This window comes from Brevundimonas sp. DC300-4, assembly GCF_049897365.1.
GTDB lineage: Bacteria > Pseudomonadota > Alphaproteobacteria > Caulobacterales > Caulobacteraceae > Brevundimonas.
In genome coordinates this window covers 389,402-437,166 of sequence record NZ_JAFCWC010000003.1, presented here as the reverse complement: position 1 = coordinate 437,166, position 47,765 = coordinate 389,402, and the positions used below count along the sequence as shown (strand labels likewise).

The following is a 47,765-nucleotide window of genomic DNA, read 5'->3' as shown; positions in this document are numbered from 1 at the left end:
ATCCACCACCATCCGGACCGCTCGCTCGCGAACCTCGGGTGAGAACTTGTTCGTCGTCTTGCTTGTCATGGCCTCTTCCTCTCAGGAGTTAAGGCCTCCGGCAAACCCGGGGCGGTTCACTATCGTCTGGCCGCGGCGAACGCGAGCTGATGGATCGCGCGGCGATCAACACGGAGGTTCGCGGCCTGGCGGCCCTGGACCTCGAAGGTCTGCGTGCGGCGTGGCGAACACGCTATGGTCGCCCGCCGCGACTGCGCTCTGTCGAGCTGATGAGCCTGATGCTGGCCTGGCGCATCCAGGCCGAGGCGTTCGGCGGACTGGATACCGCGACCCGGCGGCGCATCAAGACCGGCTCGGTCCCCTAAGGGGCTCGGCTCTACGGTCGCGCCCGGCACGGTGATCACCCGGGACTTCCGGGGCGTGACACATCAGGTCGTGGCGATCGACGGCGGGTTCCAGTGGCAGGGGCGGACCTTCACCACCCTGTCGGCCGTGGCCTTCGCCGTGACCGGGACCAAGCGCAGCGGCCAGCTGTTCTTCGGCCTGAAGGGCAAGGCCGGTGTCTAAGCCCAAGCTGCGCTGCGCCATCTATACCCGCAAGTCCTCGGAGGAGGGTCTGGAGCAGGACTACAACTCCCTTCATGCGCAGAGGGACGCCTGCGAGGCCTATGTTAAGAGCCAGGCGGGGGAGGGGTGGATGACGCTGAAGACCGCCTATGACGACGGCGGCATCTCCGGTGGCACCATGGAGCGGGACGGCCGTAAGCAGCTGCTGGCCGACATCGTCGCCAGGAAGATCGACATCGTGGTGGTCTACAAGGTCGACCGGCTGACCCGGTCGCTCGGCGACTTCGCCCGCATCGTCGAGGTATTCGATAAGCACGGCGTCTCGTTCGTCTCTGTGACCCAGTCGTTCAACACCACCACCTCCATGGGCCGGCTCACGCTGAACGTGCTGTTGTCCTTCGCCCAGTTCGAGCGTGAGGTCACCGGCGAGCGAATCCGGGACAAGATCGCCCAGTCCAAGGCCAAGGGGATGTGGATGGGCGGCACCCCGCCCCTGGGCTACGCCCCCAAAGGCCGGGCGCTCGAGGTCAACGAGACCGAGGCCAAGCTGGTCCGACACATCTTCGATCGCTACCTCGCCCTCCAGTCGGTTGGCCTGCTGTGGGCCGAGCTGAACGCCGAGGGCCGGCTCTCCAAGGCCTGGACCACGACCAAGGGCCGGGCGATGGGCGGGCTGCCGTTCGATCGCGGGGCGATCAGCCACATCCTCAAGAACCCGACCTATGTCGGCATGATCCCGCACAAGGCCCTGGTCCACCCCGGCAACCACACGCCGATCGTGGACCGGGAGATCTTCGACCGGGTCCAGGCCGAGCTGAAGCTGCGCACCCGGCCTATGACAATCAATCAAGCCAAGCCCGATCACACGGCCCTGCTCAAGGGACGCCTGTTCGACATGGACGGCGTGGCCATGACGCCCACGACCGCGAGGGGCAAGAGTGGCCAGATCTTCCGCTACTATGTCTCCTCCAGCGTGCAGCGGAACCGCCCGACCCCGGGTAGCCCCGACGCCATTCGGCGCGTTCCCGCCATCGCCCTGGAGAGCACCATCCGCCAGATGGCCTCTCGCCTGCTGCCCGGCCACGACGATGCGGCCGATCGCATCGTCCGGGTCGAGATCCATCCCCGCGCCATCCACATCGCCTTCGACGTCAAAGCCATGGCACCGACCGTGCGAGAGGCCGACCTGATGTTCGAGGCCATCGCATCCAGGCTCGCCCCCGATGAGACCTGGATTGCAGAGAACGGGCGCTGGTGGCTGCGGGCGCGGCGGCGGATGCAGTTCCGGGGCGGCAAGATCCACATCACCCCGGGCGGCGTCCTGCCGTCCCGCTTCGATCCGGTTCTGGCGCGAGGATTGCGTAAGGCGCACGCCGTCCTGGAGGCCTGCACCGATGCACAAGGTTACGTCTGCAAGGCACCCGACGACGCCTACGAACGCATCCTGATCCGCTTGGCCTTCCTCGCTCCTGATCTGCAGACCGCAATCCTCGGCGGGGCTCAGCCCGGCGGGCTTACGCTTGAGGCGCTGCGATATAAGCCGCTGTCGCTGTGCTGGGATGACCAGCGCCAGGCTATGACAGCCTGAGGCATCCCTGTTGCTGAGGCAGTAATTCCCTGATCACGGTGTGATCGTTCCCTGTTCGACATCACGAAATTCCCTGCTTGCAGCAGGCACCGGTGATTGCCCGGACGACTCTCGTCCAGTCAGGGCGGGGGTTTGCGCCAGGGGCAGGCCATCCGCACTGTGAAAACGCGACCAAAACTTCCCTGATCATTCCCTGTTAGCAGGGAAACTCCACCGGATCTTCGACGCGCAGAGACACGCAGGCCGCAAGAGGCCGGAACACACGGGAATCGGGCCGAGGAATCAGGGACGAGTATAAGGAAACGGCCACAATACAGGGCCTGTTCAAAGGGAGTTTTGAAAGAAATTCCTGAGCAATTACAAAGGCCCAGACGATGGCGGACAGAGAGGCCGCCAACCCCCGTTGAAAACGTTAGGAAATACGCGACAAAACAGGCTCAACCCCTGTTTCAGCCCCTCTATTGGGCAGCGGCTACAAAAGTGGTTAGGGCAGGTAGAAAGGGCGCGACCAGCTGCATGTGGTTAGCCGCTGACGTGATGAACTTTTGGTAGGCGTCGACGAACCCAGAGCCGCCCTGCTTGGCTTTCATGTCCGCTACAGCCGCCAACAGGGGGGCTTTCTCATCCCCCGACACCCCGCTCTCAATAGCGGCTCTGAGGTCGCCGAAAACATCGCCATGAACGATCTGATTAGTGGAGTTGTCGGTCGAGCCGAAGTTGGCGCGGGCGTTAGGGCCGGACACATCGCCCGACAAAAGGTTGCCGTGCATTTGTTCGATCTTGATGGTCACGTGTGAAGCCTTCTGCTGTTCGACGGTTGAGAAGCTGAGCCCCTCGCCGGTGATGCCAGCTCGCTCGAGGTCCAGAGCCCAGTCCAAGACTTTTCCTCGCACGCGGTCCACGATTTCGACAAACCGCGAAATATCCAAGAACACTCCGGCTTGACTCGGTGGGTATGGCTGTTTGCCGAACATCGCCTTGATCATCTCTTGCGAGAACGGCACGTACCACTCGCTATCTGACCGACGCGCGTACTCTTCAAGGCTGCTGATGGGTTGCTGGATCTTCCGGTAGCTCAGCTTGTCCATAGTCGATGATGGGCCTTCGATCGGCAGCCAGCCATGAACTGAATTGAACCATTTGGCATGACCGGGCTGAACCCGGTATTCTGGTACGGTGCTCGCGTCCTCGTAGCCGTTGAGCTCTGCATCAAGCCAGTCGCTCACCATGTCCAGTTTCAGCTTTACGGCCACGACCTTGGCCTTGCGGAGCAGCTGAGTAACCGGAACGTTCGGGTCGAGTGCTTCGCGCTGTAACTCTTCTACCAATCCAGTCATGCACCATCCTTGAAGGCCATGGCAGAGGGTAGATGGGCCGCCCGGCTTTTGCGACCCGCACCCGTTATCCGTCTGTGGATGCTCGCTCTAGGCGCTGCATCACGTGCCGGTGTCGCGTCGTGGACGGCCAGATTTGTTTCCATTGGCCGAGGCTAATCCTCTGGCCGGAGGTGTATTGACGGTAGTCGCGTTCATCGCGGCAGTGGTCAGCCACATACTCGTCACGGCTCCGGCAAAACTTGCCGTCTGCCGATACCCACGAGCCGTCCGCTCGGAGCCCCATCACACTGCCTCCTTCTGCCGGTGGAGCGCGGACCCTGCGCCTAGGCGCTTGGGCAGGCCTGCGAGGGCGTGACGCGTCAGGGCGACGCGTTCGGCCAGATTGAGCACCGTGAAGGCGTGCTGATCCGCCGTGAGGGCGGCGGCGTCGATTGATCCCACGACTTCGGCGCGGGAGCCGCTGCGGACCAGGAGGAAGGCCGGGCCGGGCGTGCAGGCGAGTGGTCCGTCTGCCACCCGGCTGGCCGCTGCGCCCGCATCGGTCAGGGGCAGGCCCTGAGCCGCTAGGGCGGCCATGATCGACAGGCGAACCCCGTCCCGCTCGGACAGGAGGTGGGGCAGTCCCTTGGTCGCGGGAGCGTCGCTCTGGGGGTCAACACGGAAGTGCTTAGCGGTGCGCCATGCCGTGGCCGTGGCAGTGTTCACGCCCAGCCGCGTGGCGACTTCGGAGAACAGGTATTGCGGGGTGGAGTCTAGGTGGTCGGTCATCGTCGCCTCATGTGGATGCATGAACCGACTAAGCGCCAGATATGGCTGGGTGGAAACATCTATGATTGAATGCGATAGCTACATGCGGCCGAGGAGTTTGAAATGCTGAAAGTATTGGCCGGTGTTGTCGCCCTTTGGCTTGGGGCAGGAGCCGCCATTGCGCAGGATGGCTTTCAGCCGCCGTGGCCCGCCGAAGGCGAGGATACGATTCGGTGGACGGTTGAGAATATCGACGTCATTCCGGGCAGTATTGTCTGGTCGGCTCCAGAGCTGATTGTTGCGATGGAGAGGGACACACTCCGGCGTACAGGCAGCTTGGCCCGGGCATGGTTCAGGTGGGAATATCTCAAAGCAGAAAGTGCGGCGACGATTAACGGCCGTTCCGTGCTGGTGCTTCGAGAGGCCGATTGCAGCGCTGGACGTGCGCGTTTGGTGGCAATCAGCATATACCCAGGCAACAATCTGACAGGACCAGCGACCAACGCGGAACGCCCTCAAGCGACATGGATTTTCGACCGGCCCGGGCAGCTCAGTGCGGCGCAGACAGCAGCGGCGTGTGAAGGCACGTTCTTGTTCACCCAAGAGGACGTTGTGGGTTGGGCCCAGCGCATTAAGCCTTGAGAGGCTGTCTCGGAACTAGGTCGCCAACGCCAATCTCAACGTAGAAAGTCACGGGGTTTCAGAGGAGAAAACTATCATGTCGATCAACGATCACCACGACACCGTCGAATCCGCCGCGCGATATGCTGTCATGAAGTCGGGGGCGGTTAAGGCCTGCGCTCTCCATCCCACCGTGATCCTTCGCGTGGGCGACGAAGGTGCGGAGCGCCGTGCTTATGCACTGGCCACGAACATTATGAAAAGTGACGGCTCGCTCTGGATGCGGGAAGACGTAATGCCCGCAATCAAGGACGAGTTGGACTTGGCTGCGGACGGGGAGTGCCCACGCTGCGCGGATATTCGTGAGGAATAACGGCCCCCAGCACCAGTGCCAACTGACTGGGGGCCGCACTTCACGCGACGGTCGAAAGGCAAAGCCCCGCCGCGATCTCAGAACCTCTGATTACGCTGCGCTGACGCGGAGCAGTCTCAGGGCATTGGGGTCCAACACGCCGCCACCGACCCGCTTGGTGGTGTAGAAGGTGACGTAGGGCTTGTTGGTGTAGGGGTCTCGCAGCACGCGGATGCCGGTCCGATCAGCGATCAGGTAGCCGCGTTTGAAATCGCCGAATACGATGGGCGTCGAGCCAGCCGCGATGCCGGGCAGGTTCTCATCCGTGTAGACCGGGAAGCCTCCCAGCGTGGAGGGCTGACCGACGGCGAGGCTCTGGGACCAGATGAACCGTCCGGTCGTGTCTTTGAAGCGGCTCAGGATTGAGGCGGTCTCGCTGGACATGAGGAACGAAGCGTTGGCCCGGTAGGGGGCCGGCAGGGAGTAGATCAGGGCGAGGATCGAGTCAGGAGTGATCTCTGCTGCCACGCCGCTGGCGACCTGCGGGATTGCGCCGCCCGGATGGGCCTCGGGTGCGAGGTATTGGAGCAAGCCCTTGGGCTTGTTCACACCATCACCGGTGATGAAGGCGATGCCCTCCTGCACCGAGAACGTGGCCGCGAGTTCGTTGGCGAGGTAGTTCTCCAGGTCGAACCCGGCGTCATCGAGGATGCGTTGGGTCGCGGCCGGATTCGCGTAGATTTCGCCATGCGGGAAGACCAGCGGGGCGAAGCTGGGCGTGGTGGTCTGGGGACGGGCCGCAGTTTCACCGACCCAGCCCGATCCGAGCAGGCCGTCCGCGAACACGGTGCTGAATGCGCCTTGGGTCGTGTTCACGATGGTGGCGAGCGCCCGCATTGGGCTGAACGTCCGCAGGCTCTGGATGACGCGACGGTCCCATTCGGTCGGGGCGATGGCCCCGCCCTGCGACGGGTCGCCGGTGCTGAGGGCGGCTTGGATCAGGGCGCGTTCGCCGGTCGCGTTGGCGGTGCGGATTTCCTGCTCGCCCTGACCGGTGCGGATGTGTGACGCGAACAGGCGCGAGTATTCGGGGTCAGGGGCGATGGCGGCGACCATGCCGCCGTTCATGTCCCCAGCGGCGGATCGGACGTTCATATCTTGGAGCCCGGCTTCCAGACCGTCGATGCGGGCGTTGAGGCGGGTGCTGTGATCCGCGAACGAGGCGTTCAGCTGCCGCACCATGTCGGCGGGGGTGGCGTTGGCGCGAGGCGAACCCATCAAGGCGCGGGGCGCGGTGGCGAAATTGAGGGCGGACTTCATCTTCTTCTCCAGAAAGAGGGTGACCGGGCCTTGGCGTTTCTGATCAAGGACCGGGCGTGGGAGCGGGAGACGTGCGGGCAGAGCTGGATCTCGCAGTCGCGGAGGGTCGCGGCGGTCGTCAGCGCGGCGAGAACCGGGCATGAGCGGCGCAGCATTGTTCCCTCTGAGACGGTGAGCCGATCTTGGTCACGTCGAGCGGGCGGCGTCGCAGAGTCCGTCATGCGACAGGGGCGGCCAGAGTCCGTCATGGACACCCTTGTTCCTGGGGTGAGTTTCGTTCTGCCGGACATCGGGATCAACAACTTCCGTGGCTGGGCGGCGCTTTAGCCGTTTCGATGTCGTCGGCCAGATCGCGCAGGGCGTTGGCGGTGACGGCGGGGGTGTCGCGGGCGGCGGCGACGGTCAGACCGGCAGCCGTGAAGGCTTGGGCCAGCGGCTCGATCGGCAGGCCTTTGGCGGTCCGGTTCTTGAGGCACATGGCCGTGAAACGGGTGGCGAGGTCGGTGTGGTCGGTCATGTGCGCTCCTTGAAGCGGAACCTCGCGCCGGGCCGGGCGTGAGCTATGCCGGAAAGGCGTCTGCGTTCTCCGAAGGTCAGCAGGTCGTGGCGGTCCAGAAACTGGACGTCGGTCTCGCCGGACAGGCGGTCCTTGGGTGCGTCGTATTTGAAGAACACGGCAGGGCGCTCGCCGGGCCGGTCCCGGCTCCATTCGCGCAAGATTTCGTAGCGGTGGGTCTGCCAAAGCTCCTCAGTGATCGGTGATCCGTCCTGGCATTGATCGGCTTCCAGCGAGGCGAAGACGTGCCGCAGAGTGGGGCAGCGCCGCCGCCAGTCGTCGGGACCTATGTTTCCGGTGAGGTAGTCCCACTCGAAAGGCGTCAGGGGTCGTATTGCCCGGTTGAAGGTGGACCTCTCCCTGCTAATCATCGCCGTCCTCGGGGTCGGAGAAGGTGTCGCGCGTGACGAACTTGTTGAACTTGGGTTCTGCCGGGGCCTTGATCGACTGACGGGCGAGCGGGTCCAGTCCGAGCCGCGCCCCAAGCGTGGCCATCTTGGCCGCCGTTTCCATCTGAATGCGGACTAAAGGGTTGAGGGAGGGTTCGCCGTTGCGGTTCGTGACCGTGATGGACGGGGCGGCATTCAGCGCGACCGTGGCCCGTTCGTGGAGGGCGACGATATTGCAGTAGGCCATGAGCAACTCGCTGTCGCAGCAGTTCCAGACGCCAGCGGGCATGAACTTCACCAGCCGGTCCCAAATGGCGCGGGTCTCGGCGCGGAGGGTCTTGCCGGGCGTCGGAGGCCCGCCGATTTTGAGTGCGTCGTCCTTGATCGCTCGCTTGCCGGGGTTGCCCTCAATCAGGCGGAGGGCAACGGGTTTGGGCGGTCTGCCTCTAGTTCCCATGGGGTAGTTCTCCAAATGTTGCGGATATCGCGGGCGCACGTGTTTTTGGCCCGCGCCGGGCCGAGAGCTGGGCCACGGGAGCTTTCAATGGGGGGGAGGGGGTCGTGGGCGGTTGGTCGATGTTTATGATTTGTTCTTTTCGATGACGAGGCTGTGGTGACGAGGGGTCCGGGGGGCCGGGATTTTCCAGTTCTTCCTTTTCTTTCTCTTTCTCCGTTACCTTTACCTTCTTTCTTTCGACAAAAAGGAGAACAGGTAAAACCCGGACCCCCGGACCCCCTTTAGAAGCTGTCATCAAGCAACTCCCTCAGTGTGTCGGCGCTATTATTCCGCAACATCTCTCTGAGCTTGGGGTGGTCATCCGGGCCGAAGTCAAACGTAGCAGCGACCATGTGGCGAACCTTGCCGACCTTGAGCCGGTCAGTCCGAGGCGTGAGCTTGAGCCCGCCTGCTACGAGCCCAGCCAGAAGCACTTGGTCATTCAGGCGACGCGTGTCCTCAGGGCGAACGCCCATCTGGTCAGCGATCCAGCTTCGGAGGTCCCGCACGAAGAACGCATGCTCTTCGACCGGCTTGCCCGGTTCCGCCTCCATCAACGCCTGCCCTAGTTCTTCTGCCGCACGTCGGTCGGGCCGCATGCTGTCCGCAATGATGCGGTCTTTGCTGACACTCTTTGGCGCGATTTGGCCGGGCTGGACGTAATCACCATAGGCCTGAGCCCAAGCCATGATCCGCCCGTAGCCACCCGCCTCAAGCCAGTTGCGCAGCTCCACGAACTTTGACCTGGGCCATGGCGTCTCGGTCAGGGTCGGGATGAAGATGCGCCGGTCTGAACGTTCGACCTTCAGGGCATTGGGGTGGTTGGAGCACATGAAGAAATGCGCCCAGTTTGGGATCGTGTAGGTCGCCTGATGCTTGATGTTGGCATCGACAAAATCGTCGGAGATCAACGATTTCAGTTTGTTGTAGGCCTTCCAGCTCTCGCTCGAATATATCTCATTGACGATGATCAACCGCTTCTCTGCGAGCCAGCCATTGAACTGGGTCTCCACGATCATGCTCTCGCCGGGGAATGACGCGTTATGCGGCCCCACCAGTTCCTTGAGGATGGTGCCCAAGGTCGTTTTGCCGATGCCTTGAACCTCAGAGATCAGCAGCAGGCTGAAGACCATGCGGATGTCAGGCCGGGCGACCAAGGTGGCACACCATCGCTTAATGGTGTCGCACTCGTCCTTGTCCGGGAACACATAGGCCAAGAAGTCCAACCACGGCTGGACGTCGCCCTTGAGCGGTTGGACCAATGCCGGGCGATACAGATTGAGTGCCGATTTACCATCGTCCTTGATCACCTGCCTCGTGGTGTCGGGTCGGTAGGTCAGCGTCTCAGTCTGACCGTCATAATGCCCTTGGAGCAGGTCTGCCGTATGCTTGATGTGGCTGAACGGGCGGACCGAAGCGTTGAACTGATCACGCTTGAGCTTGCGGCCCAGTTCCCGGTGGACAAACAGGTCCACATCTTCGACCCACGCCCATTGGGTGGCGAACGATGGTCGAATGGAGTGGACACGCCGTGGTGAGCCGCGCGGGGTCTCGGGCGGCACGATTGTCTCGTTGGTCGCCCATGTTGCAGGAGCCAAGCACGACCTGAATGACGGCCCGCGATAGACCGACACGCCATCGACCTCGCCATACATCTCTCTGGGGAACGGGTCTGCGAGGTCGAAACCCTCCGGCCATTCGTCGCTGAACTGGACGTGGAAGGCCGTGCAGCCGAGTTCGCGTGAGATAGTAGGAACGGCGCTCCGACCCTCGGCATCGTTGTCGGCCACGATGTAGGCCCGCTTGATGCCTTTGCCGCGCAGAGCCTCCCAGTCGGTGCGCCCGACGCTGTGGGCTCCCCCGATCCAGCCCAGATGTGCCGCGTGCCGCACCTCGTTGACCCATGGCAGGGTCACTTCACCTTTGCCCTCGCACTGGTCGAAGACGGCTCTTGCGGCCTTGGCACCCTCGTGGATGAACACGACGGCGTTGTCCTTGAGTTGGTCTAGACCCCAGATCGGCAGCGGGCCTTCCGGCTCCATGTTCCGCCACTCGCAGTCCGACCAGTAGGTCCACGGAATGTAGGCCTTGCCGCCGTCCGCCAACTCCACTCGCTGCTGGAGCATGACAATCTGGCCATCGTCATTGAAGAACGTGAACAGGCTGTCCGGAGCTGCGGTGGTCAGCTCAGGCGGCAGAGAATGCAGGGCCTCGAGCGGCGTGTGCGTGGGGAACGTCACGCGGGACACGGCGTCGAGGATCAGCGCCCGCTCGCTGTCGGTCGGCTCGAAGCCGTCCGGGGCCTCCACCTGTCCAGTGGCAGTGAAGTGGATGGTGGCGAGGGTTTTCTCGTAGCGGCCCTCTTTGCGTTCAACCACGGCGGTGCGGAACGACCGGGGTCTCGCGCCGATGCGCTTGAGATAGACAGCGACGGCCTGAACCTCAGCGATGGAGGATATGGGTTTGCGGATCGGCACGACTTCGCCGGTCAGTTCTGGCGCTGGCTCTGTCATCACACACCCGCCCGATTGAGGGACAGGCGAACCCGGTCAGAGGCCCGCACCAGCGCAAGGCTAGCGTCGAGGCTCCACACGAGCAGGGCCACCAGCGCCAAGGTCAGGAGCAGGCGGTCCATCTATGCCGCCGCCTGATCGGTAGCTGCCTTGGAAGCTGCAGCGGCCTTAACGGCAGCAGCTTTGCCGTCACGGGCGACCATCCGTTCGGCCAGCCATTTGTCGACTTCATCGACGAGCCAGCCCTTGGCGCGGGGGCCTAGCTGGATCGGATTGGGGAAGTCCCCTGCCGCCAAGCGATCAGCGATAGCGGAGCGGCGCAAGCCGACCACGTCCATCAACTCTTTCAGTCGGTAAACCTTCTGGGACATCGAACCTTCTCAGCTTCAAGCGACGCTCACCGGGCGTCAGAAACTGAAGAAAGCTGGTTCCGGTCCGACTGGCGCGGACGAAGAAATCAGGTCGGTTTATTCGCCCGCAGAATGCTCATTGAGCCAGCGGCGCAGGCGCTTGGCCTTCGTCTCGTTAGTGGCGTTTCCGTGGGCCTGAGCAGCGAGTTCTGCAGACACCTTGCCCTTGTCCTCTCCAGCGGCGACCCGGCGCTCCAGTTCATCAACCAGCGGCGCATCGCGCTGGAGGTAAGTCGTGCCTGACTGTCGCCCCACAGGAACCGGGTTTCGGTGTGGGGCCAGCAAGTCTAGGGCGTCGCCGGGGTTCAGCTTCGCAATGGCCTCCCAAGCATCACGGATTAGAGGATCAGAGTGCCGCTTCCCATCTCGCACCCGTTGGAGGTGCGGGGACAAGTCACTCAGCGCCTTGAGCACCGGGCGTGGCACTCCGTTTTTGGTTTCGTCAGCCATCGGTCCCAGCCCTCAATGTGACCACGTTTCCGGTCTTGGCCTTCGGTGCTATGGCGCAGTAGGTCGCCCAGTCCTCCATCAAGCGCCGCCGCTTTTCGAACAGATCACCCCGGCGATAGGCAGCCTCAACGGCGTTGCCGACGGCATGGGCCAAGGCCATCTCGACGACGTCGCCGGGATAGGCCGTCGTTTCCGCTGCCCAGTCGCGGAAGGTCGAACGAAAGCCGTGGACTGTCACCGCAACGTCCATGCGGTCCAGCACCCGCTCCATCCCGCCCCCGGACAGGCCCCCGGTCTTCGACTGGCCTATGAAGACGAAGTCGTGCGACGGCGCTTGCGGCAAGGCTTTCAGCAGTGCCAGCGCGGCGGGGGTCAGTGGGACGCGGTGGTCGCGGCGAGCTTTCATGCGGACGGCAGGAATGGCCCAGACACCCGCTTCGAGGTCGAACTCGGACCAGCGGGCACCGATCGTTTCTGACGTGCGGGCAGCGGTCAGGATTGTGAATTCAAGGGCACGGGCAGCGACACCGACCCGTCCCCGTAGGTTGGTCATGAAACCCGCGAGATCGGCGTAGGACAGGGCTGTATGGTGCTTCTGGACCCTCTTCCCGTCGCTCGGCAGCAGATGCTTGAGGTTGCCGCGCAGCCTGGCCGGATTCGGCCCCTGCCGAAGCTCTAGCGCCGTGGCAGCGTCGAGCACCTGTTCAATGCGGGCGCGCACCCGTCGTGCGGTTTCCTTTTTCGTCGCCCAGATCGGCTCCAGCAGCGCATAAATGTCGTTCGTGACGATCGCGTCCACCGGGCGGGAGCCGATGTGCGGGTAAACATAATCCCGCATCGACGCCTTCCATTGGGTCGCCGAACGGGTGCTTGTCCATTTTGCCTCATGGGAGCGCAGGGTCTGTTCCGCGACCTGCTCGAACGTCAGGACGGCAGGGCTGGCCACACCAACCCGTTTGGCCTCCAGCGGGTCAATGCCCTTCCGGATCAGCTTGCGGGCTTCTATGGCCGCGTCTCGGGCCTCAGAAAGCGACACGAACTCCAGGGGGCCCAAGCCCATTTGCCGCGACCGCCCATTGATTGTGTAGAGCAAAGCCCAAGACTTGCCTCCGCCCGGCGTGATCTGGAGGTAGAGGTTGCGCCCGTCGCCGTAGCGTCCGGGGGCCTTCAGCGCATCAACCTTGCGGGCGTTCAGCTTCTCGGCGGGCATTGGAGCACCTCGTTCCTAACCCCCGTCTTAACCCCTGTTTTGGCTCTCGGATCAACAAGAAACTTAACGGTCGCTAACGGCTAAGGGCAGGCCCAACTTGGCAGAAAAGTCTTGGGTTTCAATGCGCTTAACGGGTGATGTCGGGTGTAAGCGGCGCAAGCCGTGGCGGACAGAGAGGGATTCGAACCCTCGGTAGGCTTTCACCTACACACGCTTTCCAAGCGTGCGCGATCGACCACTCCGCCACCTGTCCGTTTCACCACGAGGGCTAACGCCCGGGAGGTCGCCCGGGGAGGGAGGGCTGATAGAACAGCCGGGCGCTCTGGGCAAGCGCCGCGCTGGTCAAAACCGCGGGGCCTTCCCATATGATCGCCATGTCCCTTTTCTCACGGATCGCATCCATGCTGAGCCACAAGACCACCCTGCCCACCGCCGCCACGGCCCTGCCCGGCCGGTCGACGCCGCTGGCGACCGATCAGGTCCATTTCGTCAACGGCCGCCCGCTGAAGGGGCCGCATCCCGAAGGGTTCGAGACCGCCGTGTTCGGCATGGGCTGTTTCTGGGGCGTGGAGCGCAAATTCTGGTCGCTGCCGGGCGTCTGGGTCACGGCCGTGGGCTATTCGGGCGGGGTCACGCCCAACCCGACCTATGAGGAGACCTGCACCGGGCTGACCGGCCAGACCGAGGTGGTCCAGGTCGTCTTCAATCCGGCCGAAATCTCCTATGCCGAACTGCTGAAGACCTTCTGGGAGGGGCACGATCCGACCCAGGGCATGCGCCAGGGCAATGACGTCGGTTCGACCTATCGGTCGGCCATCTACACTCTGAACGACGCGCAGCGTCAGGAAGCCGAGGCGTCGCGCGACGCCTATCAGGGCGCCCTGACCAAGGCCGGTCGCGGCGAGATCACGACCGAGATCACCGGGGCCGGACCCTTCTATTTCGCCGAGGGCTATCACCAGGGCTATCTGGCCAAGAACCCCGAGGGCTACTGCGGCATCGGCGGGACGGGCGTCGTCTGCCCGATCGGCGTCGGCGTCGAGGCCTGAGGTTGGCCCCGTCCTTTCATGGATAGGGCGGGCATAGGTAAAGTCTGCCTGGCCCTGCCCGGGGTCACGCTCGACCATCCGTTCGCCGACCATCACGACGCCTACCGCATCGGCGGCAAGATGTTCGTAATGGCCGGCGAACAGGGCGGGGTGTCGTTCAAGGTCTCGGAGATCGCTTATGAGGTCCTGACCGAGACCGGCAGGGCGCGCCCGGCGCCCTATCTTGCCCGGGCGAAGTGGGTGAACCTGCCCCATCCCGAGGCCTGGGATGACGACGAACTGGCCGAGCATTTCGCCATCGCCCACCGGATTGTGGCGGCGAAACTGACCAAGAAGGCGCGGGCCGGACTGGGCCTCTGAGACCATTCGGCGACGAGCCGTCCGAACCCGCCCCAAGCGTCACCGCTCCATCATCGCCCCGTCGCTCGGGCGCCGCCAAGCTTGGCTAGAGAGCAGGACAGCAACAGGGGCTGTCATGTTCAATCGCACTCATTCCAGAACCATTCTTATGGGCTGCGCCGCCGCGTGCGCGCTGGCTACCTCCGCCAACGCCCAGGTGTCGGAGGACCAGACGTCCCAGCTGGAAGAGGTGATCGTCACCGCCCAGCTGCGCGCCCAGGACCCGATCGAGGTCCCGTTTGCCCTGACCGCCTACAGCGGCGAGTTCCTGGACGGGCTCGGCGTTCAGGACTTCGAGGAGCTGTCGGCTTTCGTGCCCGGCCTGCTGGTCCAGAACCAGTCGCCGAACAATCCGGGCTTCGTGATCCGCGGCCTGACGTCGGACTCGACCGGCGCCTCCGATGAGCCGCGCGTGTCGATCTACCAGGACGGCGTCTCCATCTCGCGCGCGCCGGGCGCCTTCGTCGAACTGTTCGATGTCGACCGGGTCGAGGTCTCCAAGGGCCCCCAATCGACTCTGTACGGGCGCGGCGCCCTGATCGGCGCGATCAATGTGATCCAGACCAAGGCTGATCTCGACGGCTTCGCCGCCGAGGGCCGCGCCGCCATCGGCAACTACGACTATCGCATGGTCGAGCTGATGCTGAACGCGCCGGTCGGCGACACGGCCGCCTTCCGCTTCGCCACCCGCATGAAGACCCGCGACGGCTATGTCGAGAACCTGCTGGACGGTCGCAACTACAACGGCATCGATACCCAGGCCTTCCGCGCCCTGGCCGCCTTCGAGCCGACCGACGCCCTGCGGGTCGACGTGATCGCCAACTACCAGCAGGACACGCCCTCGGGCGTCAGCTTCCGCTCGATCTATTACAACCCGCAGGATCCGAACACGGGCGCGGTCCTGGGCACGGACCGCAATCCCGGCTCTCCCGCCGCCCTGACGCCGGGGTCGAATATCCCGGGCGGCAGCGAACTGGGCATCGACCGCGAAGTCTGGGGCGTGACCGGTCTTGTCCGCTATGACCTGTCGGACAGCCTGACGCTGAACTCGGTCAGCGCCTATCGCACCTTCGAGACGGCCGAGACCTTCGACCCGGACGGCATCTCCCTGCCGATCCTGACCGGCATCGGCATCTCCGACGGCGAGCAGTGGAGCCAGGAGCTCCGCGTGAACTGGGATAACGGCGGCGCCTTCTCCGGCTTCGTCGGCGCCAGCTATTTCCGCGAAGAGAACCAGTCGTCCTCGCCGATCGAGATCGACGAACGCCTGGCCCTGGCCCAGCTGGCGGGCATCCTGGACGGCACGCCGCTGGCCGTCCTGCCGACCGCCCTGCCCCGCTCGGTCTATGGGTCGCAAGCCTTCCTGCAGCCGCTGCTGGCGGGGCTCGGCATCCCGACCGCGGCCCGCGCCGGGATCGCCAACAACCTGAAGGCCAGCCACATCGAGACGGCCGCCACCAACACCGAACTGCAGTCGTTCGACGTCTTCGGCGACCTGACCTGGAAGCCCTCCGACCGGCTCGAGTTCGCCGCCGGCGTTCGCTACACCTCGGATGAGAAGACCACGGCGTTCGGCTCCTCGGTCCTGAACGGCCGTTCCATCGCCGGGGGCCTGCTGGCGGTGCAGCAGCTGCAGGGCCAGATCAACGCCCTGATCGCGGTCGGCACCCCGGCCGCCCTGGCGCAGGCAGGCGCGCTCGGTGCCTTCGCCAACGGTCTGGTGACACAGCTGGCCACCCCGGGCGCCGCCAACGCGCCCGCGTCCGCGGCCTTCCCGCTGTTCGGCCTGACCTTCCAGCCCACGGCCGGCAACGGCGGCGTCACCGCTCGCGACCTGAAGGACGACGGCCTGACCTACCGCCTGACCGGCCGCTACGCCGTCTCGGACCACGCCAGCCTCTACGCCACCTACGCCCGCGGCCGGCGCCCGGCCGTGCTGGCCGTAACCGTGCCCTCGACCCCCTACGGCGCGCCGATCTTTACCGAGGTCCCGGCCGAGACCGTCGATAGCTACGAAGCCGGCTTCAAGTCGGCGCTGATGGATCGCCGCGTCCGCCTGGACGGCGCGGTCTATTTCTACAGCTATGTAAACTTCCAGACGACCGAGCAGGTCGGCACCCAGTTCATCACCACCAACGCCGGTGAAGCCGAGGCCTATGGCTTCGAGGGCCAGGCCAGCTGGATGGCGAGCGACTGGCTCGATCTGTTCGCCACCTATGGCTACAACCACGCCCGCTTCCAGACGGGCGCCCGAGACGGCAACCGCCTGCGCCTGTCGCCCGACCACCGCGTCTCGATCGGCGCCCTGGTGAGCCTGCCCGTCACGGGCGGCACCTTCGAAATCCAGCCGACCTACAGCTGGCAGTCGGAGGTCTTCTTCGACGACAACAATGACCGGACCAACCTGCAGACCACCGGCTTCGTGCCCGACCGGATCGTCGACGAGTTCCAGGACAGCTACGGCCTGCTGAACCTGCGGGTCCGCTATGTCCCCGACGGCGCGAACTGGTCGGTCGAGGCGTTCGGCGACAACCTGCTGGACGAAGAGTTCATCAAGGACGCCGGCAACACCGGCGACAGCCTCGGCCTGCCGACCTTCATTGCCGGCGAGCCCCGGACCTACGGCGCGACCGTCACGTTCCGCTACTGAACCTTTACTTCCGTGCCCTCCGGCGGAGGGCGGGGTCCAGATCACGAATTCCGTTGCCTGCCTGAGGTGACGCGAAACCCTCACATCCGTGTGTGAATCTGGATCCCGGCCTTCGCCGGAATGCAAGGTGAAGAAGACGACCATTCCCGGAGAGTCCTGATGAAAATCGACCGTCGCGGCCTGATCACCGGCATCGGAGCGGGCGTCCTGGCCACCCCTGCTCTCACCGCGCCGGCGCACGGCCCTGCGGCCGCCTTCCTGCACGGGGTCGCTTCTGGTGATCCTGATGCGCATTCGGCGGTGTTCTGGACGCGTGTCACCCCCGCCGACGCCTCGGGCGCCGATATCGAGGTGACGCTGGAGGTCGCGCGCGATGCCGGTTTCTCCGACAAGGTGCGCACCTCGTCCGGCCTGCGCGCCCGCGCTGCGCGTGACTTCACCGTCAAGCATGACCTGGACGGTCAGGGGCTGGAGCCCGGAGCCGAGTATTTCTACCGCTTCGTCGCCGGCGACGTCGTTTCGCCGGTCGGCCGCGTTCGCACCCTGCCCGAAGGCGTGACGCCCAACGTCGTCCTCGCCGTCGTCTCCTGCCAGCTGTATCCCGGCGGTCTGTTCAACGCCTATGACGCCCTGTCGAAGGAGCCGCGGCTCGACGCTGTCGTGCACCTGGGCGACTACATCTACGAGTACGGCGCGGCCCCCGACGACTACGGCCTGTCGACGGGAGCGTCCCTGAGCCGCATTCCCCAGCCGCCGCACGAAATCCTGACGCTCGAGGACTATCGGCTGCGTCACGCCCAGTACAAGGCGGATCCCGATCTTCAGGCCGCCCACGCCCGCGCCGCCTTCATCTGCGTCTGGGACGACCACGAGGTCGCCAACGACGCCTGGTCCATGGGGGCCGAGAACCACACCGAGACGACCGAGGGCGACTATGCGGCCCGTAAGGCCATCGCCCTGCGGGCCTATTATGAATGGATGCCGATCCGCGAGCCGCGCGCCGGCCTGGGTCTGGAGGCCATCAACCGCAGTTTCGAGTTCGGGGACCTGGCGACCCTGGCCATGGTCGAGACGCGTCTGACGGCGCGCAACAAGCAACTCGACTACGCCACCGACATGCCGATGGTCGACGGCGCGCCTGACCTCATCGCCTTCAATGAGACGCTGAACGCCCCGGACCGGGACCTGCTGGGCGATGCGCAGCGGAACTGGCTCAAGGGCGTGCTGGCAGCGTCGAAGTCTGCCCACAAGCCCTGGCAGGTACTGGGCAATCAGGTCGTGATGGCCCGGGTCATGGGGCCGGACGTCACGAAGATCGCGTCAGACGCCCAGATCGAGGGCATGATCGGCGGCCTGCCCGAGGCGGTCCGCGCCGGCCTTCGCCAGATGATCCAGCTCTACAAGCTGGGCGTGCCGTTCGGCCTCGACAGCTGGGACGGCTATCCGGCCGGTCGGGAGCGTCTCTATGCGGCCTTCAAGGAGGCCGGGGTGCAGCCGATCGTCCTGGCCGGCGACAGCCACGCCTACTGGGTCAATGACCTTAAGGACGCCGACGGCGAGCGTCGCGCGGTCGAGTTCGGCACCAGCGCGATCTCCAGTCCCTCGCCCGGCGACGCCGTCGCCCCCCTGCCGCTGGGGCCGCTGCTGTCGGCCAACAACGACGAGGTCGTATTCTGCGACCAGACGGCCAAGGGCTATGTCCTGCTGACCCTGACGCCCGAGCGGGCGGAGGCGAAGCTGCAGACCGTCTCGACCATCCTGGCCAAACCCTATGTGTCGCGCACCCTGTCGACCTGGGTCGTGACCCGGGACGCAGACGGCGTCACCGGGCCGACGCGGGCCTGATCTAATCCCAGGTCAGAAGCCGCAACGGCGTCACTTCGACCGTCACCCAGACGCCGGCCGTCGTGTAGGGCTCCTGCGCCACATAGTCGTCGGCGGCCGCGCGGTCGGGAAACTCTCCGATCATGGCCGATCCGATCGGCGACCCGGCGTCGTCCAGCAGGGCGCCGACCTCGACGACTTCGCCTGCGGCCCGGCGCGCCTTGAGGCCTTCGATGTGAGCGGGACGCGCAGCCTGTCGGCGGGCCGGAGCGTCGGCGTCGGGACCGTCGCGGCCGATGATGAGGAACTGCATGTGTTCTGGACCCTGGTGTGCATTCCGCTGACGACGGGAATGCCGATCCGGGTGGTGTAGCGCGCAGCACGCACACACAACAGCAGAACGGCGGTCTCTGCCACGGCGACCCCACGCGTGGTCCAGGCGCTGGAGTCACAGCAGGGGTGCTGCCCCCGGACGGACGGACTCAGCTCGCCGACGGTCGGCGCACGAACGTGTCGTAAACGTGGGTCGTTTCCGCGAACGTCACGCGCGCCTGCTGGCCGGCGAACGGCTGATGCGAGAACCCGAGCTCGGTCAGCGAGGCCGCGATCGGATCGGAGATCTTGTCAACGTTCCAGCCCAGCAGGAGCCGACCTCCGGGCTTGAGTATCCGCGACAGGGCCTGGAGCGCTCGACGTTGCTGTTCGGGCGCATCGACGCCGAAGCCGAGCACGCCGTTGCAGACGATGGCGTCGAACATCTGGTCTGCGAAGACCACATCGGCCTCGCAGACATCGCCGGTGCGGTGCCTGCCCTCGACGCCCCAGCGCGCCGCGCCCGGGTCGATGTCAGTGGTCCAGACCTCGCCGCCCCCGGCCTCGAGAACCGGATAGTCATCGGCGGTGTAGGCGCGGCATCCGACCCACAGGATCTTGCCGCCCTCCACGGCGAAGGCGGGGATATAGGCCTCGGCCAGCAGTTTGCGGTCCGGCAGGTCGCGGATTTTCAGCACCCGACGGCTTTTCATCGCCAGCACGGCCGCGTCGCCCGCGAAAAGCCTGGTCAATAATGTGCGTGCGCCCACTCGATTACCTTTTGCCTCAAACAGAAATGCGGGCCGGATGGACGCGATGTCCAGCCGGCCCGTCGACGATCGTCGCCGTGAGACAACGCCGATCGTTCCATCGCACGTTCAGGGACGCCCGATGGAATAGTTGAACGCCTCAGGTCCCTGTCAGTGGGCCCTGAGGCCGTGGCCCCGCCCAGGCCCAGCGCGGGGCGGACAACGGCAGAGCCGCCGAGATCATCTGGACGAGCAAATTCTCGCGGACCGTCGGCGCGACGCGCCGGTCCACCAGGGTTTCCCGCAGCGTGTCGAGCTGGGCCGCGCGAACGGCAGGGGTGTGGTTTGCCACGACGAAAGCCTGACCCGCGCGGGCCATCTCGACGCGAGCGACCGGATCGAGGATCAGTCCACTCAGCGCCTCGACCAGGGCCGTGGCCTGCGGGTCTTCGACATAGACAGCATGCGGTCCGCTGGCCTCGCGCAGCCCGCCGCGTCCGGACGAAACGAGGGCCGCCCCAGCCGCATGGGCCTCCAGCGCCGACAGGCCGAGGGCCTCGGCGACGAATGACGGTGTCACGGCGATGGCGGCGCGGCGCATCACGGCCTTGACCTTCGAAAGCGATGCCGACCTGTGGATTGCGACGCGGTCGCCGAAACGCGCGAGCGGCTGCAGGCGCGGCTGGGCCCAGTCGGCGTGACGGTCCCAATCCCCGAGCATCAGGGCCGCTTGCCAGTCGGGGAACCGGTCCAGCACGACTTCAAGCGCCTGACACAGGGGCTCCAGCCCCTTCTCGGCCATGGCGCGGCCGGAGAAAATGATCAGCTTGTCGCGGTCGTCGGGGTCAGCGGTCCAGCCCTTGACGTCGATCGGATTGCAGATCGCCGAGGCCCGATCGGCGAAACGGGGATAGTCGGCCGCGAACTCCGCCCGCGCGGCCTCGCTGACGAATACCAGGCGGTCGAAGGCTGCCAGGCGCGCGCCATATCGTATCCGGTTGACCAGCCCCCGCGCCGGATTGATCCGCGTGTGGCGATAGAGGACGTGGACGCGGCCCGGCAGCCGCCGCGCGAGGGCGGCCGAGGAGTCCAGCTGCTGGTGGTATTCGACATAGTCGGGGTTCAGCGCCTCGATCGCACGGGCCACGACGGCGGCGCGGCGCGACCTGCTCAGACCGTCCGGCACGGCCACGAGGTTGGGCAGGGCGGGATCGGACGCGCCGGCGTCGCAGATGACGTGGGTCTGGTTCTTCAGGCGGCTCGGCTCGAGCAGGGCTCCCGCCACCGTCTCCATGGAGTTTGGCCTGGCGCGGCTCATCTGCGACCCACGAGGCATGACGACGGCGACGCGCATTCTAGATCCCCTGTCCGGCGAGCACCGGCGGCGTTTTGGACGTCGTTTCCGACGGAGGCCGGCGCCGTGCGTGCGGTCCGTTGAGTCCGAGCAGGCGGCGGACCTTGTACTGGGTGCGGACCCAGCCCTCGGCTGCCGAGCGCTGGATGCGCTTCACATCGATGAAGGTCGTGTCGCAGCAGCCCGAGAGGGTGTGGAAACCGTCCGCATAGCCGGTCAGCAGCTCCCCGGCCTCGAACCGGCGGACGACCGAGGCTTCGAAGGCATCAGTCGTCAGGGTGTCGATGCGCAGGAGGTTGATCGCCGCCCCATAGGTCCCGGCGCAGTCCTGGAGCGGCAGGTGCAGCGCGCCATTCGCCTCGAACGCCGTCCCGCCAGGCCGCGACGCGTGGAAGCCGGAGCGCACTGGATTGGCGGGATGCTGCGTCCATGGACCGTTAAGAGCGTCGGAGAAGGCGACATGCAGCTCTCGCATCGCCCGGTCGGCCGGACCCGGAAGGGCATGGAACATCCACCACTTGCCGTCATGGCGAACCACGGTCGCGTCGATGGCCGGCACATCGAGGATCCGCTTGGCCGGTTCCCATTGGTCGGGAAAGCGGACGCAGCGGTAGAGGGTCAGGCCGCCGCTCTTGTACGCCTCCGGCAGCATGTAGAGTTCGCCGCCATCCTCAATCAGCGAGGGGTACGACAGGTGATGCGGCTCAGCCAGGGCGATACCCTCGCCCACCAGGGCGTTGGTCGCGTCATACTGGAAATAGCGGATCTCGCCGCGGCGGCTGCGATAGTCGAAATGCTCGGCGAAGACGGTCAAAACGCCGCCACGGTCGATCCCGAAAGGGTCGGCGAGATAGGCGAACAGGCCCTGATCCGGCAGCCACGTCACCTCGCGCGCGTCCAGGCCGCCGGCAACAAGGCTGGTCAGCGAGCGTCGGACGAAACCGGATCGCCAAAGGTCGTACATCAAGGCCCCCGCACCGGCCGCCGTCGCGGCCTCAGACGGAAGACGTCGTCGCCGGACCGTCACCTCAGAGAAAAATCGCGCAAGTTCTCGCCTTGCCTCATCAAATTCAGCACGGCATTAGTTTTTGACGGTGAACTCAGGCGCGCGAAGTCGTTCCGGAAACCGGACCCGGAGGATTTCGGCCTTTGACCGCGCTGCCAGCGCCCGCGTTGCTGTCGACCTATTTCGAACAGCTAGAGGCTATGCGGCGCTTCTTCCTGGCGCGGCTGGGGCCTGCCGCCGATGTCGAGGACCTGTTGCAGGACCTCTACCTCAAGGTCGTCGGCGTCGATGGGACCTCCGAGGTGCGCGAGCCGCGCGCCTATCTCTATCGGCTGGCATCGAACCTGATGATGGATCGCTGGCGTTCCAGCCGTCGTGCAGCCGCCCGCGACGCTGCATGGCGGGACGTCGTCCATGTCGCGGGTCCGACCGAAGACCTGGACGACGCGCCATCGGCCGAAACCGTGGTCGCCGGACGCGAGCGACTGGCCCAGTTGATGACGGCGCTCGACGGGCTGCCGGACAGGACCAGAACCATCTTCCGGTTGCACAAGTTCGACGGCCTCAGCTACGCCGAGGTGGCCCGAAATCTCAATGTCTCGAAGAGCACGGTTGAGAAGCATATGATGGACGCCTTGAAGATTCTGGCGGCGAAGGTTCGACAATGAGGGCGCACGGCGAGCAGAATCCTGCGACCTTTGGTGGAGGTGGCGCCATGGCGGCGCCGTCTAACGGTCAGGCGCCGGTGTCGGCGACGCGAACTCGGCTGGCGCACGCATGACGACCTCGGACATTCACGATCAGGCGCTGAACTGGTTCGTCCGGCTGGGCGACGCCGACGCGCCGGAAGGCGCATGGCTGGAGTTCCAGACCTGGCTGGAAGCCGATCCCGCCCGAGGCGAGGCCTATGGCCGGATCGAACAGGTCTGGGTCGCGCTGGACGCGCATGCCCCCGCCGAAGCCGTCGTCGCCCCGATCGCGGCCAACGACGTCAAGCCCCTCCGCGGCGGCTTCAGCCGCGCCTGGCTGACCCCGTTGCTCGCCACCGCCGCCGCGGCCGTCATGGTCGTGGGTTTCTGGCCGGAAATCAGCGGCGAGGGCCGTTTCAGAACCTACAGCACCGACGACGCTCCGCGAGAGGTGGTCCTGCCGGATGGGTCGCGCCTGTCGATGAACCGCCATTCCGACCTGCGGGTCCGCATCGGCGCGCGCGATCGCGAGGTCGCCATGGCCGGAGGCGAGGTCGCCTTCGACGTGACGCATGACCCCGCACGCCCGTTCCTGATCGCGGCCGAAGCTCACGAGATTCGCGTTCTGGGCACCGTCTTCAACGTGCTGTCCCACAGCGGGCGGTTCTCGGTCGGCGTCCGGCGCGGCCGCGTCGCAGTGTCCGGGGACGCAATGCCTGAAATGGTCCAGCTGGGCGTGGGCGAGCAGTTGGTCCAGGACGGGTCGGCGGCCGCCGTCGTGTCTCGAATCGATCCCGGTCAGGCGTCCGCATGGCATGAGGGCGTGCTGGTCTATCGCGAAACTGATCTGGGCACGGTCGCGGAGGACCTGTCGCGTTATCTCAACAAGCCGGTTAGTGTGTCGGAGTCCGCCCGCGCGCTCCGGTTCACCGGCGCGCTTCGTATCGGCGACGAGGCTACGATGTTGAGACAGTTGCAGGATTTCGTTCCGATCAGGGCGACCCGAGAGAACGATGGGATCCGCCTGACGGCGCGTGACGGCGCCTGAGCACGCGCGTCGCCGCCCGGCGACCCGATGGATGAGCCTGACGCTGCTTTTGGGAGCCGTCGCGATTCAATCGCCAGCGCTGGCCCAGAGCCGCGCGTCCGAGACCTTCAGCCTGAACATACCGCAGCAGCGTGCGGACGAGGCCCTGCTGACCCTGGCGTTGCAGACCCGTCGCTCGCTGGGCGGGGATATTCGCGCCTGTCGTGGCGTCGCGCGCGGCCTTCGGGGCGCGATGTCGGTGGGCGTCGCTCTGGACCGTCTGCTGACAGGATTGGGGTGCGCCGCCTCCATTCGCGCCGATGGAGCGATCCTGATCCGGAGCGCGCGCCTCCCGCCTCCGCCCGCCCGTTCGAGGCCCGTCGCCCCCGCGTCGGAAGCCGTCAACCGCGAGGCGGCGGACACGCAACTGGGCGACATCGTCGTCACCGCGGAACGCCGCCCCGAGACGCCGGAAGAAGTCGCCGCCGCCCTGACTGCCATCGCCGGGCTGCAGCTGGAGCAGGGCGGCGTCACGGACATGATCGGCGTCGCCTCCCTCACGGCCGGGATGACCGTGACCAATCTGGGATCGGGCCGGAACAAGATCCTCCTGCGGGGCATGTCCGACGGCGCCTTCACCGGCCTGACCCAGTCGACGGTAGCCCTGTATCTGAACCAGATCCCAATCACCTACAACGCCCCGGACCCGGACCTGAAACTGGTCGATATCGACCGGATCGAGGTGCTTCGCGGGCCGCAGGGGACGCTCTACGGGACAGGCCCGATCGGCGGGGTGATCCGCACCATCACGCGACAACCTGACAGCGAGGCCTTCTATGGCGAGGTGTCGCTGACGCGTTCGGAAACCCGTTCGGGTGGACCGAACAGCGACTATTCGGTGATGGCTAACCTGCCGATCCTCGGTGGGCGGGCGGCGATCCGCGCGGTGGCCTACGAGGAGCAGTATTCCGGGTACATCAACGATGTCGCGCTCAACCTGCCGCAAGTGAACGAAGGCCGTCGCAGCGGCGGCCGGGTCGCCCTCGCCGCTCGCCTGGGACCCGACTGGAATTTCGGCACCGGCCTCGTGCACCAGTCCATCGACACGGAAGACACCCACTATGTGATCCGGGGTCTCGGCAGGTTCCGGCGTGCCAACCTCGTGCGCGAGCCGCACGAGAACGATTTTAACGCCGCCTACGTGACCCTGGACGGACAGGCCGAATGGGGGCGGTTAGACGCCTCGATCGGCTATGTGCGGCACGATTTCCGGAGCCGCTTCGACGCGTCCCCGGCGCTGATCAAGTTCGGCTCACGGCAACTGATCGGCGCGCTCGACGAAGACAAGGACATCGAGCTGCTGACCGGTGAGTTGTCGTTGGCCTCGCCCCAGGACAGCAATTTCCGCTGGCTGGCGGGCACCTTCCTGTCCACCAGCGACACGCGCACCGACACGACGGTGTCCGCCCTGCAACCCGTCCCGGGCGTTGCCTACGCCGAGCGGCGATCGGATCAGCTGGACGAGGTTGCGGTGTTCGGCGAGGTCACCCGGGATCTGACGTCCAGACTGAGCCTGACCGCCGGCGCCCGCTACTATGACGCCTCCTACAGCGTGGGATCGCGGGTGGCCCAGGGCGCCGCCCAGAGGCGGTTCAGTGGCGCGGGCCGGGCCAACGGCTTCTCGCCCAAACTGGCCCTCGCCTATCGCCTCGATGACCAGTGGAATGTCTACGCCCAGGTCAGCCGGGGACACCGCGTCGGCGGGTTCAACACCGCGGGGCCGGCGGGTCAGAAATTCACCAATGCGGTCGGGATGCCGGGCCGGGAGTACGGGGCGGACAGCCTGTGGAACTACGAGGGCGGAGCCAAGGGGTTCCTCTGGAACGGGACACTGCGGGCCCGCATCGCGGTCTTCATGGCGCACTGGCGGAATATCCAGAGCGACCAATTCCTGCCGAGCGGACTGGCCTATGCGGTCAATGTCGGCGACGGCGCCAACAAAGGGCTGGAGATCGAGACCACCTGGCGGCCGACGTCCGGGCTGGAAATCCGCGCCAACGCCCTGTTCGCCGATCCCGAGATCACCCGGCCGGGCGCGGCGTTCAACTCGCGCGGCGACGCGGGCCTGCCGGGGGTGCCGAAGGTCTCGTCCAACATCGTTGCCTCCTACCACCGGCCTCTGTGGAACGGTCTGGAGCTGCGGGCGGACGGCCACCTGGCCTATGTCGGAGCGTCGCGTCTGACATTCGACGCCGAGCGCCGTTCACGCATGGGTGACTATATGAGCGGGAGGGTCTCGCTCGGCGTGGAGGCCGCGTCGTGGTCAGCGACGGCCTTTGTCGATAATCCATTCGACACCCAGGCCAACACCTTCGCCTTCGGGGACCCGTTCCGCCTGCCCGAGGGTCTGGCGATGACCCCGCTGCGACCCAGGACCATCGGCCTGACCCTGAACTGGCGGCCCTAGCTCGTCCCCGGGCGAGACGGCGCTGGCCGCTATAGTCGCGCAGCCATGACCTCGTTACCGGCCTGCGGATCTTCGGCGACAAGAACCAGAGGATCGATGACGACGAACGATATCTCGATCGGTCGGCGCGCCGCAGAGCGCGCTGGACGCATATGCGGCCTGGAATCCCGCCCGTCGGGGCTGATCAGGCCAGGCCGCCGGCCACATAGCGTGAATGCAGGATCGGCTTGCCGAGCCAGTAGCAGAGCTCGGCCGGACGGGTGACGTCCCAGACCGCGAGGTCGGCCGCCCTGCCGACCTCAAGGGTGCCGATCTCGTCAGCGAGACCCAGAGCCCTGGCCGCATGGCGGGTCGCGCCCGCCAGCGCTTCCTCCGGCGTGAGACGGAACTGGACGCAGGCCAGGGTGAGCGCGGCGGTCATTGAGGCGAGCGGCGAGGTGCCGGGGTTGCAGTCGGTGGCCACCGCCATCGCAACGCCGTAGCGACGCAGCAGCTCGATCGGCGGCGGGGTCGTCTCTCGCAGCATCAGATAGGCGCCGGGCAGCAGGACGGCGACGACGCCGGCCTTGCCCATCGCCCGGACGCCCGCCTCGCTGGAGTGTTCGATGTGATCGGCGGACAGGGCGCCGTAGCGGGCCGCCAGCGCCGCGCCGCCGCCTTCGGACAGCTGGTCCGCGTGGAGCTTGACCGGCAGGCCGAGCGCCTTCGCCTTCTCGAACAGGCGCGAGACCTCGGCGTTGGAGAAGGCGATGGGTTCGCAATAGGCGTCGACCGCGTCGACCAATTCCTCTGCATGAGCGGCGGGCAGGATCTCTTCGATGGCGAGGTCGACATAGGCCGAGCGGTCGGCCCGATGCTCCGGCGGAACGGCGTGGAGACCGAGGTAGGAGGTGCGGACGCGGACTCCAGCCTCTCGCCCGATGCGACGGGCGACGCGCAGCATCTTGAGTTCGGCATCGAGGTCGAGGCCGTAGCCGGACTTGATCTCGATGGTTGTGACGCCGGTTGCCTTCAGTCCGTCCAGCCGCGACAGGGCGGAGGCGTAGAGATCGTCCTCCGATGCCGCGCGGGTCGCGATCATGGACGAGGCGATGCCGCCGCCGGCGCGGGCGATCTCTTCATAGGTGGCGCCGTTGAGACGCTGTTCGAACTCGCCCGAACGGTCGCCGCCGAAGACGAGATGGGTGTGGCAGTCGATCAGGCCCGGCGTGACCCAGCGGCCGTCGAGCCTGTGAATTTGGACGGTATCGTGCGGAGGCTGATCGGCGCGCGGCCCGACCCAGGCAATGCGACCGTGACGGATCAACAGCGCCGCGTCCTCGATGGCCCCGTAGGGCTCACCACCCTCGACCATGGTGGCGACGTGACAGTCGGTGATGAGGGTGGTCATCGCGTTTCGAACCCGGCCAGCAATTCGCAGAACCAGCGTCCTGCCGTCAGGGAACCGAGATCGCCGACGTCTAGCGACGGATCGTATTCGGTCAGGTCCACAGCGCGGACCTTCGGATGGGCGCCGATGACGCGCGTGGCGTCGAAAAAGTCGTGGACCGAAACGCCGCCCGGGCGGGCGCCGGGACTTGCGGGCCACTGGCTGCGGTCGATCACATCAATGTCGAAATCGACGTAGAGGACGTCGCAGAGGGCGGACAGTCGCTCCAGTTCCTCGGCGACGACGGCGGCCAGACCGCGCTCGCGGCACTCACGCGCCATGCGGACACTGATGCCGGCCGCCCTGGCCTTCTCATGAGCGCGGCGGGTGTTGGCGAAAGGGGCGAGGCCTACCTGGCTGATCCGCGCCCCGGCCAGACCGTCGTCGAGCACGGCCTGGATGGGGTTGCCGTTGGTCAGGCCCTGATCCGTATCGCGCAGGTCGAAATGGGCGTCGAGCGTCAGCACCCCGACGCGGTCCAGCCCCAGGCCATGGACGCCCGGTCGGGTAATGGCGTTATTGCCGCCGACGAGGATGGTCAGGCCTCGGGACGCCTGGGCCTTCACCGCGTCGCGCAAAGGGATGAAGGCGTCGGCGGGCGACACTGCTTTCAACGGCACATCGCCTGCGTCATGCACCCGCAGGCCCAGCTCCCTGCCGGTCTCGATGTCATAGGTGGACAGGCGCGGCAGGACGGCCCGGAACGCCTTCGGACCGAGATCGCAGCGGCCGGGCGTCAGCGACCGTTCGTTCAGCGGCGCGCCGATCAGGGCCACGGGCGCATCCGGATGATCTCCGACCAGATCCGCGACGGAGCGCCAGCCGAGAGCTTCTGACGTATGGCTCATGATCATCCCTTGGTCGGAGAAAAGCGCGCCACCAGATCATAGGCGGCGCCGGGGAAGGTTTGGAAAGCCCGGGTCACGCCGAATAGAGCCGTCCCGGTCGGGACGCGGAAGCCTTGCCGCCACTCGCTCGAGGCGACACGATATTCGATGTCGCCGACGCTCCGGCCGTGAAGCGGTTCAGGCGTTTGCGGTTCAGGGTCTTGCGGCGCGTGATCCATGCGCCGAAAGTGCCGCTTGCCTGAATTAATGTCTAGACATAACACCAAAGACCACGACAGACAGCCTCCTGCACCCCGCATGGAGGATTCGGTGACCGCCACGCGCAACACCGGTATCGTCCGTGCCCCTCGCGGGACCGCGATGACAGCCCGGACCTGGGCCGGTTTCGACCGGATCGTCGAGAGCCTGCGCGCCTGGCGCCAGACGAGACCCTGCTGGTGCGATCGGGCAAGCCGGTCGGGGGTTCCGGACATATTGAATGGATTCAGTCGGTTGGATTTCCAGCCCTGCCGATTCTCTCGCCTGTCGGTCACCCGTGGGCAGTCGCGCCTGACGGTTTCAAGGATCCGCGCAGGGCGCGGGCGGCAGCGCCTCACACCAGCGGGGTGAGCCCGGAATAAATTCACGACCCATCGCCCCAGGGCTGACGGAGGCCCCCCCTAGCGGCTCTGGGTGATCGAGCGCAGGCCGGCCAGCAAGGTCTCGCTGGTGCGTCCGACGCGGCATCCGCTCGCGAGGATCAGGCGCAACGCCTGGGTGTGGACCCGGATTGACGGCCAGTGCCAGGTCTCGGCCTGGAGCATCCGGTCGGAGACCTCGCACAGACTGTAGGCCGCATGGAAGAGCGGGCCGGTGTCGAAATAGCCCGCCACATCCACGATCGACGACCCCAGGGCGTAGACGCGCGGTCCGGCATCGATAGCCGCCTCGGCGCACAGGGCGTCGAGCGCGTCCAACGTTGCGACCACAGCGGCCATGGCGTCGTCGCGATGAGTTTCCAGCCTGGCGGTCGCCTGCCGTTCGAGGTCGCGGACCTGGCTGCCGCCCGGATCCTGAAGTTGCCGCGCCAGCGTGCTCTTGATCTTGAACGTCCGGGCTTCGCTCACAGTGCGACCTTCATCGGCTTCATCATCATATCGATAGAGGACTGATCCATGTTCGCCTCGGTGGCGGCGCCGACGTGTTCGGACAGATCGCCGTTACGCCGGCCCGGCGTTCCCACCGGGGGGCCCAGGCTGCGCACCCGACGGTCCGGCCCCACATAGGTGTCGCATTCCACCAGGTTCCGCTCGTCGGCGCCCAGCCACAGGATGCGCTGCAAGAGGACGTTCGGCGTCAGCGGCTTGGTGACGACGAAGCTGGCCCCGCAGTCACGCCCCTTCTGCACCTTCTGCACCTTCTGCACCTTCTGCACCTTCTGCACCTTCTGCACCTTCGACTGGGCGGCGTGTCCGGTCAAGCAGGATCACCGGTGTGTAGCGTATGGGTGGCTCGGTCTCGCGCCGCAGCCAGCGCGTGAAGTCGTAGCCATCCATCTCCGGCATTGAACAGTCGATCAGGACCAGATCGACGTCGCGCGTCGCCATGATCGACACCGCCTCGGGCGTAGCCCCGCACTTGATCTGCTGCTTGACCCCGAAGCCGTGGAAGATCGAGCTCAGCATATCGAGCGAATTCTGATTGTGATCGACCAGAAGCACTTTCGAGCGCGCCAGGTTGACCCGGTCCGGGGTGGAAGGACGCGCCATGGCTTCAGTCGAACAGGGTCAGTTCGCCGGATGGCGCGGACATGGAGGGACGAATACCAGGGTCACCGACGAGACGGTCGTAGAGGTCCGAAAGGGTCAGGGCGTGCAGGGCCGTGGCCAGAGGCGCGCCGGCGCCCAGGGCGGCGGCCAGACCACTGAGTCCATCGAGACGCTGGATCAGGAGGTCGAAGTCCTGGACGCTGGACATGGCCTTGGCGCGGCGCTCGGCCGGGCAGTCCGTCATCAGTTCGGACGTCAGGTCCGCGAGGTCTTCGAGACGCTCGCGGATTTCCGCCAGTTCGTTGGAGACGGCGACCAGCAGGTCGCGGCTTTGGGACTCGGACATCAGAACAGCTCCACGGCGCCGGTGGCGACCGGTTCGATGCGGGGGGGCGCCTGGACCGGCACATGGCCGTCCGTGACCGCGCGTTGCAGGGCCCGCCCGGTGGCGGGCCAGTAGTGAAGGCGGCGACCACCCGGGCCGCGCAGGCTGCCGCCGACGACGGGAATGCCTTCATCGCGCAGGAAGCGTTCGGCGAAGTCGGCGTTCTGCAGCCCGACGTCGCGCAGACTGTCGAACATCCGGCCGCCGCCGAACAGCTTGGCCTCCAGCCGGTCGCGACGCGCCCCGGCCTTCATCACATCGTTAATCAGCAGTTCCATCGCATAGGCGCCGTAGCGGCGGCCTGCGTCAGTGCCCGCCCCCGCGCCTTCCGGTAGCAGGAAGTGGTTCATGCCGCCGACGCCGGTATCAGGATCGCGCAAACACATGGCCACGCAACTGCCCAGGATGGTGGTCAGCATCACGTTCCGGTCGGACGTCACATGGTGCTCGCCCTGGCCCACGTGGATTCGCTTTTCGGTCGCCAGGGCGTCGGCGGACATCATGTCAGGGGGCCGAACACGCCTTCCAGCTTCTCTTTCAGCTGGGCGACGGTGAAGGGTTTGACCAGGTAGTTGTTTACTCCGAACTGAACAGCGCGCTGGACCAGTTCCTTGTCGGCCCGGCCGGTCAGCATGATGAAGGCGGCGCCCTGGGTCGGCGGGTGAGAGCGCACGGCGCGCAGCAGGCCGAGCCCGTCGAGCTTGGGCATGTTGAAGTCGGAAATCACCAGGTGCGCGGGTTTGGTGATCATCTCGCGCAGGCCGGCTTCGCCGTCTGCCGCCTCGCGGAACTCACGAAAACCGATCTGTTGCAGGCTGTTGCGGATGAGGCTGCGCATCGACATCTGGTCGTCGACGATGAGGACATGAATGGCGGAAGCGGCGGGCATCAGAAATCCTCAGGCGATTGTCTGTGCGCGGGACGCGGCGCACAGATCGAGAATGGCGGACGAAAGACGGTTGAGCGGGAGCTGGCGTTCGACAGCGCCGATCTCGTGGGCGACGCGGGGCATGCCGTAGACGACGCAGCTGGCCTCATCCTGACCCAGGGTATGTCCGCCGGCGTTGCGCATCTCGAGCAGACCTTGCGCGCCGTCGCGGCCCATGCCGGTCAGGATGACGCCGGTCATGGGTTTGCGCAGGCGGGCGATCGATCGGAACAGGACATCGACCGACGGGCGGTGGCCGCTGACCGTGTCGCCCTCGCTCAGGCGGCAACGCGGCGTCGCGCCCGAAACCTCGAGATGGGCGACGCCGCCCGGGGCCAGATAGACGTGACCCGGCATCAGGGTTGCGCCGTCGACGGCCTCGCTGACCGTGGCGGCGGACATCTTGTCGAGGCGGGCGGCGAAGCTGGGCGTGAAGGTCGCCGGCATGTGCTGGGTGATCACTGTTGCCGGGCAGTTGGCCGGGAAGGCGGACACAATGGTGATCAGGGCTTCCACGCCGCCGGTCGAGGCGCCGATGGCCAGGATGTGGTCGGCGCCCGGGCGGTAATCGGTACGCGGACGCGGCGCTTCGACGGCCTCGCGGGCCCGGACGCGGGAGCGGGCGGCGGTCTTCACCTTCAGGGTCAGTTCGGCGAAGGCGTCGACGGCGGTAACGCCGGCGCCGGGTTTGCCGACCGCGTCGATCGCGCCCATCTCCAGCGCTCTGAGGGTGACCTCGGCGCCGGCCTGGGTCAGGGTCGAGACCATGACCACGGGCATGGGCCGCAGGCGCATGATCTTCTCGAGGAACTCCAGCCCGTTCATGTTGGGCATCTCGACGTCGAGCGTGATGACGTCGGGGTTCAGATCCTTGATCAGGGCGCGGGCTTCCAGCGGATCGGCGGCCGAGCCGATGACCTCGATCTCCGGATCGCGACGCAGGGCGGCCGTGATCAGGCCGCGCATCGTGGGCGAGTCGTCGACGACCAGAACACGGATGGGCGCACTCATGGCGCCAGCCTGTAGGTTGTGAGGCCGGCGGGGGTCAGCTGGTTGACGGCGGACCCGCTGACCCGTTCGGAATGGCCGATGTAGAGGGTGGCGCCGGGGGTCATCAACGGGGTGAACCGCTTCCACACCCGCTCCTGGGTCGCGTCATCGAAATAGATCACCACGTTGCGGCAGAAGATGACGTCGAACTTGTGCCGCATGGGCCAGTCGCCGATCAGGTGCAACTCACGGAACGAGACGAGCTCGCGCAGCGCGGCATTGGCCGACAGCATGTCGCGGCCCTGGGCCGGCGCCTTCTCGAAGAAGCGGTTGCGCAGCATCGGCGGCGCGGCTTCAAGATGTTCGGCGGAATAGACGCCGGCGATGCCCTCGGCGACCATGTTCGGATCGATGTCGGTGGCCAGGATGCGGAAGTCGAGATCGTTGGCTTCCGGCAGGACCGCCAGCACGGTCATGGCCATGGAATAGGGCTCCTGCCCGTTCGAACAGGCGGCCGACCACAGGCGGACCCGCTCGCCCCGACGGGCGCGCTCGGCCAGACCGGGCATGACCTGGTCGCGCAGGTGCTCGAAATGGTGGGGCTCGCGGAAGAAGCGGGTGACGTTGGTCGTCAGGGCGGCCGTCATCAACTGACGCTCGTCCACGCCGTCTACGCCCTGCACCAGTTCGCAGTAGTCGCGGAAGCTGCGCAGACCGAGGGTCCGCAGCCGCTTGGCGAGGCGCGAATAGACCAGTGCGGCCTTGCCGTCGTTCAGCGCGATACCGGCATGGCTGTGCAGGATTTCGGCGATGTGGCGGAAGTCCTCGGCGGTGAAGACAAACTCGCCTTCGACCAGGGATTCACGCCCGGCGGCCCTTCGTGACCCTGAATCCGAGGTCATGCGGCTTCGGCTTCGACTTCTGGAACGATCCGATCCAGCTCGATCAGGCTGATCAGCCGGCCCTCAAGGGCGAACAGGCCTTTGACAAAGGACTTCACCTGTTCGCTGGCGACGTCGGGCGTCGGCTGCAGCGCTTCGTTTGTCAGCTGGATGATGTCGGACACGGCGTCGACCAGCAGGCCGACCATCCGGCCGCCGATATGGGCCACCATGATGACGTGGCGCTCGGACGGCTCCGAAGTGCGCAGGCCGAAGCGGGCGCCCAGGTCGATGATCGGCAGGACGGCGCCGCGAAGGTTGATGACGCCCTTCATGAAGCCGGGCGCACGGGGAAGCGGCGTCGCCGGGGTCCAGCCGCGGATCTCCCGCACGGACATGATGTCCACGCAGAACTCCTGCTCTCCAATGCGGAATGCGATCAGCTCACCGGGGGGGGCGTTGGTGGCTTCGGTCATGTTCAGCTCGCGATTTTCAGTTCGGAACGCGCCGCCTCGTGCCGCACGAACCGGCGGCGCGAACTGGCGACAATGGCGTCGACGTCCAGGATCAGGGCGACGCGGCCGTCGCCCAGAATGGTCGCGGCGGCGACGCACTCGACCTGCTGGTAGTTGGTCTCAAGGCTCTTGATGACCACCTGGCGCTGGCCCTGGATGGCGTCGAACAGCAGGGCGGCGCGCGTGCCGGCCTCGGTCTCGATGACCACGGCGACGCCGGTGCCGGCCTCGACGGGAACGTCGCGGAAGCCCATGCCGAGGGCCACGTCGATCAGGGGCACGAACTGGTCGCGGAAGCGGATCACCGGGTCGTGGCCGCCGACGTAGTGGATGTCTTCCAGACGCGGGGTCAGGCTCTCGACGATAGCGGTCAGGGGGGCGACCAGGGTCTGGTCGGCGCCGGTGACGACCATGCCGTCCAGCACCGCGAGCGTCAGCGGCAGGCTGAGGGTGAAGGTCGAGCCCTTGCCCGGGTTGGAGGCGATCGTGATGCGGCCCCCCAGCGCCTGGATCGAGCGACGCACCACATCCATGCCCACACCCCGGCCCGAGACGTCGGAGATCACCTCGGCGGTCGAGAAGCCGGGCAGGAAGATCAGGTTGTCGATCTCGTCGTCGGTCAGGACTGCTCGGCGATCAGGCCGCGGGACACGGCGATGCCCTTGAGCCGTTCGCGGTTGATGCCGCGCCCGTCGTCGGAGATCTCGATGACGATCCGGCCCGAGCGGTGCAGGGCGGCGAGGCGCACCGTGCCTTCCACCGGCTTGCCGGCGGCGGCGCGATCTTCCGGTCCCTCCAGACCGTGGTCGATGGCGTTGCGCAGCATGTGGGTGATCGGTTCGGCCAGGCGTTCGACCACGGTCTTGTCGACCTCGGTGTCCTCGCCGGCGGTGACCAGGCGGACACGTTTGCCGGTCATCTCGCCGACTTCGCGGACGAGGCGCGGCATGCGCTGGAACATCGACTTCACCGGCTGGGCGCGGATCGCCATGACGCTGTCCTGGATCTCGCGGGTCAGCAGTTCGAGGTCTTCCAGACCGACCGAGATGCCGGACGACCGGGCCAGGCCGCTCTCGATCACCCGCTGGGCCAGCATGGCCTGCTGGATGACCAGTTCGCCGACGACGTTGATCAGACGATCGACGCGGTCGAGATCGACGCGGATGGTGACGGCGGCGGGCGCAGCGGGCGCGTTGGCCGCAGCCGGGGTCGCGGCGTTGGCGGCGGTTGCGGCCGGGTCGGGTTCCGGGATCTGCGCCGGCGCGGCGGCCGGCTGAACGACGGGGGCGACCTGAGCGACCGGGGCGGGCGCGGGCTCGGGCTCGGGCTCGGCGACCACAACGACCTCGGCCTGGGCACGGGCCAGCAGGGCGGCGATGTCGGATTCCGGAGCGGGCGCGGGCGCAGGTGCAGGCTCGGCTTCGACGGCTTCCGTTGCCGCAGAAGCCGGACGGATCGACAGGTCGCAGTCGCTCTCGACAAAGTCGAAGACCTCGTGGATCGCGGCCTCTCCGGCGTCGGTCGTCAGCTCGATGGTCCAGGACAGATAGGACTCCTCGGCCTCCAGCGCGTCCAGCTGCGGCACGGCGGAGACGTCCAGATCGACGGTCATCTCGCCGAGATGCGAGAGCTCGCGCAGCAGCAGGCCGGTCTCGTTGGCGTTGACGTACATCCGGCCGTGCGGACGGAAGACGATACGCCAGGCGTTGGCGGCAGGGGCAGCGGCGGGTGCGGCCGGTTCAGCCGGTTCAGCCGGTTCAGCCGGTCCATCCAGAGCGGCGAAGTTGAAGGCGACGGGGCGGAAGCCGAACTCGTCGGCGCCGTCGTCCGCCGGCGCGGCAGCGACCGGGGCGAAGGCGGGTTCGATGTCGGCGACCCCGGCGACGGCGGCCGGGCCGGCCTCGCCGTGCGTCAGGGCCTCCAGCTCGGCCACCAGACCGGTCGAACGGGCCTCGTCGACCGGCGCGCCCTGACCACGAGCGGCGGCGATATGGTCGGCGAGCACGTCCGAGGCGCGCAACAGCGTCTTGACCGTGACGTCGTCGCACGGCTTCCGCTCCGAACGGATCTCGTCCAGCAGGGTCTCGAAGACGTGGGCGAACCGCACCAGCGCGTCGAGGCCGAAGGCCCCCGCCCCGCCCTTGACCGAATGGACCGCACGGAAGACGGCGTTGACCGTCTCCATGTCCGCGCTACCCTGCTCGATCGCGAGCAGGCCCGTTTCCAGGTCGGCGAGCAACTCGTCGCACTCCTGGAAGAAGACGACCTTGATCGCCTCGAAGGGATCGACCGCGTCAGTCATGGATCAGGCCGCCACGCGACGGACGGCGTCGATCAGCCTGGCCGGGTCGAACGGCTTGACGATCCAGCCGGTGGCCCCGGCGTCGCGGGCACGCTGTTTCTTCACGGCATCGCTCTCGGTCGTGAGCACCAGCACGGGCGTGGCGCGATGGTTGGGGTCCGCTCGGACGCCCTCGATCACGCCGAAGCCGTCCATGCGGGGCATGTTGATATCGGTGATAATGACGTCGGCCCCCTCGGCCGCCAGCGTCTCCAGACCGTCGATGCCGTCGACGGCCTGGATGACGCGGTAGCCCGCCTCAACCAGGGCCATCATCAGCATCTCGCGCATGGTGCGGCTGTCATCGATGGTCAGCACGGTCTTGATCACGAGAGGGCTCCCAGCGGGCGATCGGCCGAGGCCGCCCCGAATGCATTCCATTGATCGGCAAACTCACGCGACACATCATCGATCTTCAGCACATGACCGTCGGTGGCCCAGGTCTGCTGCGCCGAGATCAGGACCTGGAGGCACAGACCGCCCAGGCGCTCGACGCGCGAGGCGTCGATGACGACCGGCTGACCGCGCATCGGCAGCAGGGCCGCTTTCAGCGCGTCGGCCTGGGCCAGGTCGAGGACAGGCGGAAGGGACAGGGAGGCGCTCATCAGAACTCCTCCCAGCCGTCTTCGGAGGCGACCGGCTGGGGCTTGCGCGCGGCGCCGCCGGACCCCACGGTGCGCATCTGGGCGACCGGACGATTGGCTGGACGGGGCTGGGATCGGGGCGCGCTACGCTCCGCCGGGACGTGGACCACGGCGCCGATCTGGAAGCGCGACACCGAGTTGGCCAGGGTCGCGGCTTCCTGCGACAGCGAGTGGCTGGCGGCGGTGGATTCCTCGACCATCGCAGCATTTTGCTGAGTGACCTGGTCCATCTGGTTGACGGCGGTGTTGACCTGCTGAAGGCCGGTGGCCTGTTCCTGGGCCGAGGCGGCGATCTCGGACACGAGGCCGTCGATCTCGGCGACGCGGCCGACGATGCGTTGCAGCGCCTCGCCCGTCTGGCCGACGAGGGCCACGCCGGCGTTGACCTGGCTGGTCGAGGCCGAGATCAGCACCTTGATCTCCTTGGCGGCCTCAGCCGAGCGCTGGGCCAGGGCCCGGACCTCGGAGGCGACCACCGCGAAGCCGCGGCCGGCGTCTCCGGCACGAGCGGCCTCGACCCCGGCGTTCAGGGCCAGCAGGTTGGTCTGGAAGGCGATCTCATCGATCACGCCGATGATCTGGCTGATTTCCTGAGCAGACTTCTCGATCGCGCCCATGGCGCCGACGGCGTCGCGGACGACATTGCCCGAAGTCTCGGCGTCGCCCTTGGCGGCCTGCACCGTCTCGGAGGCCTGGCGGGCGCCCGAGGCCGTGCGGTTCACCGTGGCCGTGATCTCGTCAAGGGCGGCGGCAGTCTCCTCCAGCGAAGCGGCCTGTTGTTCCGTGCGGCGCGACAGGTCGTCAGAGGCCTGGGCGATCTCACCGGCGCCGGAGCGGATGGCCGAGACGTTCCCGGCCACCACCGACATCGCCTCCTTCAACTGACCGATGGCGGCGTTGAAGTCCTCTTTCAGCTTCACATAGTCTTCGGGGAAGGACTGGGTCAGGGTGTAGGTCAGATCGCCGCGTGTCAGGTGATCCAGGCCTTCGCCCAGGGCGGAAACGACGAGCGCCTGTTCGCGGGCGGCGGCAGCCGAGATTTCCTGATTGCGGGCCCGCTCGCGCTCTCCGGTCTCGCGGCCCGAGGTGGCTTCGAGTTCCAGACGCTCATTGGCGATGGCGGCCTCCTTGAAGGCGAGGACCGCCTGGGCCATTTCGCCGATCTCGTCCTTGCGGCCGACCGCTGGAACCTCGACAGTCTTGTCCCCATCCGCGAGGCGACGCATGGCGCCGGTCATGGCGACGACCGGGGTGGCGATGGATTTCGTCAGGATCAGGCCGAAAGCGACCGACAGGATCATGGCAAGACCGACCCCGAGCATCAGGGTAAGCCGCGCCGCGTCAAACGCGGCCTCATTGGCGGCGTCGGCGGCGTCGATCCGACCCTGGGAGCGCGAGCGGATATCGTCGAACGCCTTGGTGACTTCATCCATGTAGCGGCCGGCGATGCCGGACTGGACAAGCGCCACGGCCTGACCCAGCGTTGCCGGATTGGCCGCAAGGCGGATTTCCTTCTGGACGACTTCGGCCCGATAGGTGGCTTCGGCCTGTGCCAGGGTATCGATGCGGCCGGCGGCGCCGTCGATGTGCGCCGGCCCTCCCGCAACTGGACGATGTCCGCATCGAACGTCTTGGACTCGTCCTCAATGACCTGCAGATAGTTCGGGTTCTGATAGACGAGGTAGGCTCGCGTACTGCTCTCCACGCTCGCCATGGACATCTCCAGGCCATTGAGCGTCTCAAGCGTCTTGTGCTCCTTGGACACCGCCTCCTTTCGGGTTTCGAGGGCGCTGACCTGCAGGAAGATCGCCGCACCCAGCGCGACGATGGTCAGCACGATGAACGCAAAGGCGCCGGCCAGTTTTCGCGAGATTTTGACGTTGTCGAGGGTCACGGTAAGTTCCTTCTCAAGGAGCCGCTTGACAGCAGCCGGTCAGGGTTGCGGTCAGAAAGAATAGGTGAGGGCGGCGACCAGACGGCCTTCATAGGCGTCGCCGTAACTGTGGCCGTCGGTGTCGTACCAGCGCACGTCGAGGGCCAGATCGTGGGGCAGCTTGCGCTTCACACCGACGTTCCAGGCCGCGTATTCGGCCCCGCCGTCGGCTGTGCGGTTCCCGACCGCGGCGGTGGCCTTGGTGTAGTCATCCAGAGCGATCCCGCCCTGGAATTCGACCCACCAGGCTTCCTTTGTCGAGGCGAATCCGTCCGCAGAATAGTTGACGCGGAACCGGGTCGAGACCGGGCCGACCTCGCCTGAAAGGTCCGCCTGATACTCGGTGATGTTGTCGTCAACACCCGCCCGGGTTCCGGGGAAGTCCCGATTGATCACCGCCACGTCCAGACCGAAATCGGCGATCGTGGTTCGGTAGCCCAGGGTGGTCACGAGTTCCGCGTCCGAGCCCTGAGAGAGTTCGGCGGAGGAGGCGAACAGGCTGCCATAGAAGCCATTGCTGGAGAGTTCGATCGAGCCCGAGGCGCTCGCCTCGCCGTTGCTTCGTCCGATACCCTTGGAGACGTGCTGGCTGGCCACCCCCAGGGTTCCCGTGAGGCGTGGCCCGGCCGGGGCCGGCGCCGCGGTGGGGCCTTCTGCCAGAGCCGTACCGGCGATCGGCAGTGAGAAGATCGTCAGGGCCGCACCCGCAATACGACCCGCAAGCGGGCTCCCGAGCCGGCGTGGCGATCCGCCCCTGTTGATCGTCCCGTTCATCCAGCCAGCTCCAGGTTGATTATCAAGCGTGGTTTCTGGCTAGACCGATCTCGATTATTGTTGGTAAACAGACAGTTAGGTATAAATACGTAATCGCAAGCCTGCCCGCTTGCTTCGGACCGACCGGGCAGGGAGCGGCCGGCCTGTCTGTGCGGACACCGGTTACCCTTATGCGCCCGCGAAAGCCGGGCCCTGTCCCCGCCCAGGCCCGGACGACTGCGGCGCGGGACGGATTCGCCCACGGGCCGCGACGTCTGCCGACTGAGCCCCGTTTCAGAGATCCGCGATTTCCGTGATGGACGAATCAGGGTTCGTGCGGTCAACACTCTGATTATTCACGAAGGGATGAATGCCATGTGCCCGCCCCCCTTGCAGCCGGACGTGGAGACCGCACCGCTCTCGGGCCGTTCCCGGGCGGTTGCGCCGGGCGGTGACGGCGTCTTCGGGCCGCGACGCCGGTCAGGGACACGCCGCGTCGTGACGTGGACGATCTGCCGCAGGCCCCGCAGCACCGGATGTGTTTGACGGGATCATGGCTGTTTTGATCCGCCCCGGCCTCCGACGCGTCGACCGGCCCTGGCCGCGATTGACGGACGTCGTCGCCAAGGTCGTCCGCTGGGCGTCGCGGGGTGCAAACGGCTATATGCTCGCGATCGCTTCGGTCGCCCTCGGCGTTGTGGCCCTCCGCCTCGGAATCGTGGGCCGGTTTCACTATCTGCCGCTGATCCCGGCCGTCCTGATACCGGCGCTTCTGGCGTCACGCGGGCCCACCATCCTGGCGATCGGGCTGGCGGTGATGTCCAACATCATTCTGGTTCAGCGCGAGGGATTGGGCGACACGATCGTCTACGCCCTGTCGTTCGCCGCCGTCGGCCTGGCCGTCGGCGAGATGGCAATCGCGCGTCGTTCCGGGAAGGCCAGCTCGGCGGCTCTGGCGTCGGAGCTGAAGCGGCGCGACGCGACGCTCGAGGCCATGCTGGCCGCGACGCCCTTGGCGACCCTTGATGCGCGGGGCGTCGTGCTGAACATGAGCCGGCCGGCCTGCGCGCTTTTTCAGACAACCGAGCCCGAGGCCGCCGGCCGCGCCTTCAAGGATTTCGTGGCGTCCTTTGATGCCTGGGCAGCGGATAACCCCGGCAAGGGTGATACCCCGCTGCGACGGTACTGGATGGCCCGCCGCTCCGACGGCAATCTGTTCCCGGTGGGAATTCGGGTGGCCTATGTCGATGCCCATTCCAAATTCTCCAGGGTTGTCCTGACCCTGACCGACCTCAGCGACTGGCACGCCGCGCAGGCCAGGAATCAAGAGCTCAGTGAACAGCTGAACCAGGTCTGGCGCTTGAATTCCCTCGGCGAAATGGCCGCAATCCTGTCCCACGAGCTGAACCAGCCCCTAAGCGCCGCAGCGATCTACATGCAGGCAGCCCAGACCGATCTGGCGCGGACCCCGCCGGTCATCGCCAACGCCAGCCGCACCCTGGAAATGGCTAAGGGACAGGCCCTCCGGGCGGGTCAGGTCATCCGCCATGCCCGCGACCTGCTGAAGGTGGGATCGCAGGCGATGAAGCCTGAGCGCATGACGTCGATGCTGTTGGAAATCGGGCCCATGCTGAAGCTGATCGCGCCCGCAGCCGATGCGATGATCAGAATCGATATCGGCGGCGACAACGACCTCGTCATGGCCGATCGCATTCCGTTCCAGCAGGCCGTGATCAACCTTGTCCGAAACGCCGTCGAGGCGGTCAGCGGCCGCGAGCGCCGCGAGGTCCACGTCCTCGGCCATGCCGTCTCGGCGACGCACTATGAGATCCGCGTCGAGGATAGCGGCCCCGGCGTGCCCCCCGAGGAGGTCGAGCGAATCTTCACACCGCTGACCACCACCAAGGCCGACGGTATGGGACTGGGCCTGTCGGTCACACGGACGATCGTCGAGGCCCACCACGGCGCCCTGGCCGTCGCGACCAGCCCCCTGGGCGGCGCGGTCTTCGCCTTTCGTCTCCAACGCGGGCAGGAAAGCCGGCAGCCATGATCTTGCCGCGACGCCCTGGTGACCCTGCTCCGGGCCGAAGGCCTGCCGTCCCGGGGCTTTGCCAGCGGGACCGATTTCTTCGACAGGATGCCGGCCGACGCGGTCGCCTGCGTTGTCACCGATCTTCGCATGCCCGGACTGGACGGCGTCGAGGTCGTGCGCCGCCTTGCCGAGATGAAGGGAAATGCCTGGCCCATCATCGTCATAACCGGCCATGGCGACGTCGCCGCGGCGGTCGAGCTGATGAAGTCGGGCGTCGTGGATTTCATCGAGAAACCGTTCGATCCCCCTCGTCTTGTCGAAGCGGTGCATGGCTGTCTGGTTCATCTGATGAAAGAGGGCGGCGCGCGTCAGAGCCGGCTTGAGGCCGCCGGACGCATCGCCCAGCTGAGCCAGCGCGAAAACCAGGTGTTCCGCGCCCTGGTCGAGGGTCGGTCCAACAAGGAGATCGCCGCGGAACTGAGTATCAGCCCGCGCACGGTTGAGATCTTCCGCGCCAAGGTCATGACCAAAATGCAGGCGAACAGCCTGCCGGCCCTGGTCCGGATGGGACTGGCGTCTCCGCCGGAATAGGCGTCAGGGCGCGAAGCCGATGCGCCACGACATAAGTCGCTCCAGCCGACTTGGCGTCGCCCGCGCATCTGTCATGGTGGAGGGATGGCCACCCTCACCCTGCCCTGCCGACCCGAACCGCTGGAGATCGATCCGGCGAAGACGGCGGTCATCGTCATCGACATGCAGAACGCCTACGCCTCGCCCGGCGGCTATCTGGATCTGGCCGGTTTCGACATCTCCGGCGCCGCCAGGGTGGTCGAGAACACCAAAGGGGTGCTCGAGGTCGCGCGCCGTGCGGGCGTCCAGGTCATCTATTTCCAGAACGGCTGGGATCCCGACTATGTCGAGGCCGGCGGCCCCGGCTCACCCAACTGGCACAAGTCCAATGCGCTGAAAACCATGCGCGCCCGGCCCGAACTGACGGGGACGCTCCTCGCCCGTGGAACGTGGGACTACGAACTGGTCGACGCGCTCAAGCCGCAGGCGGGCGACATCTGTCTGCACAAGACCCGCTACTCCGGCTTCTTCAACTCCCAGTTCGACAGCGTCCTGCGCTCGCGCGGCATCCGCAACCTCGTCTTCGTCGGCATCGCCACCAATGTCTGCGTCGAGTCCACGCTCCGGGACGGGTTCTTCCTCGAATATTTCGGCATCGTGCTGGAGGACGCCACCCATCAGGCCGGGCCCGAGTTTGTCCAGCAGGCCGCGATCTACAACATCGAGACATTTTTCGGCTGGGTCTCCAGCGTCGCCGACTTCAAGGGCGCCGTCGGTCAGATCGCGCCCCCAGAATCGAAAAGCGCACAGGAGGCCTGAATGCCCAAGACCGTCATCACACCGCCCGGCACCGTCACCCCGATCGCCCCCTTCTCGCCCGGGACCCTGGCCGACGGGATCGTCTATGTCTCGGGCACCCTGGCCTTCGACAAGGACAACAACGTCGCCTGCGTCGGCGACGCCGAGGGCCAGACGCGCATCGTGCTGGAGACCATCAAGTCGGTGATCGAGACCGCCGGCGGGACCATGGACGACGTGACCATGAACCACATCTTCCTCAAGGACTGGGCCGACTACGCCGCCCTGAACAAGGTCTATGCGGAGTATTTCCCCGGCGACAAGCCGGCCCGGTTCTGCATCGTCTGCGGCCTCGTCCGCCCCGACTTCCTCGTCGAGATCGCCACCATCGCCCACATCGGTGAACGCGCCTGAGCCCGCTCGCGACCCTGCTGATCAAGGCGGTCATCTCCGCGATCCTGATCGTGGCCGCCTCCGAGGTCGCGCGTCGCCAGCCGGGCATCGGGGCCCTGATCGCGTCCCTGCCCCTGGTGTCGGTGCTGGGCATGATCTGGCTGTGGTCGGCCAAGCCCGATCCGGAGAACATGGCGCAGCACGCCCAGGCGACCTTCTGGTACGTCCTGCCGTCCCTGCCCATGTTCCTGCTGATCCCCATGCTGCTGAGGCGCGGGATGGCGTTCTGGCCCGCACTCGGCCTCGGCTGCGCCCTGACCATCGGCCTCTATCTGGCGATGACCGCCGTCGGCCCGCGCTTTGGCTTGAAGCTGTGACAAGCGGGACCGCTGACGGCCTCTATTGGGAAATCCACGACGGACCCGGAGACGCGGCGTCGGTCATCCTGTCCGCCGGTCTCGGCGGATCGGCCACCTTCTGGGCCCCGCAGATGGACGCCCTGACCGAGCGCTTCCGCGTCATCCTCTACGACCACCGAGGAACGGGCCGCAGCGACCGCAGCCTGAAGCCCGGGCACTCCGTCGCCGCGATGGCGCAGGACATGGCCGCCGTCCTCGACGCCACGGACACGGCAAGGGCCCACCTCGTCGGCCACGCGGCGGGCGGCAATGCCGGGCTGCAGCTGGCGCTCGACCATCCCGAACGGCTCGACCGGCTGGTCGTTGTCAACGGCTGGTCGCGACCGGACCCGCATGTCGCACGCTGCTTCGCCGCCCGCATTCGCCTGCTAGAGGCCTTTGGCCCCACCGCCTATGTCGAGGCCCAGGCGGTGTTCCTCTACCCGCCCGACTGGGTCAGCGAGAACGACGCCCTGCTGAAGACGCAGGAACACCATCACATCCAGACCTTCCCCCGCACCGACGTCATGCTGGCCCGGATCTGCGCCCTGCTGGCCTTCGACATCGACGACCGGCTCGCCGAGATTCCGCACCCGGTTCTGGTCGCCGCCTCGGCCGACGACATGCTGGTTCCGCCGCTCCTGTCGCGACGTCTGGCTGAGGGTTTGCCCAGCGCGACGCTCGACGTCGTGCCCTGGGGCGGACACGCCTTTACGGCGACGGTTTCCGGTGCGTTCAATGCGCGCCTGGTCGCCTTTCTGAACGGCGACAGCTGAGGGGCGATCATCATGGAAGTCGGCGTCTTCGTACCGATCAACAACAACGGCTGGCTGATCTCAGAGACCGCGCCGCAGTACATGCCCTCGTTCGACCTGAACAAGCGCATCGCCCAGCGGGCCGAGCACTACGGCCTGGATTTCCTGCTCTCGATGATCAAGCTGCGCGGGTTCGGCGGCAAGACGGAGTTCTGGGAATACGGGCTGGAGAGCTTCACCCTGATGGCCGGGCTCGCGGCCGTCACCGAGAAGATCAAGATCTATGCAACCTGCCCGACCCTGGTCATCCCGCCGGCCTTCGCCGCGCGGATGTGCAACACGATCGATTCCATCAGCCACGGCCGCTTCGGTCTGAACCTGATCACGGGCTGGCAGAAGCCGGAATACTCCCAGATGGGCCTGTGGCCTGGCGAGGAGCATTTCCGTAACCGCTATCAGATGCTCGACGAATACGCCCGCATCCTGCGCGAGCTGTGGGAGACGGGTCGCTCGGACTTCAAGGGCGACTACTACACGATGGACGACTGTCTGGTCCGCCCGACGCCGTCGACCGACATGAAGATCATCTGCGCCGGCTCGTCGGACGAGGGCCTGGCCTTCTCGGCCCAGTGGGCGGACTACGCCTTCTGCCTCGGCAAGGGGGTCAACACGCCCAGGGCCTTCGCCTTCAACAATGAGCGTCTGGCCGAGGCGACCGCGAAGACTGGTCGCGACGTGAAGATGTTCGTCCTCGTCATGGTCATCGCTGCCGACACCGACGAAGAGGCGATGGCAAGGTGGAAACTCTACAACGACGGCGTCGACGTGGATGCGATCAGCTGGCTCAAGGATCAGGGCGCGGCCGACAAGGTCAACGCCACCACCAACGTCCGCCAGTTGGCCGCGCCCGAGGGGGCGGTGAATATCAACATGGGCACCCTGGTCGGCTCCTATGCCTCGGTCGCGCGGATGCTGGACGAGATGTCGGAGGTGCCCGGCACCGGCGGCGTCCTGCTGACCTTCGACGATTTCGAGAATGGGATCGAGGACTTCGGCCAGAAGATTCAGCCGCTGATGACCTGCCGCGCCAATGTGAAAGCGGCCTAAGCCTTGGCGAGCTTCGAGATCACCCGCGATGGCCCGATCGCGCATCTGCGTCTGACCCGGCCGGAGGCGTCGAACGCGCTCGACATGGATTTCTGGCGCCGCTTCGGGCCGGAGCTCAAGGTGCTGGATGCGACGGGCGAGGTCCGCGCCCTGGTCCTCTCCGGCGAAGGCCGAAATTTCTGCGCCGGCATGGACATCTCCGTCTTTTCGGGCGGCGCGATCCTGAACACCGACAAGGCCAGCGACCGCCAGGCCTTCCACCAGACCGCCCGAGACTTGCAGGAAACCCTGACCACGCTGGAAAAGATGCGGTTCCCCGTCATCGCCGCCATCCAGGGTGCCTGCGTCGGCGGCGGGCTCGACCTGATCGCCGCCTGCGACATCCGGCTGGCGTCGCAGGATGCGTACTTCCGCATCGAGGAAATCAACATCGGCATGATGGCCGATATCGGCAGCCTGCAACGCCTGCCGAAGCTCATGCCCGAGGGCGTGGTGCGGGAACTGGCCTATACGGGCACCAAATTGACGGTCGATCGCGCAGAACGACTGGGCATGATCAACGCCGTCCTGCCCGACGCCGAGGCGGTCGTTACGGCGGCGCTCGACATGGCGAAACGGATCGCGACCAAAGCGCCGCTGGCGATCTCCGGGTCCAAGGCCGCCCTCAACCACGCCCGCGACCACACCGTCGCCGAGGGGCTGGAATGGATCGCCGTCATGCAGGGCTCGCTGTGGAGCCCGGCCGATGTCATGGCCGCGATTCAGGCGCGCATGACGCGGACGGAGGGCGAATTCGCCCCGCTGTCGCCGCTGCGACCGTTTGACCCAGCAGTCTGAAAACCCGCCAGCACTGGTCTCGGCGTGAAGATTTCGTAATGATCAGCCGGAATGGCTCCGATCGTTTGACCTGTGTCACCCGGCTGTCAAAGATGCGGCCCGCGTGACGAGGGGGCTGCGTACAATGCCCGCTCAACACCGCCTGTGCGCCCCCGCGGCAGGCCATTCGGGTGGAGAGAAGCCTTGGATAGACGTTCATTCCTCGCCGCTTGCGGCATCGGCGCGGGCGGGCTTCTGCTGCCCGGGTTCGCCGGACGCGCCATCGCGGAATCCCAGCTGGTCGAGACCATCGACATCGCGGTCAAGAAACGCCTGGCCGACGCCGGCCTGAGCGCCGCCTCGGCAGCCGGCGCCAGCTACTGCGACGTTCGCGTCGGCCGCTACCTGCGCCAGTTCGTGATCACCCGGGAAGCCAACGTCCAGAACATCGTCAACACCGAGTCCATCGGCACGGGCGTTCGCGTCATCGCTGACGGGGCCTGGGGCTTCGCCGCCACCAACGACATGACGGCCGAAGCCGTGGCAGAGGCTGCGCGCCTCGCCACCGCCATCGCCAAGGCCAACGCCCGGAACCAGACCCAACCCGTCCAACTGGCCCCTACGCCCGGCGTCGGCGAGGTCAGCTGGAAGACCCCGATCCGCCGCAACGCGATGGAAGTACCGATCGCCGAGAAGGTCGAACTGCTGCTGGGCGTCAACGCCGCGGCGATGGCGGCCGGCGCCAACTTCGTCAACTCGCAGCTGTTCCTGGTCAACGAGCAGAAGTATTTCGCCAGCTCTGACGGCTCCTACATCGACCAGGACGTGCACCGCATCTGGGCCCCGATGTCGGTCACGGTCATCGACCAGACCACCGGCAAGTTCCGCTCGCGTCAGGGGCTGTCGGCCCCGATGGGCCTCGGCTACGAATATCTGGAAGGCCGCAGCGAGGACAAGCTGGAGTCGGCCAACGGCGCCGTGATCAGCTACGGCATGTCCTACGACATGCGCGAGGATGCGGTCGCCGCAGCCCGTCAGGCGCGCGAGAAACTGACCGCCAAGTCGGTGGAGCCGGGTCAGTACGACCTGGTCCTGGACCCCGATCACCTCGGCCTGACCATCCACGAGTCCGTCGGTCACCCGCTCGAGCTCGACCGGGTGCTGGGCTATGAGGCCAACTACGCGGGCACCAGCTTCGCCACGCTCGACAAGCGCGAGAGCCGCTTCCAGTACGGGTCGGAAATCGTCAACCTGTTCGCCGACAAGACCCAGCCCGGCAGCCTGGGCGCGGTCGAGTACGACGACGAGGGCGTGAAGACCAAGTCGTGGGATCTGATCAAGGACGGCAAGCTGGTCGACTACCAGGCGACCCGCGATCAGGTTCACATCCTGGGCAAAAATGCTTCGGACGGCTGCTCC

51 protein-coding genes, 1 tRNA gene and 1 pseudogene (1 of these 53 cut by a window edge) are annotated in these 47,765 nt (G+C 66.3%); 21 read left to right on the top strand and 32 right to left on the bottom strand.

The window, feature by feature from the left end; genetic code table 11:
- Positions 1 to 149: 149 nt before the first annotated feature.
- From ACP7AZ_RS07870 to ACP7AZ_RS07860, 3 genes are read left to right on the top strand one after another with little or no spacing between them, the layout of a single operon-like run.
- Positions 150 to 365, top strand: a complete 216-nt coding sequence (locus ACP7AZ_RS07870; RefSeq protein WP_426037712.1) for a DUF2924 domain-containing protein — start codon at positions 150 to 152, stop codon at positions 363 to 365.
- Positions 322 to 567 (top strand): DUF2924 domain-containing protein, encoded by a 246-nt coding sequence (locus ACP7AZ_RS07865; RefSeq protein ID WP_426037754.1) that lies wholly within the window; start codon positions 322 to 324, stop codon positions 565 to 567. Before ACP7AZ_RS07870 ends, ACP7AZ_RS07865 begins: the two co-directional genes overlap by 44 nt.
- Positions 560 to 2,155, top strand: coding sequence for a recombinase family protein (locus ACP7AZ_RS07860; RefSeq protein ID WP_426037710.1), 1,596 nt, complete (start codon positions 560 to 562; stop codon positions 2,153 to 2,155). Before ACP7AZ_RS07865 ends, ACP7AZ_RS07860 begins: the two co-directional genes overlap by 8 nt.
- Before the next feature lie 458 nt (positions 2,156 to 2,613).
- On the opposite strand, the gene ACP7AZ_RS07855 is transcribed toward ACP7AZ_RS07860, so the two are convergent.
- Both ACP7AZ_RS07855 and ACP7AZ_RS07850 read right to left on the bottom strand, forming a co-directional pair.
- Positions 2,614 to 3,492: a hypothetical protein gene (locus ACP7AZ_RS07855; protein WP_426037708.1), complete on the bottom strand. Its 879-nt coding sequence runs from the start codon at positions 3,490 to 3,492 to the stop codon at positions 2,614 to 2,616.
- A gap of 282 nt (positions 3,493 to 3,774) precedes the next feature.
- On the bottom strand, positions 3,775 to 4,260 hold the full coding sequence (locus tag ACP7AZ_RS07850; protein WP_426037706.1) for a hypothetical protein: 486 nt from the start codon (positions 4,258 to 4,260) through the stop codon (positions 3,775 to 3,777).
- A gap of 102 nt (positions 4,261 to 4,362) precedes the next feature.
- Between ACP7AZ_RS07850 and ACP7AZ_RS07845 the strand changes: the two genes are divergently transcribed.
- Positions 4,363 to 4,881, top strand: coding sequence for a surface-adhesin E family protein (locus ACP7AZ_RS07845; RefSeq protein WP_426037704.1), 519 nt, complete (start codon positions 4,363 to 4,365; stop codon positions 4,879 to 4,881).
- Between the two features lie 76 nt (positions 4,882 to 4,957).
- Entirely contained in the window at positions 4,958 to 5,233 is a 276-nt protein-coding gene (locus ACP7AZ_RS07840) for a hypothetical protein (RefSeq protein WP_426037702.1), read from the top strand.
- Positions 5,234 to 5,323: 90 nt separating this feature from the next.
- On the opposite strand, the gene ACP7AZ_RS07835 is transcribed toward ACP7AZ_RS07840, so the two are convergent.
- The 9 genes from ACP7AZ_RS07835 to ACP7AZ_RS07795 form a co-directional block, all read right to left on the bottom strand.
- Positions 5,324 to 6,532 carry a phage major capsid protein gene (locus ACP7AZ_RS07835; RefSeq protein WP_426037700.1) on the bottom strand — a complete coding sequence of 403 codons (1,209 nt, stop codon included), beginning with the start codon at positions 6,530 to 6,532 and terminating at the stop codon, positions 5,324 to 5,326.
- 295 nt (positions 6,533 to 6,827) lie between these two features.
- A complete protein-coding gene (locus ACP7AZ_RS07830; RefSeq protein ID WP_426037698.1) occupies positions 6,828 to 7,049 on the bottom strand; it encodes a hypothetical protein in 222 nt (73 codons plus the stop codon).
- A complete protein-coding gene (locus tag ACP7AZ_RS07825; protein ID WP_426037696.1) occupies positions 7,046 to 7,459 on the bottom strand; it encodes a hypothetical protein in 414 nt (137 codons plus the stop codon). Before ACP7AZ_RS07825 ends, ACP7AZ_RS07830 begins: the two co-directional genes overlap by 4 nt.
- Entirely contained in the window at positions 7,452 to 7,934 is a 483-nt protein-coding gene (locus ACP7AZ_RS07820; RefSeq protein WP_426037694.1) for a phage terminase small subunit P27 family, read from the bottom strand. The genes ACP7AZ_RS07825 and ACP7AZ_RS07820 overlap by 8 nt, the downstream gene beginning before the upstream one ends.
- 281 nt (positions 7,935 to 8,215) lie before the next feature.
- Complete coding sequence (locus tag ACP7AZ_RS07815) at positions 8,216 to 10,486, bottom strand: DUF5906 domain-containing protein (RefSeq protein WP_426037692.1); 2,271 nt, start codon at positions 10,484 to 10,486, stop codon at positions 8,216 to 8,218.
- Positions 10,487 to 10,608: 122 nt separating this feature from the next.
- On the bottom strand, positions 10,609 to 10,857 hold the full coding sequence (locus ACP7AZ_RS07810) for a helix-turn-helix transcriptional regulator (protein WP_426037690.1): 249 nt from the start codon (positions 10,855 to 10,857) through the stop codon (positions 10,609 to 10,611).
- A gap of 96 nt (positions 10,858 to 10,953) precedes the next feature.
- Complete coding sequence (locus ACP7AZ_RS07805; protein WP_426037688.1) at positions 10,954 to 11,346, bottom strand: hypothetical protein; 393 nt, start codon at positions 11,344 to 11,346, stop codon at positions 10,954 to 10,956.
- Positions 11,339 to 12,556, bottom strand: a complete 1,218-nt coding sequence (locus tag ACP7AZ_RS07800) for a tyrosine-type recombinase/integrase (protein ID WP_426037686.1) — start codon at positions 12,554 to 12,556, stop codon at positions 11,339 to 11,341. The genes ACP7AZ_RS07805 and ACP7AZ_RS07800 overlap by 8 nt, the downstream gene beginning before the upstream one ends.
- 163 nt (positions 12,557 to 12,719) lie before the next feature.
- Positions 12,720 to 12,809, bottom strand: a tRNA-Ser gene (locus tag ACP7AZ_RS07795).
- A gap of 148 nt (positions 12,810 to 12,957) precedes the next feature.
- On the opposite strand from ACP7AZ_RS07795, the gene msrA reads away from it, so the two are divergent.
- The 4 genes from msrA (at position 12,958) to ACP7AZ_RS07775 (ending at position 18,499) form a co-directional block, all read left to right on the top strand.
- Complete coding sequence (gene msrA, locus ACP7AZ_RS07790) at positions 12,958 to 13,605, top strand: peptide-methionine (S)-S-oxide reductase MsrA (RefSeq protein ID WP_426037684.1); 648 nt, start codon at positions 12,958 to 12,960, stop codon at positions 13,603 to 13,605.
- An 18-nt stretch (positions 13,606 to 13,623) separates the two neighbouring features.
- Positions 13,624 to 13,965, top strand: coding sequence for an MmcQ/YjbR family DNA-binding protein (locus tag ACP7AZ_RS07785; protein ID WP_426037682.1), 342 nt, complete (start codon positions 13,624 to 13,626; stop codon positions 13,963 to 13,965).
- 115 nt (positions 13,966 to 14,080) lie between these two features.
- Positions 14,081 to 16,654: a TonB-dependent receptor gene (locus ACP7AZ_RS07780; protein ID WP_426037680.1), complete on the top strand. Its 2,574-nt coding sequence runs from the start codon at positions 14,081 to 14,083 to the stop codon at positions 16,652 to 16,654.
- 159 nt (positions 16,655 to 16,813) lie between these two features.
- On the top strand, positions 16,814 to 18,499 hold the full coding sequence (locus ACP7AZ_RS07775; RefSeq protein WP_426037678.1) for an alkaline phosphatase D family protein: 1,686 nt from the start codon (positions 16,814 to 16,816) through the stop codon (positions 18,497 to 18,499).
- A gap of 1 nt (position 18,500) precedes the next feature.
- Here the strand turns inward: ACP7AZ_RS07775 and ACP7AZ_RS07770 are convergent, their stop codons facing one another.
- From ACP7AZ_RS07770 to ACP7AZ_RS07755, 4 genes are all read right to left on the bottom strand, one after another.
- Positions 18,501 to 18,791, bottom strand: coding sequence for a YciI family protein (locus tag ACP7AZ_RS07770; RefSeq protein ID WP_426037676.1), 291 nt, complete (start codon positions 18,789 to 18,791; stop codon positions 18,501 to 18,503).
- Between the two features lie 169 nt (positions 18,792 to 18,960).
- Complete coding sequence (locus tag ACP7AZ_RS07765; protein ID WP_426037674.1) at positions 18,961 to 19,542, bottom strand: class I SAM-dependent methyltransferase; 582 nt, start codon at positions 19,540 to 19,542, stop codon at positions 18,961 to 18,963.
- Between the two features lie 157 nt (positions 19,543 to 19,699).
- The gene (locus ACP7AZ_RS07760; RefSeq protein WP_426037672.1) at positions 19,700 to 20,893 is read right to left on the bottom strand and encodes a glycosyltransferase family 4 protein; all 1,194 of its coding nucleotides are present in this window, start codon (positions 20,891 to 20,893) and stop codon (positions 19,700 to 19,702) included.
- Position 20,894: 1 nt separating this feature from the next.
- The gene (locus ACP7AZ_RS07755) at positions 20,895 to 21,857 is read right to left on the bottom strand and encodes a glucosamine inositolphosphorylceramide transferase family protein (RefSeq protein ID WP_426037670.1); all 963 of its coding nucleotides are present in this window, start codon (positions 21,855 to 21,857) and stop codon (positions 20,895 to 20,897) included.
- 185 nt (positions 21,858 to 22,042) lie between these two features.
- Between ACP7AZ_RS07755 and ACP7AZ_RS07750 the strand changes: the two genes are divergently transcribed.
- The 3 genes from ACP7AZ_RS07750 to ACP7AZ_RS07740 all read left to right on the top strand — a co-directional run bounded on the left by ACP7AZ_RS07750 (position 22,043) and on the right by ACP7AZ_RS07740 (position 26,082).
- A complete protein-coding gene (locus ACP7AZ_RS07750) occupies positions 22,043 to 22,567 on the top strand; it encodes an RNA polymerase sigma factor (protein WP_426037668.1) in 525 nt (174 codons plus the stop codon).
- A 109-nt stretch (positions 22,568 to 22,676) separates the two neighbouring features.
- Complete coding sequence (locus ACP7AZ_RS07745; protein ID WP_426037666.1) at positions 22,677 to 23,636, top strand: FecR family protein; 960 nt, start codon at positions 22,677 to 22,679, stop codon at positions 23,634 to 23,636.
- 31 nt (positions 23,637 to 23,667) lie between these two features.
- Positions 23,668 to 26,082, top strand: a complete 2,415-nt coding sequence (locus tag ACP7AZ_RS07740) for a TonB-dependent receptor (RefSeq protein WP_426037664.1) — start codon at positions 23,668 to 23,670, stop codon at positions 26,080 to 26,082.
- Between the two features lie 184 nt (positions 26,083 to 26,266).
- On the opposite strand, the gene hutI is transcribed toward ACP7AZ_RS07740, so the two are convergent.
- From hutI to ACP7AZ_RS07655, 17 genes and pseudogenes are all read right to left on the bottom strand, one after another.
- The gene (gene hutI, locus ACP7AZ_RS07735; RefSeq protein ID WP_426037662.1) at positions 26,267 to 27,472 is read right to left on the bottom strand and encodes an imidazolonepropionase; all 1,206 of its coding nucleotides are present in this window, start codon (positions 27,470 to 27,472) and stop codon (positions 26,267 to 26,269) included.
- Entirely contained in the window at positions 27,469 to 28,359 is an 891-nt protein-coding gene (locus ACP7AZ_RS07730; RefSeq protein WP_426037660.1) for an agmatinase family protein, read from the bottom strand. The genes hutI and ACP7AZ_RS07730 overlap by 4 nt, the downstream gene beginning before the upstream one ends.
- A 659-nt stretch (positions 28,360 to 29,018) precedes the next feature.
- Positions 29,019 to 29,465, bottom strand: a complete 447-nt coding sequence (locus ACP7AZ_RS07725; RefSeq protein ID WP_426037658.1) for a chemotaxis protein CheE — start codon at positions 29,463 to 29,465, stop codon at positions 29,019 to 29,021.
- Positions 29,462 to 29,746, bottom strand: a complete 285-nt coding sequence (locus ACP7AZ_RS07720) for a hypothetical protein (RefSeq protein ID WP_426037656.1) — start codon at positions 29,744 to 29,746, stop codon at positions 29,462 to 29,464. Before ACP7AZ_RS07720 ends, ACP7AZ_RS07725 begins: the two co-directional genes overlap by 4 nt.
- Entirely contained in the window at positions 29,730 to 30,107 is a 378-nt protein-coding gene (locus ACP7AZ_RS07715) for a response regulator (protein WP_426037654.1), read from the bottom strand. The genes ACP7AZ_RS07720 and ACP7AZ_RS07715 overlap by 17 nt, the downstream gene beginning before the upstream one ends.
- Positions 30,108 to 30,111: 4 nt before the next feature.
- Complete coding sequence (locus ACP7AZ_RS07710) at positions 30,112 to 30,453, bottom strand: hypothetical protein (protein WP_426037652.1); 342 nt, start codon at positions 30,451 to 30,453, stop codon at positions 30,112 to 30,114.
- Positions 30,453 to 30,992 carry a chemotaxis protein CheD gene (locus ACP7AZ_RS07705; protein ID WP_426037752.1) on the bottom strand — a complete coding sequence of 180 codons (540 nt, stop codon included), beginning with the start codon at positions 30,990 to 30,992 and terminating at the stop codon, positions 30,453 to 30,455. The genes ACP7AZ_RS07710 and ACP7AZ_RS07705 overlap by 1 nt, the downstream gene beginning before the upstream one ends.
- Positions 30,992 to 31,381: a response regulator gene (locus ACP7AZ_RS07700; protein ID WP_426037650.1), complete on the bottom strand. Its 390-nt coding sequence runs from the start codon at positions 31,379 to 31,381 to the stop codon at positions 30,992 to 30,994. The genes ACP7AZ_RS07705 and ACP7AZ_RS07700 overlap by 1 nt, the downstream gene beginning before the upstream one ends.
- Before the next feature lie 9 nt (positions 31,382 to 31,390).
- On the bottom strand, positions 31,391 to 32,431 hold the full coding sequence (locus ACP7AZ_RS07695) for a protein-glutamate methylesterase/protein-glutamine glutaminase (RefSeq protein WP_426037648.1): 1,041 nt from the start codon (positions 32,429 to 32,431) through the stop codon (positions 31,391 to 31,393).
- Positions 32,428 to 33,312, bottom strand: coding sequence for a CheR family methyltransferase (locus tag ACP7AZ_RS07690; RefSeq protein ID WP_426037646.1), 885 nt, complete (start codon positions 33,310 to 33,312; stop codon positions 32,428 to 32,430). The genes ACP7AZ_RS07695 and ACP7AZ_RS07690 overlap by 4 nt, the downstream gene beginning before the upstream one ends.
- Complete coding sequence (locus ACP7AZ_RS07685) at positions 33,309 to 33,767, bottom strand: chemotaxis protein CheW (protein WP_426037644.1); 459 nt, start codon at positions 33,765 to 33,767, stop codon at positions 33,309 to 33,311. Before ACP7AZ_RS07685 ends, ACP7AZ_RS07690 begins: the two co-directional genes overlap by 4 nt.
- 2 nt (positions 33,768 to 33,769) lie before the next feature.
- Positions 33,770 to 36,108: pseudogene (locus tag ACP7AZ_RS07680) on the bottom strand (chemotaxis protein CheA).
- A 3-nt stretch (positions 36,109 to 36,111) separates the two neighbouring features.
- The gene (locus ACP7AZ_RS07675; RefSeq protein ID WP_303693935.1) at positions 36,112 to 36,477 is read right to left on the bottom strand and encodes a response regulator; all 366 of its coding nucleotides are present in this window, start codon (positions 36,475 to 36,477) and stop codon (positions 36,112 to 36,114) included.
- Entirely contained in the window at positions 36,474 to 36,752 is a 279-nt protein-coding gene (locus ACP7AZ_RS07670; protein WP_303693936.1) for an STAS domain-containing protein, read from the bottom strand. The genes ACP7AZ_RS07675 and ACP7AZ_RS07670 overlap by 4 nt, the downstream gene beginning before the upstream one ends.
- Entirely contained in the window at positions 36,752 to 38,224 is a 1,473-nt protein-coding gene (locus tag ACP7AZ_RS07665) for a methyl-accepting chemotaxis protein (protein WP_426037750.1), read from the bottom strand. Before ACP7AZ_RS07665 ends, ACP7AZ_RS07670 begins: the two co-directional genes overlap by 1 nt.
- Positions 38,113 to 38,685 carry a CHASE3 domain-containing protein gene (locus ACP7AZ_RS07660; RefSeq protein WP_426037641.1) on the bottom strand — a complete coding sequence of 191 codons (573 nt, stop codon included), beginning with the start codon at positions 38,683 to 38,685 and terminating at the stop codon, positions 38,113 to 38,115. Before ACP7AZ_RS07660 ends, ACP7AZ_RS07665 begins: the two co-directional genes overlap by 112 nt.
- 51 nt (positions 38,686 to 38,736) lie before the next feature.
- Positions 38,737 to 39,498 (bottom strand): TorF family putative porin, encoded by a 762-nt coding sequence (locus ACP7AZ_RS07655; RefSeq protein WP_426037639.1) that lies wholly within the window; start codon positions 39,496 to 39,498, stop codon positions 38,737 to 38,739.
- 532 nt (positions 39,499 to 40,030) lie between these two features.
- Between ACP7AZ_RS07655 and ACP7AZ_RS07650 the strand changes: the two genes are divergently transcribed.
- The 9 genes from ACP7AZ_RS07650 to ACP7AZ_RS07610 form a co-directional block, all read left to right on the top strand.
- Positions 40,031 to 41,527: a sensor histidine kinase gene (locus tag ACP7AZ_RS07650; protein ID WP_426037637.1), complete on the top strand. Its 1,497-nt coding sequence runs from the start codon at positions 40,031 to 40,033 to the stop codon at positions 41,525 to 41,527.
- An 18-nt stretch (positions 41,528 to 41,545) separates the two neighbouring features.
- The gene (locus ACP7AZ_RS07645; RefSeq protein WP_426037635.1) at positions 41,546 to 42,100 is read left to right on the top strand and encodes a response regulator transcription factor; all 555 of its coding nucleotides are present in this window, start codon (positions 41,546 to 41,548) and stop codon (positions 42,098 to 42,100) included.
- Between the two features lie 84 nt (positions 42,101 to 42,184).
- Positions 42,185 to 42,898, top strand: a complete 714-nt coding sequence (gene rutB, locus ACP7AZ_RS07640; RefSeq protein WP_426037633.1) for a pyrimidine utilization protein B — start codon at positions 42,185 to 42,187, stop codon at positions 42,896 to 42,898.
- The gene (rutC, locus tag ACP7AZ_RS07635) at positions 42,899 to 43,291 is read left to right on the top strand and encodes a pyrimidine utilization protein C (protein WP_426037631.1); all 393 of its coding nucleotides are present in this window, start codon (positions 42,899 to 42,901) and stop codon (positions 43,289 to 43,291) included.
- 50 nt (positions 43,292 to 43,341) lie between these two features.
- Positions 43,342 to 43,647: a DUF3147 family protein gene (locus ACP7AZ_RS07630; protein WP_426037629.1), complete on the top strand. Its 306-nt coding sequence runs from the start codon at positions 43,342 to 43,344 to the stop codon at positions 43,645 to 43,647.
- Positions 43,644 to 44,444, top strand: a complete 801-nt coding sequence (gene rutD, locus ACP7AZ_RS07625; RefSeq protein WP_426037627.1) for a pyrimidine utilization protein D — start codon at positions 43,644 to 43,646, stop codon at positions 44,442 to 44,444. Before ACP7AZ_RS07630 ends, rutD begins: the two co-directional genes overlap by 4 nt.
- A 12-nt stretch (positions 44,445 to 44,456) precedes the next feature.
- Positions 44,457 to 45,530, top strand: coding sequence for a pyrimidine utilization protein A (rutA, locus tag ACP7AZ_RS07620; RefSeq protein WP_426037625.1), 1,074 nt, complete (start codon positions 44,457 to 44,459; stop codon positions 45,528 to 45,530).
- 3 nt (positions 45,531 to 45,533) lie between these two features.
- On the top strand, positions 45,534 to 46,367 hold the full coding sequence (locus tag ACP7AZ_RS07615) for an enoyl-CoA hydratase-related protein (protein ID WP_426037623.1): 834 nt from the start codon (positions 45,534 to 45,536) through the stop codon (positions 46,365 to 46,367).
- Positions 46,368 to 46,550: 183 nt separating this feature from the next.
- Positions 46,551 to 47,765: the 5' portion of a TldD/PmbA family protein gene (locus ACP7AZ_RS07610; RefSeq protein ID WP_426037621.1), read on the top strand. 423 nt of this gene lie beyond the right edge of the window; 1,215 of the gene's 1,638 nt are visible here — the first part of the coding sequence; the start codon lies at positions 46,551 to 46,553; the stop codon falls past the right edge of the window.

Excerpts from the sequence above, each read along its gene's own strand:
- ACP7AZ_RS07870 (WP_426037712.1), top strand. The coding sequence starts at position 150 with ATGGATCGCGCGGCGATCAACACGGAGGTTCGCGGCCTGGCGGCCCTG.
- ACP7AZ_RS07855 (WP_426037708.1), bottom strand. The coding sequence starts at position 3,492 with ATGACTGGATTGGTAGAAGAGTTACAGCGCGAAGCACTCGACCCGAAC.
- ACP7AZ_RS07850 (WP_426037706.1), bottom strand. The coding sequence starts at position 4,260 with ATGACCGACCACCTAGACTCCACCCCGCAATACCTGTTCTCCGAAGTC.
- ACP7AZ_RS07845 (WP_426037704.1), top strand. The coding sequence starts at position 4,363 with ATGCTGAAAGTATTGGCCGGTGTTGTCGCCCTTTGGCTTGGGGCAGGA.
- ACP7AZ_RS07840 (WP_426037702.1), top strand. The coding sequence starts at position 4,958 with ATGTCGATCAACGATCACCACGACACCGTCGAATCCGCCGCGCGATAT.
- ACP7AZ_RS07835 (WP_426037700.1), bottom strand. The coding sequence starts at position 6,532 with ATGAAGTCCGCCCTCAATTTCGCCACCGCGCCCCGCGCCTTGATGGGT.
- ACP7AZ_RS07830 (WP_426037698.1), bottom strand. The coding sequence starts at position 7,049 with ATGACCGACCACACCGACCTCGCCACCCGTTTCACGGCCATGTGCCTC.
- ACP7AZ_RS07825 (WP_426037696.1), bottom strand. The coding sequence starts at position 7,459 with ATGATTAGCAGGGAGAGGTCCACCTTCAACCGGGCAATACGACCCCTG.
- ACP7AZ_RS07820 (WP_426037694.1), bottom strand. The coding sequence starts at position 7,934 with ATGGGAACTAGAGGCAGACCGCCCAAACCCGTTGCCCTCCGCCTGATT.
- ACP7AZ_RS07815 (WP_426037692.1), bottom strand. The coding sequence starts at position 10,486 with ATGACAGAGCCAGCGCCAGAACTGACCGGCGAAGTCGTGCCGATCCGC.
- ACP7AZ_RS07810 (WP_426037690.1), bottom strand. The coding sequence starts at position 10,857 with ATGTCCCAGAAGGTTTACCGACTGAAAGAGTTGATGGACGTGGTCGGC.
- ACP7AZ_RS07805 (WP_426037688.1), bottom strand. The coding sequence starts at position 11,346 with ATGGCTGACGAAACCAAAAACGGAGTGCCACGCCCGGTGCTCAAGGCG.
- ACP7AZ_RS07800 (WP_426037686.1), bottom strand. The coding sequence starts at position 12,556 with ATGCCCGCCGAGAAGCTGAACGCCCGCAAGGTTGATGCGCTGAAGGCC.
- msrA (WP_426037684.1), top strand. The coding sequence starts at position 12,958 with ATGCTGAGCCACAAGACCACCCTGCCCACCGCCGCCACGGCCCTGCCC.
- ACP7AZ_RS07785 (WP_426037682.1), top strand. The coding sequence starts at position 13,624 with ATGGATAGGGCGGGCATAGGTAAAGTCTGCCTGGCCCTGCCCGGGGTC.
- ACP7AZ_RS07780 (WP_426037680.1), top strand. The coding sequence starts at position 14,081 with ATGTTCAATCGCACTCATTCCAGAACCATTCTTATGGGCTGCGCCGCC.
- ACP7AZ_RS07775 (WP_426037678.1), top strand. The coding sequence starts at position 16,814 with ATGAAAATCGACCGTCGCGGCCTGATCACCGGCATCGGAGCGGGCGTC.
- ACP7AZ_RS07770 (WP_426037676.1), bottom strand. The coding sequence starts at position 18,791 with ATGCAGTTCCTCATCATCGGCCGCGACGGTCCCGACGCCGACGCTCCG.
- ACP7AZ_RS07760 (WP_426037672.1), bottom strand. The coding sequence starts at position 20,893 with ATGCGCGTCGCCGTCGTCATGCCTCGTGGGTCGCAGATGAGCCGCGCC.
- ACP7AZ_RS07755 (WP_426037670.1), bottom strand. The coding sequence starts at position 21,857 with ATGTACGACCTTTGGCGATCCGGTTTCGTCCGACGCTCGCTGACCAGC.
- ACP7AZ_RS07745 (WP_426037666.1), top strand. The coding sequence starts at position 22,677 with ATGACGACCTCGGACATTCACGATCAGGCGCTGAACTGGTTCGTCCGG.
- ACP7AZ_RS07740 (WP_426037664.1), top strand. The coding sequence starts at position 23,668 with ATGAGCCTGACGCTGCTTTTGGGAGCCGTCGCGATTCAATCGCCAGCG.
- hutI (WP_426037662.1), bottom strand. The coding sequence starts at position 27,472 with ATGACCACCCTCATCACCGACTGTCACGTCGCCACCATGGTCGAGGGT.
- ACP7AZ_RS07730 (WP_426037660.1), bottom strand. The coding sequence starts at position 28,359 with ATGAGCCATACGTCAGAAGCTCTCGGCTGGCGCTCCGTCGCGGATCTG.
- ACP7AZ_RS07715 (WP_426037654.1), bottom strand. The coding sequence starts at position 30,107 with ATGGCGCGTCCTTCCACCCCGGACCGGGTCAACCTGGCGCGCTCGAAA.
- ACP7AZ_RS07710 (WP_426037652.1), bottom strand. The coding sequence starts at position 30,453 with ATGTCCGAGTCCCAAAGCCGCGACCTGCTGGTCGCCGTCTCCAACGAA.
- ACP7AZ_RS07705 (WP_426037752.1), bottom strand. The coding sequence starts at position 30,992 with ATGTCCGCCGACGCCCTGGCGACCGAAAAGCGAATCCACGTGGGCCAG.
- ACP7AZ_RS07700 (WP_426037650.1), bottom strand. The coding sequence starts at position 31,381 with ATGCCCGCCGCTTCCGCCATTCATGTCCTCATCGTCGACGACCAGATG.
- ACP7AZ_RS07695 (WP_426037648.1), bottom strand. The coding sequence starts at position 32,431 with ATGAGTGCGCCCATCCGTGTTCTGGTCGTCGACGACTCGCCCACGATG.
- ACP7AZ_RS07690 (WP_426037646.1), bottom strand. The coding sequence starts at position 33,312 with ATGACCTCGGATTCAGGGTCACGAAGGGCCGCCGGGCGTGAATCCCTG.
- ACP7AZ_RS07685 (WP_426037644.1), bottom strand. The coding sequence starts at position 33,767 with ATGACCGAAGCCACCAACGCCCCCCCCGGTGAGCTGATCGCATTCCGC.
- ACP7AZ_RS07670 (WP_303693936.1), bottom strand. The coding sequence starts at position 36,752 with ATGAGCGCCTCCCTGTCCCTTCCGCCTGTCCTCGACCTGGCCCAGGCC.
- ACP7AZ_RS07665 (WP_426037750.1), bottom strand. The coding sequence starts at position 38,224 with ATGGATGAAGTCACCAAGGCGTTCGACGATATCCGCTCGCGCTCCCAG.
- ACP7AZ_RS07655 (WP_426037639.1), bottom strand. The coding sequence starts at position 39,498 with ATGAACGGGACGATCAACAGGGGCGGATCGCCACGCCGGCTCGGGAGC.
- ACP7AZ_RS07650 (WP_426037637.1), top strand. The coding sequence starts at position 40,031 with ATGGCTGTTTTGATCCGCCCCGGCCTCCGACGCGTCGACCGGCCCTGG.
- rutB (WP_426037633.1), top strand. The coding sequence starts at position 42,185 with ATGGCCACCCTCACCCTGCCCTGCCGACCCGAACCGCTGGAGATCGAT.
- rutC (WP_426037631.1), top strand. The coding sequence starts at position 42,899 with ATGCCCAAGACCGTCATCACACCGCCCGGCACCGTCACCCCGATCGCC.
- rutA (WP_426037625.1), top strand. The coding sequence starts at position 44,457 with ATGGAAGTCGGCGTCTTCGTACCGATCAACAACAACGGCTGGCTGATC.